The 56,341-nt window shown below is 37.9% G+C and carries 67 protein-coding genes and 1 tRNA gene (2 of these 68 cut by a window edge); 36 read left to right on the top strand and 32 right to left on the bottom strand.

All coding sequences use genetic code 11. The features are described from left to right. Both N8A89_RS04480 and N8A89_RS04475 read right to left on the bottom strand, forming a co-directional pair. Positions 1–327, bottom strand: the beginning of a protein-coding gene (locus tag N8A89_RS04480) for an exodeoxyribonuclease III (RefSeq protein ID WP_281541172.1). The gene continues 438 nt to the left of window position 1, outside the view; only the first 327 of its 765 coding nucleotides appear in the window; the start codon lies at positions 325–327; its stop codon lies off the left edge, out of view. A 94-nt stretch (positions 328–421) separates the two neighbouring features. Continuing rightward, positions 422–1,090: a BON domain-containing protein gene (locus N8A89_RS04475; RefSeq protein WP_281541171.1), complete on the bottom strand. Its 669-nt coding sequence runs from the start codon at positions 1,088–1,090 to the stop codon at positions 422–424. Positions 1,091–1,684: 594 nt separating this feature from the next. Here N8A89_RS04475 and N8A89_RS04470 point away from each other — a divergent pair. Then, positions 1,685–1,900 (top strand): YgaP family membrane protein, encoded by a 216-nt coding sequence (locus N8A89_RS04470; protein ID WP_281541170.1) that lies wholly within the window; start codon positions 1,685–1,687, stop codon positions 1,898–1,900. A 47-nt stretch (positions 1,901–1,947) separates the two neighbouring features. On the opposite strand, the gene N8A89_RS04465 is transcribed toward N8A89_RS04470, so the two are convergent. The 5 genes from N8A89_RS04465 to N8A89_RS04450 form a co-directional block, all read right to left on the bottom strand. After that, entirely contained in the window at positions 1,948–3,138 is a 1,191-nt protein-coding gene (locus tag N8A89_RS04465) for an acetate/propionate family kinase (protein WP_281541169.1), read from the bottom strand. Next, positions 3,135–5,228 (bottom strand): phosphate acetyltransferase, encoded by a 2,094-nt coding sequence (gene pta, locus N8A89_RS04460; RefSeq protein ID WP_281541168.1) that lies wholly within the window; start codon positions 5,226–5,228, stop codon positions 3,135–3,137. The genes N8A89_RS04465 and pta overlap by 4 nt, the downstream gene beginning before the upstream one ends. Before the next feature lie 162 nt (positions 5,229–5,390). Further along, on the bottom strand, positions 5,391–6,110 hold the full coding sequence (locus N8A89_RS17680; protein WP_347343967.1) for a putative PEP-binding protein: 720 nt from the start codon (positions 6,108–6,110) through the stop codon (positions 5,391–5,393). A gap of 25 nt (positions 6,111–6,135) precedes the next feature. Next, positions 6,136–7,785 (bottom strand): phosphoenolpyruvate synthase, encoded by a 1,650-nt coding sequence (ppsA, locus tag N8A89_RS04455; protein ID WP_347343951.1) that lies wholly within the window; start codon positions 7,783–7,785, stop codon positions 6,136–6,138. Positions 7,786–7,866: 81 nt separating this feature from the next. Then, positions 7,867–8,322, bottom strand: coding sequence for a pyridoxamine 5'-phosphate oxidase family protein (locus N8A89_RS04450; protein WP_281541167.1), 456 nt, complete (start codon positions 8,320–8,322; stop codon positions 7,867–7,869). 212 nt (positions 8,323–8,534) lie between these two features. Here N8A89_RS04450 and N8A89_RS04445 point away from each other — a divergent pair, with 212 nt between their 5' ends. The 3 genes from N8A89_RS04445 (at position 8,535) to N8A89_RS04435 (ending at position 9,701) form a co-directional block, all read left to right on the top strand. Continuing rightward, on the top strand, positions 8,535–9,044 hold the full coding sequence (locus tag N8A89_RS04445) for a nicotinate-nucleotide adenylyltransferase (protein ID WP_281541166.1): 510 nt from the start codon (positions 8,535–8,537) through the stop codon (positions 9,042–9,044). Positions 9,045–9,078: 34 nt separating this feature from the next. Then, positions 9,079–9,282 (top strand): dodecin family protein, encoded by a 204-nt coding sequence (locus N8A89_RS04440; RefSeq protein ID WP_281541165.1) that lies wholly within the window; start codon positions 9,079–9,081, stop codon positions 9,280–9,282. 128 nt (positions 9,283–9,410) lie between these two features. Next, on the top strand, positions 9,411–9,701 hold the full coding sequence (locus N8A89_RS04435) for a hypothetical protein (protein ID WP_281541164.1): 291 nt from the start codon (positions 9,411–9,413) through the stop codon (positions 9,699–9,701). Between the two features lie 373 nt (positions 9,702–10,074). Here the strand turns inward: N8A89_RS04435 and N8A89_RS04430 are convergent, their stop codons facing one another. Then, positions 10,075–11,253, bottom strand: a complete 1,179-nt coding sequence (locus N8A89_RS04430) for a polymer-forming cytoskeletal protein (RefSeq protein WP_281541163.1) — start codon at positions 11,251–11,253, stop codon at positions 10,075–10,077. A 168-nt stretch (positions 11,254–11,421) separates the two neighbouring features. Here N8A89_RS04430 and N8A89_RS04425 point away from each other — a divergent pair, with 168 nt between their 5' ends. From N8A89_RS04425 to N8A89_RS04415, 3 genes are all read left to right on the top strand, one after another. Next, the gene (locus N8A89_RS04425; RefSeq protein ID WP_281541162.1) at positions 11,422–12,507 is read left to right on the top strand and encodes an efflux RND transporter periplasmic adaptor subunit; all 1,086 of its coding nucleotides are present in this window, start codon (positions 11,422–11,424) and stop codon (positions 12,505–12,507) included. Beyond that, positions 12,504–13,763 (top strand): ABC transporter permease, encoded by a 1,260-nt coding sequence (locus N8A89_RS04420; protein WP_289644986.1) that lies wholly within the window; start codon positions 12,504–12,506, stop codon positions 13,761–13,763. The genes N8A89_RS04425 and N8A89_RS04420 overlap by 4 nt, the downstream gene beginning before the upstream one ends. Before the next feature lie 88 nt (positions 13,764–13,851). Continuing rightward, complete coding sequence (locus N8A89_RS04415) at positions 13,852–14,526, top strand: ABC transporter ATP-binding protein (protein WP_289644985.1); 675 nt, start codon at positions 13,852–13,854, stop codon at positions 14,524–14,526. A gap of 337 nt (positions 14,527–14,863) precedes the next feature. Here the strand turns inward: N8A89_RS04415 and N8A89_RS04410 are convergent, their stop codons facing one another. After that, positions 14,864–15,703, bottom strand: a complete 840-nt coding sequence (locus tag N8A89_RS04410; protein ID WP_281541161.1) for a formate/nitrite transporter family protein — start codon at positions 15,701–15,703, stop codon at positions 14,864–14,866. 2 nt (positions 15,704–15,705) lie between these two features. Continuing rightward, positions 15,706–17,004, bottom strand: coding sequence for a Na+/H+ antiporter NhaA (nhaA, locus tag N8A89_RS04405; RefSeq protein ID WP_289644984.1), 1,299 nt, complete (start codon positions 17,002–17,004; stop codon positions 15,706–15,708). A gap of 434 nt (positions 17,005–17,438) precedes the next feature. On the opposite strand from nhaA, the gene N8A89_RS04400 reads away from it, so the two are divergent. From N8A89_RS04400 to N8A89_RS04385, 4 genes are all read left to right on the top strand, one after another. Next, a complete protein-coding gene (locus N8A89_RS04400) occupies positions 17,439–18,509 on the top strand; it encodes an amidase (RefSeq protein ID WP_289644983.1) in 1,071 nt (356 codons plus the stop codon). Positions 18,510–18,537: 28 nt separating this feature from the next. Then, positions 18,538–18,885 (top strand): amidase family protein, encoded by a 348-nt coding sequence (locus N8A89_RS04395; protein ID WP_430682123.1) that lies wholly within the window; start codon positions 18,538–18,540, stop codon positions 18,883–18,885. Positions 18,886–19,060: 175 nt separating this feature from the next. Beyond that, a complete protein-coding gene (locus tag N8A89_RS04390; protein WP_281541158.1) occupies positions 19,061–20,080 on the top strand; it encodes a zinc-binding dehydrogenase in 1,020 nt (339 codons plus the stop codon). 15 nt (positions 20,081–20,095) lie between these two features. Further along, a complete protein-coding gene (locus tag N8A89_RS04385; RefSeq protein WP_281541157.1) occupies positions 20,096–20,950 on the top strand; it encodes an SDR family NAD(P)-dependent oxidoreductase in 855 nt (284 codons plus the stop codon). A 66-nt stretch (positions 20,951–21,016) separates the two neighbouring features. Here N8A89_RS04385 and N8A89_RS04380 read toward each other — a convergent pair whose 3' ends face one another. Beyond that, positions 21,017–21,865, bottom strand: a complete 849-nt coding sequence (locus N8A89_RS04380; protein WP_281541156.1) for a universal stress protein — start codon at positions 21,863–21,865, stop codon at positions 21,017–21,019. 150 nt (positions 21,866–22,015) lie between these two features. Between N8A89_RS04380 and N8A89_RS04375 the strand changes: the two genes are divergently transcribed. The 9 genes from N8A89_RS04375 to N8A89_RS04335 are packed head-to-tail and all read left to right on the top strand — an operon-like array spanning position 22,016 to position 26,566. Next, positions 22,016–22,465, top strand: a complete 450-nt coding sequence (locus tag N8A89_RS04375; protein ID WP_281541155.1) for a hypothetical protein — start codon at positions 22,016–22,018, stop codon at positions 22,463–22,465. 11 nt (positions 22,466–22,476) lie between these two features. Next, positions 22,477–22,695 (top strand): hypothetical protein, encoded by a 219-nt coding sequence (locus N8A89_RS04370; protein WP_281541154.1) that lies wholly within the window; start codon positions 22,477–22,479, stop codon positions 22,693–22,695. Further along, positions 22,692–23,207 carry a hypothetical protein gene (locus tag N8A89_RS04365; protein ID WP_289644982.1) on the top strand — a complete coding sequence of 172 codons (516 nt, stop codon included), beginning with the start codon at positions 22,692–22,694 and terminating at the stop codon, positions 23,205–23,207. Before N8A89_RS04370 ends, N8A89_RS04365 begins: the two co-directional genes overlap by 4 nt. Positions 23,208–23,219: 12 nt before the next feature. Then, on the top strand, positions 23,220–23,345 hold the full coding sequence (locus N8A89_RS04360; RefSeq protein ID WP_289644981.1) for a hypothetical protein: 126 nt from the start codon (positions 23,220–23,222) through the stop codon (positions 23,343–23,345). 34 nt (positions 23,346–23,379) lie between these two features. Beyond that, the gene (locus N8A89_RS04355; RefSeq protein WP_281541151.1) at positions 23,380–23,877 is read left to right on the top strand and encodes a P-loop nucleotide/nucleoside kinase family protein; all 498 of its coding nucleotides are present in this window, start codon (positions 23,380–23,382) and stop codon (positions 23,875–23,877) included. Next, complete coding sequence (locus N8A89_RS04350) at positions 23,858–24,895, top strand: hypothetical protein (protein WP_289644980.1); 1,038 nt, start codon at positions 23,858–23,860, stop codon at positions 24,893–24,895. The genes N8A89_RS04355 and N8A89_RS04350 overlap by 20 nt, the downstream gene beginning before the upstream one ends. A gap of 57 nt (positions 24,896–24,952) precedes the next feature. Further along, a complete protein-coding gene (locus N8A89_RS04345) occupies positions 24,953–26,059 on the top strand; it encodes a DUF6920 family protein (protein ID WP_281541148.1) in 1,107 nt (368 codons plus the stop codon). Positions 26,060–26,066: 7 nt separating this feature from the next. After that, entirely contained in the window at positions 26,067–26,231 is a 165-nt protein-coding gene (locus N8A89_RS04340) for a hypothetical protein (RefSeq protein WP_281541147.1), read from the top strand. Further along, complete coding sequence (locus N8A89_RS04335; RefSeq protein ID WP_281541146.1) at positions 26,228–26,566, top strand: hypothetical protein; 339 nt, start codon at positions 26,228–26,230, stop codon at positions 26,564–26,566. Before N8A89_RS04340 ends, N8A89_RS04335 begins: the two co-directional genes overlap by 4 nt. Here N8A89_RS04335 and N8A89_RS04330 read toward each other — a convergent pair. From N8A89_RS04330 to N8A89_RS04320, 3 genes are read right to left on the bottom strand one after another with little or no spacing between them, the layout of a single operon-like run. Beyond that, on the bottom strand, positions 26,546–27,601 hold the full coding sequence (locus N8A89_RS04330) for an MlaD family protein (protein ID WP_289644979.1): 1,056 nt from the start codon (positions 27,599–27,601) through the stop codon (positions 26,546–26,548). The two genes, N8A89_RS04335 and N8A89_RS04330, sit on opposite strands and share 21 nt — an antisense overlap. A gap of 4 nt (positions 27,602–27,605) precedes the next feature. After that, positions 27,606–28,388 carry an ABC transporter ATP-binding protein gene (locus N8A89_RS04325; protein ID WP_430682122.1) on the bottom strand — a complete coding sequence of 261 codons (783 nt, stop codon included), beginning with the start codon at positions 28,386–28,388 and terminating at the stop codon, positions 27,606–27,608. Then, a complete protein-coding gene (locus N8A89_RS04320) occupies positions 28,388–29,170 on the bottom strand; it encodes an MlaE family ABC transporter permease (protein WP_281541145.1) in 783 nt (260 codons plus the stop codon). The genes N8A89_RS04325 and N8A89_RS04320 overlap by 1 nt, the downstream gene beginning before the upstream one ends. A gap of 649 nt (positions 29,171–29,819) precedes the next feature. Between N8A89_RS04320 and N8A89_RS04315 the strand changes: the two genes are divergently transcribed. Beyond that, a complete protein-coding gene (locus N8A89_RS04315) occupies positions 29,820–31,046 on the top strand; it encodes a site-specific integrase (RefSeq protein ID WP_289644977.1) in 1,227 nt (408 codons plus the stop codon). A 252-nt stretch (positions 31,047–31,298) separates the two neighbouring features. Here the strand turns inward: N8A89_RS04315 and N8A89_RS04310 are convergent, their stop codons facing one another. The 4 genes from N8A89_RS04310 to N8A89_RS04295 form a co-directional block, all read right to left on the bottom strand. After that, positions 31,299–32,405: an AraC family transcriptional regulator gene (locus N8A89_RS04310; RefSeq protein ID WP_281541143.1), complete on the bottom strand. Its 1,107-nt coding sequence runs from the start codon at positions 32,403–32,405 to the stop codon at positions 31,299–31,301. A gap of 47 nt (positions 32,406–32,452) precedes the next feature. Next, positions 32,453–33,151, bottom strand: coding sequence for a hypothetical protein (locus N8A89_RS04305; RefSeq protein ID WP_281541142.1), 699 nt, complete (start codon positions 33,149–33,151; stop codon positions 32,453–32,455). Between the two features lie 204 nt (positions 33,152–33,355). Then, a complete protein-coding gene (locus N8A89_RS04300) occupies positions 33,356–34,066 on the bottom strand; it encodes a LytR/AlgR family response regulator transcription factor (protein WP_281541141.1) in 711 nt (236 codons plus the stop codon). Continuing rightward, on the bottom strand, positions 34,063–35,142 hold the full coding sequence (locus N8A89_RS04295) for a sensor histidine kinase (RefSeq protein WP_281541140.1): 1,080 nt from the start codon (positions 35,140–35,142) through the stop codon (positions 34,063–34,065). Before N8A89_RS04295 ends, N8A89_RS04300 begins: the two co-directional genes overlap by 4 nt. A 197-nt stretch (positions 35,143–35,339) precedes the next feature. Between N8A89_RS04295 and N8A89_RS04290 the strand changes: the two genes are divergently transcribed. Continuing rightward, positions 35,340–37,742: a TonB-dependent receptor gene (locus N8A89_RS04290; RefSeq protein WP_281541139.1), complete on the top strand. Its 2,403-nt coding sequence runs from the start codon at positions 35,340–35,342 to the stop codon at positions 37,740–37,742. Between the two features lie 115 nt (positions 37,743–37,857). Here the strand turns inward: N8A89_RS04290 and N8A89_RS04285 are convergent, their stop codons facing one another. From N8A89_RS04285 to N8A89_RS04250, 8 genes are all read right to left on the bottom strand, one after another. Then, positions 37,858–38,019: a hypothetical protein gene (locus tag N8A89_RS04285; protein WP_289644976.1), complete on the bottom strand. Its 162-nt coding sequence runs from the start codon at positions 38,017–38,019 to the stop codon at positions 37,858–37,860. A 443-nt stretch (positions 38,020–38,462) separates the two neighbouring features. Continuing rightward, positions 38,463–39,077, bottom strand: coding sequence for a tetratricopeptide repeat protein (locus N8A89_RS04280; protein WP_289644975.1), 615 nt, complete (start codon positions 39,075–39,077; stop codon positions 38,463–38,465). Beyond that, positions 39,068–39,328, bottom strand: a complete 261-nt coding sequence (locus tag N8A89_RS04275) for a PDDEXK family nuclease (RefSeq protein ID WP_289644974.1) — start codon at positions 39,326–39,328, stop codon at positions 39,068–39,070. Before N8A89_RS04275 ends, N8A89_RS04280 begins: the two co-directional genes overlap by 10 nt. 114 nt (positions 39,329–39,442) lie before the next feature. Further along, on the bottom strand, positions 39,443–40,270 hold the full coding sequence (locus tag N8A89_RS04270) for a DUF6503 family protein (protein ID WP_289644973.1): 828 nt from the start codon (positions 40,268–40,270) through the stop codon (positions 39,443–39,445). Positions 40,271–40,381: 111 nt separating this feature from the next. Then, entirely contained in the window at positions 40,382–41,071 is a 690-nt protein-coding gene (locus N8A89_RS04265) for a LytR/AlgR family response regulator transcription factor (RefSeq protein ID WP_281541134.1), read from the bottom strand. Next, on the bottom strand, positions 41,068–41,988 hold the full coding sequence (locus N8A89_RS04260; protein ID WP_281541133.1) for a sensor histidine kinase: 921 nt from the start codon (positions 41,986–41,988) through the stop codon (positions 41,068–41,070). Before N8A89_RS04260 ends, N8A89_RS04265 begins: the two co-directional genes overlap by 4 nt. Before the next feature lie 116 nt (positions 41,989–42,104). Further along, positions 42,105–42,791 (bottom strand): DUF6250 domain-containing protein, encoded by a 687-nt coding sequence (locus tag N8A89_RS04255; RefSeq protein WP_289644972.1) that lies wholly within the window; start codon positions 42,789–42,791, stop codon positions 42,105–42,107. Between the two features lie 18 nt (positions 42,792–42,809). Continuing rightward, the gene (locus N8A89_RS04250) at positions 42,810–45,128 is read right to left on the bottom strand and encodes a TonB-dependent receptor (protein ID WP_289644971.1); all 2,319 of its coding nucleotides are present in this window, start codon (positions 45,126–45,128) and stop codon (positions 42,810–42,812) included. A 448-nt stretch (positions 45,129–45,576) separates the two neighbouring features. Here N8A89_RS04250 and N8A89_RS04245 point away from each other — a divergent pair, with 448 nt between their 5' ends. The 13 genes from N8A89_RS04245 to N8A89_RS04185 all read left to right on the top strand — a co-directional run bounded on the left by N8A89_RS04245 (position 45,577) and on the right by N8A89_RS04185 (position 51,834). Further along, a complete protein-coding gene (locus N8A89_RS04245) occupies positions 45,577–46,068 on the top strand; it encodes a MarR family winged helix-turn-helix transcriptional regulator (protein ID WP_289644970.1) in 492 nt (163 codons plus the stop codon). Further along, positions 46,065–46,535, top strand: coding sequence for an OsmC family protein (locus tag N8A89_RS04240; RefSeq protein WP_281541128.1), 471 nt, complete (start codon positions 46,065–46,067; stop codon positions 46,533–46,535). Before N8A89_RS04245 ends, N8A89_RS04240 begins: the two co-directional genes overlap by 4 nt. 20 nt (positions 46,536–46,555) lie before the next feature. Further along, positions 46,556–46,921 (top strand): cupin domain-containing protein, encoded by a 366-nt coding sequence (locus N8A89_RS04235; protein ID WP_289644969.1) that lies wholly within the window; start codon positions 46,556–46,558, stop codon positions 46,919–46,921. Between the two features lie 10 nt (positions 46,922–46,931). Then, positions 46,932–47,375 (top strand): VOC family protein, encoded by a 444-nt coding sequence (locus N8A89_RS04230; protein ID WP_281541127.1) that lies wholly within the window; start codon positions 46,932–46,934, stop codon positions 47,373–47,375. After that, positions 47,366–47,632, top strand: a complete 267-nt coding sequence (locus N8A89_RS04225) for a pyridoxamine 5'-phosphate oxidase family protein (RefSeq protein ID WP_281541126.1) — start codon at positions 47,366–47,368, stop codon at positions 47,630–47,632. Before N8A89_RS04230 ends, N8A89_RS04225 begins: the two co-directional genes overlap by 10 nt. 231 nt (positions 47,633–47,863) lie before the next feature. Next, on the top strand, positions 47,864–48,682 hold the full coding sequence (locus N8A89_RS04220; RefSeq protein ID WP_281541124.1) for a PhzF family phenazine biosynthesis protein: 819 nt from the start codon (positions 47,864–47,866) through the stop codon (positions 48,680–48,682). A gap of 16 nt (positions 48,683–48,698) precedes the next feature. Further along, on the top strand, positions 48,699–49,304 hold the full coding sequence (locus N8A89_RS04215; RefSeq protein ID WP_281541123.1) for a GNAT family N-acetyltransferase: 606 nt from the start codon (positions 48,699–48,701) through the stop codon (positions 49,302–49,304). Continuing rightward, entirely contained in the window at positions 49,301–49,645 is a 345-nt protein-coding gene (locus N8A89_RS04210; protein WP_281541122.1) for an avidin-fold protein, read from the top strand. Before N8A89_RS04215 ends, N8A89_RS04210 begins: the two co-directional genes overlap by 4 nt. Continuing rightward, positions 49,646–50,380: a carbon-nitrogen hydrolase family protein gene (locus tag N8A89_RS04205; protein WP_281541121.1), complete on the top strand. Its 735-nt coding sequence runs from the start codon at positions 49,646–49,648 to the stop codon at positions 50,378–50,380. Between the two features lie 11 nt (positions 50,381–50,391). Then, positions 50,392–50,679, top strand: a complete 288-nt coding sequence (locus tag N8A89_RS04200) for a DUF1272 domain-containing protein (protein WP_281541120.1) — start codon at positions 50,392–50,394, stop codon at positions 50,677–50,679. 32 nt (positions 50,680–50,711) lie between these two features. Beyond that, complete coding sequence (locus N8A89_RS04195) at positions 50,712–51,017, top strand: hypothetical protein (RefSeq protein ID WP_281541119.1); 306 nt, start codon at positions 50,712–50,714, stop codon at positions 51,015–51,017. Positions 51,018–51,067: 50 nt separating this feature from the next. Then, on the top strand, positions 51,068–51,220 hold the full coding sequence (locus N8A89_RS04190) for a hypothetical protein (RefSeq protein WP_281541118.1): 153 nt from the start codon (positions 51,068–51,070) through the stop codon (positions 51,218–51,220). A 176-nt stretch (positions 51,221–51,396) separates the two neighbouring features. After that, entirely contained in the window at positions 51,397–51,834 is a 438-nt protein-coding gene (locus N8A89_RS04185; protein WP_281541117.1) for a hypothetical protein, read from the top strand. A 296-nt stretch (positions 51,835–52,130) separates the two neighbouring features. On the opposite strand, the gene N8A89_RS04180 is transcribed toward N8A89_RS04185, so the two are convergent. From N8A89_RS04180 to N8A89_RS04155, 6 genes are all read right to left on the bottom strand, one after another. Continuing rightward, positions 52,131–52,295 (bottom strand): hypothetical protein, encoded by a 165-nt coding sequence (locus N8A89_RS04180; protein ID WP_281541116.1) that lies wholly within the window; start codon positions 52,293–52,295, stop codon positions 52,131–52,133. Between the two features lie 489 nt (positions 52,296–52,784). Continuing rightward, a complete protein-coding gene (locus tag N8A89_RS04175; RefSeq protein WP_289644968.1) occupies positions 52,785–53,402 on the bottom strand; it encodes a P-loop NTPase family protein in 618 nt (205 codons plus the stop codon). 5 nt (positions 53,403–53,407) lie between these two features. After that, positions 53,408–53,794, bottom strand: a complete 387-nt coding sequence (locus N8A89_RS04170; RefSeq protein WP_281541114.1) for a helix-turn-helix domain-containing protein — start codon at positions 53,792–53,794, stop codon at positions 53,408–53,410. An 82-nt stretch (positions 53,795–53,876) separates the two neighbouring features. Beyond that, positions 53,877–54,170 carry a helix-turn-helix transcriptional regulator gene (locus tag N8A89_RS04165; RefSeq protein ID WP_289644967.1) on the bottom strand — a complete coding sequence of 98 codons (294 nt, stop codon included), beginning with the start codon at positions 54,168–54,170 and terminating at the stop codon, positions 53,877–53,879. Positions 54,171–54,499: 329 nt separating this feature from the next. Then, positions 54,500–54,576, bottom strand: a tRNA-Arg gene (locus tag N8A89_RS04160). 173 nt (positions 54,577–54,749) lie between these two features. Further along, positions 54,750–55,196 (bottom strand): MarR family winged helix-turn-helix transcriptional regulator, encoded by a 447-nt coding sequence (locus N8A89_RS04155; RefSeq protein ID WP_281541112.1) that lies wholly within the window; start codon positions 55,194–55,196, stop codon positions 54,750–54,752. A gap of 83 nt (positions 55,197–55,279) precedes the next feature. Between N8A89_RS04155 and N8A89_RS04150 the strand changes: the two genes are divergently transcribed. Then, positions 55,280–56,341, top strand: the 5' portion of a protein-coding gene (locus tag N8A89_RS04150) for a pyridoxal phosphate-dependent aminotransferase (protein WP_281541111.1). The gene runs 87 nt beyond the window's last position; 1,062 of the gene's 1,149 nt are visible here — the first part of the coding sequence; its start codon is at positions 55,280–55,282; its stop codon lies off the right edge, out of view.

Genomic DNA, 56,341 nt, shown 5'->3' with positions numbered 1-56,341 from the left:
TACATATACGTTTACCAAGTAAAAGTTTTCGTATTCTGCGCATTGAATTCTTCCCTCTGCATCATGTACGGCAATGCCCATATCAGTCTGGAATGCTAAAGGACTGGTTTTGCTCAATAAAGCCGTACCGGAATATCCTTTTTTATCGGCGGAATTGGCATGTGCGTGGTATCCTTCTAAAGGCTTTAGCGCCTGGGTAGTTTCCTCGTCCTGGGCTTTTGTTTCCTGTAGACAGAGTACATCTGGATTTAGTTTTTGAATCGATTCAAAAAAATTCTTTTTAACGGCTGCCCTTATGCCATTTACGTTCCAAGAAACAATATGCATTGGTTTTTCTTTATAGGTTAGACTTTGGTCATAAAAATGCCCTGATGAAGTTAAATAAATCAGGGCAATTTTGAGGATGTGGGATATTTATTTTTTATGCATATTCAGAATAGTATTGTACCCTTAGATTATTTTTTACCTCGAAAACACCAGGGGCGTTAAAGGCAGCTTTTTCCGCATCCTCTTTTTCTTTAATGGAGTGTACTTTTCCGCTTAAGGTGACCGTATGGCCATCAGCGGTTACTTTTATCCCTCTAGCATCAATCTCTGCGGAGCGTTCAAAGGCCTCTTCAATCTTGTTCTTCACTTCAAATGGCTTGACTTCCTGTTTTATGGTAATACTATTGATTACTCCTTTAACTCCGGTCAGGTCTTTGACGGCATTTTTTGCGGAGTTTTTCTGATACTCCCATTTGACTTCTCCTGAAAGGTAGACCCATCCATCCTCTACTTTCACCATTACAGTATCATCAGGAACGGAAGAATGCCATTTAAGGGCGTTTAAGGAGGCCTTAGCAATGTCCGTATCCGTTTTATCTTGGCTAGATCCATATTTTACTACGATATCCTCTGCCACCGCTCTTACACCCTGCACTCTTTTAGCCGCTTTTTCCGCTGCGAGCTTTTTGGAATAGCTATCTACTTCACCACTTAAGGTTACCACACCGTCATCAACGGTTACGCCTATTTTGGTTTCGTCTATACTCGGTTCCCAAGACAATTCGTCTTGTACGTCTAATTTTATTTTTGAATCTGTTTTCATGATAGATATTTTTTAGGTTAAACTTTAGTAAACAAAAGTATGTACAGAAGTAGTGCATTAAAATGATGTGAATCAGTATAAAAAATTTTAACATCAAGGTTTTAATATTTGATCATGTATGACCTGTATTATTTAACAGGCAATTTTTGTTTTATTCCCTTGGGCCATAATATCGAAGCCAATGGACCTAATAAAATCTAGTACATTGCTCATGTTCTCATTACTTTTTCTGCTTTGAGTAAATTGTGGTCCTGTTGTGATTAGGTCCAGTGTTCGTAATCAACCATCACCATAGTTCTATTCAAATAGACTGGAAGTGGTACGTTTTGTTTATTTCCATGAATAGAACAACTACACGAAAAAACTAAGGTGAATAAACGTACCACCCTTAGAATTTTTAAACGTTGAAAAAACGGATAGTCTTCAAACACATTTTTAGACAGTTTCATTACGGCCTTTTGGATTCCCATTGAGATCAAAAAAATGGCCAAAGTAATTTTTTGTAAACAGCTAAAGAATAAAAATGATATATGTCATAGAAAGTGATGGGTAGTGTATTTACTTTTAGTAATTAAATAACTAAAATTTTATAAAATGAAAAGAAATATGGGTAATGCGGACCGTACAATACGCTTTTTGATAGCGGTTCTTTTGGGAGTCTTATACTATAATGGCACTATTTCTGGAACGCTGGGTATTGTGCTCGTGATATTGGCAGTTGTCTTTTTCATTACAAGCTTTGCAGGCTTTTGCCCACTATATTCCCCATTTGGAATAAGCACTTGTAAACCCAAAAATAAAGTAGAGTAAATCGCAGCTATATCTAAAGACTTTTTCTTTAAAGGTCCGGAAACTTATTAATCCGAACGCAGTAAATTATAGGACTGTTTAGCAATCTCTATTTCTTCATTAGTAGGAATCACCAATAACTTCACTTTTGAGGAATTGCTATTTATTTCTCTGAGTGAAGCAGATTTCATTTCATTTTTCGAGTCATCCAGAACAATTCCAAGATAATCCATATCACTACAAATCATTTTTCTGAGTAAGTTGGAATTTTCCCCAATGCCAGCAGTAAATATAATTGCGTCTATTCCGTTTAAGGCTGCGACATAAGCACCTATATATTTTTTGATGCGATAAGCATTCATTTCTAAGGCCAAAATACAATCTTGGTTTCCTTTTTCCGCTTCGGATTGGACGTCCCTTAAATCGCTAGAACCAGTGAGACCTTTCATCCCGCTTTCTTTTATAAGTAGGGTACTCACGGCATCCAGGTCATAATCTAGCGTATTCACTAAATAAAAAATAAGGGAATGATCAATATCTCCGCTCCGCGAACCCATGATAAGACCATTTGAGGGTGTAAAACCCAAACTATGGTCTATGCTTCTACCATTCTTTATGGCAGTCATACTGCATCCATTGCCCAGATGGATGCTAATCATTTTTGAGTCTTTCTTTTGTAAATGGGTGATGGCCTTTTCAGAAACAAATTTATGGCTAGTGCCATGAAAACCATAGGCCTGTATATGATGTTCGTTATAAAAATAATTAGGAATCGCATATTTTTTTGCTTTCTCGGGCATGGTTTGATGAAAAGCGGTATCAAAAACAGCAATTTGATTAGCATTTGGGAAAATTTCTTCTGCTAAAACTATACCTTCCAAATTATGCGGATTATGTAACGGAGCCAATATAGACAGTGCCTTTATTTTATCTTTAACCTCTTTCGTGATAAGCGTAGTGTTAGAAAAAGTAGTGCCACCATGTACTACCCGGTGACCAATAATTTCTATTTGGTCAATATTTTTAACGACACCTATATTCACATCTAATAAGTACGCTGCTATTTTTCGAAAACCGGTTTTATGGTCAGGGATTTCCAAAGTCTCTTCACGATCTGTATCCGCAGTTTTATAGGTTAATTTGGCCTCTTTTGAACCAATACGTTCTAGTAGACCTGAACAGATAACCTGCTCCATAGGCATAGCTATAAGTTGATACTTGATGGAGGAACTTCCTGCATTAATAATTAATACCTTCATAAACCTTGCGCCTGTATAGCCGTAATTACGACCGTATTAAAAATATCGTCCACGGTACAGCCGCGGCTCAAATCATTTACCGGCTTATTAAGACCTTGAAGCATTGGACCTATGGCTAGAGCCCCGGTTTCCCGTTGTACCGCTTTATAGGTATTATTACCCGTATTCAAATCGGGGAAAATAAAGACCGTTGCCTGACCGGCTACTTGTGAATCCGGAAGTTTGCTTTTACCAACATTCACATCCACGGCGGCATCATACTGTATGGGTCCCTCAACTTTTAAATCGGGTCTTTTGTGTTTTACCAGTTCGGTAGCTTTTCGAACTCGGTCTACATCTGCGCCCTGGCCCGATGCCCCGGAAGAATAAGACAGCATGGCTATTTTAGGTTCAATACCAAAAGCGGTGCTTGAATCTGCCGATGAAATGGCAATTTCCGCTAATTGCTCTGCAGTAGGATTTGGATTGATTGCACAATCGCCAAAAATGACTACCCTGTCTGGAAGGCACATGAAAAAGACTGAGGATACCAAAGCGACATCAGGCCGTGTCTTTACGAATTGTAGGGCAGGGAGAATCGTGTGTTGCGTGGTATGAATCGCTCCCGATACCATCCCGTCCGCATGACCTTTATAGACCATCATGGTTCCAAAATAAGAGACATCCTCCATGAGGTCACGCGCCATGGTCAAATCTACATTCTTATGCTTTCGCAATTCATGTAAGGTATTCGCATATTCCTCAAAATGAACCGACTTGGCTGGGTCAATTATGTTAATCTTACTAATGTCCAATTCCAAATTGAGCTGTTCAATTTTTTCTTTGATTTTTTCGGGATCTCCTAGTAGCGTAATTTCAGCCGCATCAGCAACTATTAAATCCTTAGTTGCAGTTAAGATACGTTCGTCCAACCCTTCTGGCAGTACAATATGTTTCTTTTGTGACCGTGCTCGCTTCAGCAGGTTATACTGGAACATTCTTGGGGTAATACCGTTGGCCTTAAAAGTGATTAAACGCTCTGCGAGTTCATCTTCGGGAACATATTTTGTAAAATCCTGCAGAGAAGCCGTTATTTTTTTGGTGTTTTCGGCATAGATGCGTGGTCTAATCGATCCAATCCTATTTGTAATCTCAAAGGTTCCGCCGTCTACGGAAACTATTGGAACTACTTCAGTTAAACCTTCAATCAATTTAATAATGGAATCTTCTGGAACAAGTCCACCCGTTAGCACAATACCCGAAACGGCGGGATAGTTTGAAGATAGATTGGCCTGCAGTGCTCCCAGAATAATATCGGCTCGGTCTCCAGGAGTGATTACAAGTCCATCTTCTTTTAAATGTGTTAGATAATTGCGTAACTGCATGGCTCCAACACCAAAATGACCCGCCTGATTATTTAAAAACGATTCCCCGAAAAGTATGCGTCCCTTTAGGTCCTCTGCAATTTCCTTTATGGTAGGGTTGCCAAGAATTGGATTAAGGGGAATAGCACTTATCAGTACATGTTTTGGTAGAAGTTTACGTAATCCAGTAACTGCCAAGTCAAGGTTTTCTGGCTGAATTTTATTGGCAACTACCATCAAAACCTCTACACCATTATCTTTGAACGAGTCATAGGCAAGGTACATGTTGCTCACAAATTCTTCCAAGGTCTTACCCACGCCACTTGCCAAAATTATGGTCGGTATTCCCAAGTTCTTTGCCATAAGGACATTGATGTCCCATTCAATTATGGCCCCATCACCAGAAAAATCCGTTCCTTCTACCAAGACAAAATCAAAACGATCTTCAACGACCTTATACTTTTCAATTATCTTGTCCAGTACTTCATCCTCTTTGTTTTCATTGTTCTTTTGTATCACTTGGCTACGCGTGTAGGCGAAGGCTTCGTCATACTCCAAGTCCAGATTGAAATACGCTATAATTGTACTTATGTGGTTGTCTTTTTTTCCTTCTGGGTAATCATCAATAATAGGGCGGAAATAGCCTACTTTCGCTGCTTTACCCAATAACAAACGCATAAGGCCTAATGAGATTATGGATTTTCCACTGTTAGGCTCTGTAGTGGCAATATATATGGCTTTGTTCAAGTACGAGGTTTTTTGTGAGTTACAAATTTATGGGATTCTGGAGCGTAAACCATAACTAGAACATAAACAATGCATACATTCTTGCAGTTCAATCCTTCCTAAAAATAAGTTTATGTAAAGTTTTTTTATCAAGAAGGATAGTAATTCGTTTATCAACCTAAACTAATTGCTACTTGCCGCCATCTTATGTGCCGCTCGGTTACTTTCCGCTTGGTTAATATTCTCAATGCCTTGTAACAGGGCATCAGGATTAAAGGAAATACTATCGATTGCTTCATCGACCAAAAATCTGGCAAATTCAGGAAAATCACTGGGAGCCTGTCCGCATAAACCGATTTTGGTTCCTGTTTTCTTTGCAGACCTGATGGCCATGCTAATCATACGTTTAGAGGCCTTGTCATTCTCATCGAACAGCTTACCCATTATTTCCGAATCCCTATCGATGCCTAAGGTTAACTGCGTCAGATCATTAGAGCCAATAGAAAATCCATCAAAGATTCGAGCAAAGTCTTCGGCCAATATTACATTACTCGGAATTTCTATCATGGTATAAATTTCAAGTCCCTTATCACCACTTTTCAATCCTTTTTCTTCCATTATGGATACCACCTTCTTACCTTCTTCCACTGTTCTACAAAAAGGTACCATCACTTTGAGGTTTGTAAGTCCCATGGTTTCACGAACTCTTTTTATGGCAGCACATTCAAGGGCAAAACCTTCTTTATATAAATTGCTATAATATCTCGACGCTCCCCTAAAACCGAGCATGGGGTTTTCTTCTTTTGGCTCAAAATCATTTCCGCCAATAAGATTAGCGTACTCGTTGGTTTTAAAATCACTTAATCTAACGATAACTTCCTTTGGAAAAAACGCTGCGGCAATAACTGCTATACCTTCAGCAAGTTTTTCAATAAAATACGTCTCTTTTTTTGTATCCAGCGGTTAGCTTTTCAATATGTTTTTTTGCTTTATCATCCTTAAGTTCATCAAATTTAATGAGGGCCATGGGATGAATCTGTACCAAGTGGGTGATTATAAATTCCATGCGAAGCAATCCTACCCCATTATTTGGATAGAACGAAAGTTGGAAAGCACTTTCAGGATCGGCAAGAATGAATTTAACTTCCGTATCTGGCATTCGAATACCGGAAAAATCGATTTCTCGCTCTTCAAAAGAAAGTTTTCCAGAATATATATAGCCTGTTTTCCCTTGGGCACAGGACATGGTAATCGTTTGCCCGTTTGTTATGTGTTCCGTCGCATTACCGCAACCTACAATAGCCGGAACACCCAATTCCCGGGCTACAATGGCTGCATGGCTGGTCCTGCCGCCTTTATTGGTGATGATTCCCCCTACTTGTTTAAGCAACGGATCCCAATCTGGCGTAATGGTATCGGTGACGATAATGGAATCCGAGGTCAAGTCCTTGGCGTCCGTAGGTGAATTTAAAAGAACCGCTATACCCACTTTAATTTTGGAACCTACTGCATTACCTTGCGCCAATATTTTTCCTTTTTCCTGTAATTGATATTCAATACGGACCTGTTTATTTTTATTTTGATGTACGGTTTCGGGTCTTGCCTGGGTAATAAAAAGGGTATTGGATATCCCATCTTTAGCCCATTCAATGTCCATTGGTTTTTTATAGTGCTCCTCAATTACTAAAGCCCATTTCCCCAAAGTGATAATTTCCTCATCAGTAAGCACATATTTATTTTGTTGCTCTATTGGAGTGTGTATGTTGAGCGTGGTGGCTTTTTCCTTTTCCGGCGCATATATCATGGTCAATTTTTTATCTCCCATTTTTTTCTGGATAATTGGAAACTTACTTTTCCTCAGGCCAGGCTTGAATACAAAAAATTCATCCGGATTTACGGTGCCTTGAACTATATTTTCACCTAGTCCCCAAACCCCGGAAAGTAAAATAGTATTTTCAAAACCCGATTCCGGCTCTATGGTAAATCCGACTCCAGAGCAGCCCTTATCCGAACGCACCATGAGCTGTACACCTACGGAAAGCGCGATATCTTTATGAAGAAATCCTTTATCCTCTCGGTATTTGATAGCTCGATCTGTATATAAAGAGGCAAAACACTTCTTTACCGCCTCTAATAGCGCTACCTCTCCTTTAATGTTCAAATGGGTATCGTGCTGACCGGCAAAACTGGCATCTGGTAAATCCTCGGCTGTTGCACTGCTGCGCACCGCCACTTCTACCTCTTCCTCTCCACACAAGTCCTTATATGCTTTGCCAATGGCTTTGGAAAAGGAATTTGAAAACGTACTTTTTAGAATAAGGCTGCGGGCTCTTTCCCCAATTAAGGCCAGATTGGTGTAATCTATTCTGTCTAATCCAGCTATTATATTCTCCAATGTTTCCTGGATATCATTTTGTCTTAAAAATTTCCAAAAAGCAGTTGAAGTGGTGGCGAAGCCGTTGGGAATATGTACTCCCTTAGAAGCAAGTTGATTATACATTTCCCCTAAAGACGCGTTTTTGCCTCCTACAGCTGATATATCCGAGATGCCTATTTGACTAAATTTTTTGATGAGCATACCTTGAGAATTTATTATAGATATCGAAGGTATTTGCTTTACTACTGGCAAAAAATGACGTACGTCAGTGAACCCCTAGGTTCATGACTCTCTTTTCTTTCCTGTAATCTCTTCAATATTAATGCGAAATACCAGGGGTTGTTTTTCCTTTTCTATTTTGGCGGAGAATTCACTTATAAATTGAGCATTTTTTTCAGGTGCCCGATTAATTATATTTTTCACACCTTCCGAGAATTGGCGTAACATATGCTTTGCATCGATACCCGTTAGCTCTGTAAAAGTTCCGTGGACCAGAACCGATTCCCAATTGGCCACGGAGCTGATTTCATCGACACATAGAGAAACCAAAGGATTTTTCCGCATAGCATCTATTTTATGGCCTTCAGAGGAGTAACTAGTAATCGTGTGCGTTGCCTCATCATAATGATAGGTTATAGGCACTACATGAGGGTATGAACCGGATATGTATCCTAGATATCCAATATAATTATTGGATAATAACTCCTTACACTCCTTTTCTTTTAAATTTCTTCGCATAATCTATTTTCTTTTTGCTTCTTCAAAACTAATTCTACAACGATATACAATATATGATATTGGTCAGTTCCGTGAAATTTGAACAACTTATTCGTAATTAAGGAGAGGACTGATCTAGGTCATTGTTATCACGGGTATGGAATAATAATTTAGCCGATATGAGCTAATACATGTTCATAAATAAACACTAGTATTAATTAAACAATTTAGTCATGAAAAAAATAGTATTCGGTTTGTTAGCGCTGGGATTAACCACCCAAGTAAGTGCTCAGATTATCAAGACAGAAGAACTCTCAGAAGTAACCGTTGTTGCTACGAATTACAAATACCTGAATGATGTGAATTCTCAGGAAGTAGCCTCGATACCTGTTCAGATGTTAGAGCGAAAAGTGGCATCTTACGACATTAAAAACTCGGACTTTTATCAAGACGATTATGATCTCTACAATATTACTTTCTTTATACCCGAAGGAAAAATTTTAGCAGCTTATGATAAGGATGGAAAATTAATTCGCACTGTAGAAAGATTCAAGGACATTAATATTCCTTTAGCCGTAAAAGAAGCTGTCTTGGACCGATTTCCAGAGTGGACCATAAGTAAGGACATATACAGGGTAAATTACAGCGATCAGAAGGGTTCCAAAAAGACCTATAAACTTACTTTGGTGAATGGTGATAAAACACTCAAGATAAAAACTGATGAAAACGGCAATTTTATCTAGAAGCCAAAATTAATTTTCCCTTAAAATTTAAACTATGTCAGTATTAAAAGTAATAGAGATTATGGGTAATTCTACCCAAAGTTTTGAAGATGCCGTTAAGAATGTCATCAAGGAAGCTTCCAAGACGGTGAATAACATCAAATCGGTTTACGTACAAGATATGCAAGTCACCGTAAATAATAATGAAATTACACAATATCGTGTAACCACAAAGGTGAGCTTCGGCATTACTTCTTAAGCATCCTATAATAAATAGAGAAAGGGGATACTTCCAAGACATTTCTATATGAAGCTGTTTTTGGAAGTATCCCCATTCTTGTAATCATTTTTGATTAATTCTATCTAAAATTTACTAAAACGTTTATTATGAACCTAGATGTACGCGACAAAATGCCTGCAAAATCCCGAAAGCCACTTCAAAGAAATCAACAAAATTTAGCCAAAAGGATGGAAATTGAGGCCAGTTCGCTGCAGAACCTATTTAAAAAGAGTTTACAAGGTATTGCGCTGGAATTAAAGTCAGAGGATTGCAAAACGGCTACTCACTATGACTGCACTATGCATGTAAGCTTATATGCATCAGACAGTAAAAAATTAATGGTGGCGTTTTTTATCAAAGGTTTTGGCTCTGACCTATACACATCACACAATTTTTAGCAGTATGTATATTCAAGAACTATCAGAAAAAAAATTAGAGGTACAATTGTATGGTAATTGGTTCGGTAATTTGGACAATAGGGTTAAGAAGATAGTGGAGAATGCTTCTACTTTAGAAAGAAAAACTCATGGGCAATACAGTGCTTCTTTATTAATGATAATTTAAACGTAGTAGGCCCCCAAGGCTAATTTATTAAAATAGCGCTTCAACCAAATAGGCACTTACCCTGCGCCGCAAATGCTCCCAGCGAAAGGGGGTCCTTTGGGTATATCCTGAAGATTAACAATATGATCTATAAACGAGAGCAGTTTCTTAGGTAAATGGCTTCCTACGGCTTGTAAAATTAAACACACATGTTCAGACATTTTACCTTTAAGTACTAATCCTCATTGCTATTCTTTTTTGTAGCAACGTGTAAAGGATAAGGCCATAACCTACAGCGAAGATAAATATTGCGATAAGGCCCCCCAAGAAAGGCACAAAGGTCAGAATTCGTATACCCGCCGCTATGCCTAATGCCACTAACACTGTAGTCCAAAAATTCCATTTGAGGTCTTTCCTTGCAGAAAGATAATGGCTAATAAGCAAAGCACCTACCAAATGCCCGAAGAGGAGACTAAAAAGATAGAATCCAGCCAAAAATAATCCTAATGGGATACCTATGAGTATAACAACAAGGATTAAAATAAGTATAGGAAAACCAAAAAGATAGATTGCCCCATAGCCTAAGCTCTTTAAAAAATTGTCGTTTATATAAGCCGCAGCGGTTGCAAAGAAATTACTGAAAGCCCAATTCAATAGTAAAATGACCAGGAATGCTGAAAATAGATAGAATATCCAAAATCCTATTGCTGCAATTCCGAAGCCCTTCCATGAAAATTCCTCTCTTTCATCTATTAGTGTTTCATCAAAATTTGCCGCCGTATTCACTAGGGAGTTCTTAAAATCTATTTCACCGTCTTCGGTCCAGTACACAACATTATTATGAAATTTGGCATTTTCCTCTATAGTAATATCTTCGGCTACCATTTTAGAGGTGCCATTAATTTCCCCATTAATAATTAAGTTTTCCCCATAAAGTTGAGCTCCATTGCCAATACTGCCATTTATTTTCAACTCACCCGAGTAGGATTTTATCATGCCGTCGACCCTTCCGTTCATTTCAATATCACCCGAAAAATTAATTAGGTTTCCTCTTATAATTGCCCTTTCGGTAATATATACCTCCCCGCCCGCAATAATAACGTCGTCTCCTACTTCTGAATCTATGGTCAATTTTCCACCCGCTGCGCGAATATCATCGGCAACATATCCCTGTACTAAAATTTCGCCCCCAGCAACCAAAAGGTCTTGGTAAACAGTGTCTTTTACTGTAATATTGCCCCCGGCAAACACAACATCCCCAAATACTGGAGCTTCCATCCTAATCTGTTCCCCAGCGGCATATAAATCATCCTTTTGCCGTTCGGAAATTGTAATATTTTCCCCTGCTTGTTGAGCGGATATCGCTGACGAAAATAAAATTCCTGCGTAAAGTATAAATGTTCTCATGGCCTTGGTTTTATAATTTCAAACCCAAATAAACTGAACATCAATAGCATACGAAATGATTTGTATCAGCTGAAGTGACTTGCAGTCCACAATATTGGAAATCATGACTTTGCTCATATTATATGCTGTAGGTATTGGCTTATTTTGACATCGAAGTAAAACTTTACGATGAAGTATATTTTTAACTTAATAGGTCTAGTCCTGTTTTTTTCTTGTCAAGATTCGCAAGAAAAGATACTTCCATCTAAAACCCGATTAACTGAATCCGTATACTCTTCGGTAACGGTGCAGCCAGACAGTCTTTATCAGGTATATGCGGTAGTCGCAGGTATTGTCGAAAATAATCTTGTAGAAGAAGGTGATACGGTACATAAAGGAACTCCACTTGTACAGATCATTAATACGACGCCAAAATTAAATGCGGATAATGCCCGCCTCTCCCTGCGTTTGGCACAAGAAAATTACAACGGGAGTTCTGCTGTATTGAGCACACTAGAAGATGAAATAAGAGCAGCAACCCTTTCTTATAAAAACGATTCGATCAATTTTTTTAGACAGAAAAATTTATGGGAACAAAACATAGGTTCAAAGGTGCAGTTAGAAAATAGAAAATTGGCGTATGAACTCTCTAGAAATAAGTTGGGGATACTTAAAAACAGTTACGAACGTACTAAAAATGAGCTGGCGACCCAAGTACAGCAGGCCCTGAATAATTATGAGGCTGCCCAGGTTTCTACAAAGGATTTTACGGTTGTTAGTAAAATCAACGGAAAAGTGTATGCCCTCTTTAAAGAACCGGGGGAGATCGTCACTACTATGGAACCATTGGCATCTGTTGGGAGTGCTTCCAATTTTATTATTGAGATGTTAGTGGATGAAGTTGATATCGTAAGGCTTGCAGAGGGTAAAAAAGCCTTGATTACCTTGGACGCCTATGGGCAGAAAGTTTTTGAAGCGGAAATCAGCAAAATTTATCCTCAAAAAGACGAACGCTCGCAAACCTTTATGGTTGAGGCTATTTTTAAGTCACCTCCGGAAAGGTTGTATCCCGGACTTGCCGGTGAAGGGAACATCATTGTTGCCGAAAAAGACGAAGTGCTTACCATACCCAAAGCCTATCTCATTGATAGCAATAAAGTGCTCACGGAAGATGGAGAGAAAGAAGTGGTAATTGGATTGCAAAATTTGGAAAAAGTAGAAATCCTTGAAGGAATTGATGCCAATACATACGTACTTAAACCCGAGGAAAGATGAATTGGAAAGTTATCTTGAATATTGCCAAAACACACCTTTTGACAAAGATGAAAAGTACGGTTACTGCTGCCTTGGGGGTTACTTTTGGTATCGGAGCCTATATTACGCTAGTTAGTTTTATGACTGGTTTAAATGAGATGTTGGACGATTTAGTTCTAAACCAAACCCCACACATTCATATATATAATGAAATTGAGCCTTCAAAAAACCAACCAATAAGTCTATATACCGGCTTTGAGGATGCCATAAATGTAGTACACTCCGTAAAACCAAAGCAAAGTCAGAAGAAAATCCATAATGCCTTACCTATTATCTCGTATTTAAGGAAGGACCCGAATGTAAAAGGGGCCACCCCGGAGACCAATGCACAGATATTTTACCTCTCCGGTTCCATAGAACTGGGTGGTAACCTTTCCGGTGTTGATATTATGGAAGTGGTACGTCTTTCCAACATTCAGGATAATATTGTGGAGGGGAGTCCAGAGGCCTTGAAAAATAATGATAATGGTATTTTGCTCGGCGCCGGTCTTGCAGAAAAGATGTCATTATCTGTTGGGGAACGGGTACAGATCAGCACGATTTCCGGTAGCGTGTTTCCACTAAAAATAGTAGGTATATATCAGAGCGGTATAGCAGAAATCGACAATATTCAAAGCTATACGAATCTAAAAACCGTACAGCGTATTTTGGGAGAGGCTGAAAATTATGTTACAGATATTAATGTTAAGCTCTTTGATATTACGCAAGCCGAATCCATGGCAAATAGGTTGGAACAGCAGTTTGGTATTAAAGCGACCGATATAAATGAAGCCAATGCACAATTTGAAACAGGTTCTAATATTAGGAATTTAATTACTTACGCAGTTTCGATTACCCTGCTGGTCGTTGCTGGATTTGGCATATACAACATCCTAAATATGCTTATTTATGAAAAGATGAAGGACATTGCGATTTTAAAAGCAACTGGTTTTTCCGGACGTGACGTGCAGTTTATATTCATGAGTCAGGCAATGATTATTGGAGCTGTAGGTGGTTTGCTAGGATTGCTGATAGGCTTTGTTCTTTCAAAACTTATAGACCAGGCACCGTTTAATACTGAGGCCCTACCAACCATAACTACCTATCCCGTTAATTTTAAAATGGGCTATTATTTGATAGGGCTTGTTTTTGCATTAATATCAACATTCATTGCAGGGTACCTGCCTTCTAACAAAGCAAAAAAAATAGACCCCGTAAGGATTATTAGAGGAACTTGAATTGGTGGTTTCCAAGCCTAAAGATCTTTTATTTCGAATATTAATCAGGAATGGCAGCAGACAGAGCTTGAAAAACGATAGCTAAAAGATGAAACTAGTGCTAGAAACAAAAAATATCAACAAACACTTTCACAAACCCAAAGATTTTCATGTCTTGAAAGATATTTCTTTTAAAGTAAAAGAGGGGGAGTTTGCTTCTGTCATGGGCAAATCAGGTTGTGGGAAGTCTACATTGCTCTATATTCTTTCTACGATGGATACGGATTATACAGGTAAGCTTTACTTGAATGAAGAATTGATTACCGGGAAACACCATGAAGAACTCTCACGCGTACGAAATAAACATATTGGCTTTGTATTCCAATTCCATTACTTGCTATCGGAGTTCAGTGTCCTGGAAAACGTGATGTTGCCTGCAAAAAAGCTAGCAGAAAAATCACATGCAGAGATTGAACACGATGGCATGGAGAAGTTGAAGATGTTGCATATTGATCATTTGGCAAAGCAACGGGCTTCTAGAATATCCGGAGGCGAAAAACAACGTGTTGCCATAGCAAGGGCTCTCATTAACAACCCCACTATTTTAATGGGCGATGAACCAACGGGAAATCTGGACAGTCACAACTCTGAGAATGTGTTTAGCATCTTTAAACGCTTAAAAGAGGAGGAGGGTTTATCCCTTTTGGTTGTAACCCATGACGAGGATTTCGCCAAACGTACCGACCGTATTATTCAAATGGAGGACGGGCGGATTATTAGTTGATAAAGCCGTTTCCGGCAGATGATTGGAATAGTGTCAAACTTGCATAATTAAAGGACGATTCCAGAACTATGCGATATGCATTTTTGAAGCCCCATACCTAATATTTTTAGGATGCTCGTTAATTCATCTATTTATTTACCCAATCCCTCAATTACCTCGGGCCACTGTATTCCCCTTAAGGGAGTTTTGGAAATATCAAAATCAACAATTTCTTTCTTCTTAGCCCGTATACAGGCCAAAGTCCGTTTTCCTATTGAACTGATTTAATCACATATAATGATTATTGATTTTCTGTTTTTACTAAAAAACTCATACTTCAACAGTTATTATTAAGACTTCATATAATTTTCTTATTCGTTATAAAAGCCCCGTACTTCAAAATTCCAACGAAAACAACTCCACCCATTGCATTCCCAAAAAGTGCTAACACAATAAAAGTCAAGTAGGTAAGAAAAGATATATCAGGAGAAAGAATTAAACCAGTGAAGACCTCGATATTACCCACAATACTATGATGTAATCCCGATAGCCCAATAATAAAGGTTATAATATATATGACAGCAATTTGTCCAATAGTTTCCTTTATGGATGACAATATCCAAGATAGGAGTGCCATGAGCCAACCGGCAATGATAGCACTACCAAAAATTACGATATAATCATAATGGGCAACATGATGGGCGAGCGCAATCATTCCCTTTTCGGAAACTACTCCCAAGGATGGTCCTACAAGAATAAAGATGAAACCAATTATATACCCTCCTAAAAGATTTCCTGATATGACCAGACCCCATAGCCTTAACAATTCACCAACAGATCTTCTGCCGCTAAGAACAGGCAATGATAGCAGGGATGTTTGTTCAGTAAACAATATGGATTTTCCGAGAATGACCAATACAAAACCAAGTGGGTAAACGAAAGCGGCCAAATAAGGGACCGTGTCCTTATCAATTTTGTCAATAAAAAATGAGTAACAAACGGCTACGACTAAAAAACTAAATCCAATTTCCAACCCCGCCATTAAAGCACCGAGGAAAGTAGATCTTGGATCTTTTTTATAGGTTTCAAGGCCTTCACAAAGCTGATCAATAAAAATATCATCTCCACTTTCAACCTCATCTCCCTTCTCCAAATCTTTATCCACAATTTTTGGAACTTCAAGTTTCTTTTCACTCATAATTAAAGCTTTTTTCTTTTTGCATTTAGTGTTAACCAGGCAATACCTAAACATGCAGAGATAAGTGAACCAACAAGGATACCTATTTTTGCTATTTGCAATAACGCATCATTTTCTAATGAAAGTTCAGCGATAAATATAGACATGGTAAACCCTATTCCTGCCATTAACCCTAAACCAGTTAAATCATTCCAAGTAACATCATTTGGCAAAGTGCCTAGTTTTGATTTTACGATAAGCCTGGAAATAAGGCTTATACCCAATAGCTTGCCAATCACCAATGCTGTAATGATACCAATGCTTATGGGATGAGCCAACGATTCCCAAAAGTCACCTTTGATAGTTATGCCAGCGTTTGATAAGGCAAAAAGCGGCAGAACAAAATAATTTACGAAAGGTTTTATATTTTCCTCCAAACGCTGTAAAGGCGTGAGCGTGGCTTTGCTATCGGAGATAATATCCTGTACGATTTCTACCTGGTTCTCTGCAACCAATGGTCCTGGTCTATAATTACTATTACCGAATTTACTAATTCTGGATTTAATTCTTTCTATATATTTATCCTCGTCAATTCTTGTTCTTCCAGGGATGCAAAACGCTACTAAAACTCCAGCTAAAGTTGCGTGTACTCCTGAAAGCAGCAGCGCCACCCATAGACCAAAAACTCCTACTATAAAATAAAACCAGGTGTTTCTAACCCCTATAAAATTGCTGACGAGCATAATTACAAAATAAACTACGGCCGCTAAAAGATTTCCCGTATCAACATTGGAAGAAAGGAAAAATGCAATTATTAAAATTGCTCCGATATCATCTGCTGTGGCCAAGGCGGTGAGAAAGGTCTTTGCGTTTTTTGAAATGGCGTTGCCCACTAAAGCCAATAATCCAATAGCAAAGGCTATATCCGTGGCCATCGGGATACCCCAACCATTAATCCCATCCGATGACCAATTAAAAATTAGGTAAATCAGGGCAGGAAATATCATTCCACCAATAGCGCCGGAAATGGGCAAAATTGCCTGTTTGAATGAAGACAATTGACCGTCTATGAACTCTCTTTTAATTTCCAAGCCCACCATAAAGAAAAAGTAGGCCATTAAAAAATCGTTTATCCAATGATGTAGCGTCTCATCAACCAAAAATCCACCGACATTAATTGAAATCTTAGTCTTCCACAAGTCGTGGTAAATGTGCGCCAAAGGTGAATTTGCCCATACTAAGGCAACAATTACCATAAAGACCAATAGGATGCCCACAGAACTTTGCTTTGTAAAAATTTGTTTTAATTGTTTTCTTAGCAACCCTTATCTTTTATTAAGTCTAACAAAATAGTGTCTAGTTTGAGGCAAAAATCTGATTAAGACCTGATTTTGCAAGCACAAGTTAGTTTAAATAAATCATTTTGTTTTATTTATCTTTATTATTCTTAAACAAAATTGAGAATTATTTTCACTTTATACAGGGACTTATTTTATGACAATTTACTGGCCCTCCAGCCTTTTATAAATTACGCACTGGAAATATTGTTGCTAGGTCTGATATCGTTGAAGAATATTTTCTTAGGAAGCCTAAATTAATTAATCTAATTATTCGATATAATTAAATATTGAATATTATTAATTGTAACACTTTGAATAGATAAATCAATCAAACTATAAAAGTTCATACAGCTGATTTTTATCATTTGAACGCCATCACACCTTCTCGATATTTGCTCAGACGTTAAAACCTGAAGATGTCCAGCAGTTTAATTTTTAAATCCGCCATAGAGCTTGCCAGTCTTATTCGCAACAGAAAAGTTACTTCCACAGCGGTTGTACGGGAACACATTGCACATATTAAAAAACATAATCCCTCATTGAATGCGGTCGTCCTGTTATTGGAAGAAGAAGCATTAAAAGAAGCACAGATTTGTGACGAGGAAACGGATAAAGGGCAATTCAGAGGTCCACTTCATGGAGTGCCCATGACGATCAAAGAACAATTTTGGCTAAAAGGTTTCAAATCAACATTGAATAGCAATCGCTTAAAAGACTGGATAGCCCCGGAAGATGCTTTGGTTGTTACCCGCTTAAAAGAAGCCGGCGCCATAATCTTGGGGAAAACCAATATTTCCAAAGAAATGTTGGACTACCAAGTTGACGGGGACATCTACCCCACGTGTGTTAACCCATATAATGAAGCCTATTCTCCCGGTGGAAGTTCAGGGGGTTCCGCTGTCGCTTTGGCGACAGGAATGGTTCCTATTGAATTGGGTGGTGATCTGGGTGGTTCAGTTCGTATTCCTCCAAACTTTTGCGGTGTTTATGGTTTGAAAACTACGGAAAATACGATACCTACACATGGCCTAGTTTCTAAACCCAAAGAAGCCAAAGGTTTTCTGAACGATATGGCTGTGGTAGGGCCCATGGCGAGAACACCGGAAGATTTGGAGTTATTATGGAAAATTCTTAAGGGTGACGATAAAATCGACCGAAGAATTTCTCCAATTCATTGGAAAACACCAAAGCAAAGGACGATTGGTGATTATAAAGTTGCGTGGGTCCATGGCTGGGAAGATTATGACTCCAGTGAACAGACCAAACACGTAATCGATAAATTGATACAGACGATTAGGGGCGAAGGAGGATATACCCAGGAATTAAAACCAAAAAAAGATCTTCATCGCCGGACACTGGAATTGCATCAAAGGTTATCGTTCATGACCATAATGCAAGATCTTCCTTGGTTTGTGAAACCCTTAATGATAAAAGAATTAAAAAAGGGTTATTTAAGAGGTATGGAAAAAATCCCTTTGGAAATTTAAGGATACATTTTCGGATTACTCAGAGCTCATAGGGCTAAGAATGCAACTTATTAAGGAATGGGAAACCTATTTCGAAGAATTCGATTTTTTGGTCTGCCCTTCCGGTTTTGGTCCTGCATATAAGCGATGTAAAATTGGAACTCCAATTACCTATGAAGGAAAAACCATGAAATACATTGATTATGTATATCCTTATAATGCTTGTTTCAATGCAAGCGGTCATCCGGCTATAAGTATCCCATTAGGCCTTGGTCAAGAAGGATTGCCTCTTGGAGTTCAAGTGGTTGGACCCCATTGGAGTGAACCCCATCTGCTACATTTTGCCAAATTGGTATCTAAACATACCGAAGGATTTGTAAAACAACATAAGTATTAAATTAACCAAGCTATAGATTTATTAAGAAGATTATCCGGATTTTCTTCCATGAATAATTACCATAATACTTTCAACTAAAGTGGATTTTAAGGCTCTTTGAATAGATTACTGCTACTGATGAATGTCATAGTGGCGGAAAACTAATCCGCCTACTTTTAACGAATACCACCAAAATATGAAAGCAGTCTATTTACAGAAGTACGGATCTGCGGATACCGCCTTTGAAATAAGAGAGGCGGACAAACCACGCCCCAAACCCAATCAAGTTCTCGTAAAAGTGGAGAGCTTTGGACTCAATTTTGCGGATGTAATGGCCCGATTGGGACTTTACAAAGCCGCCCCAGCGTTGCCCGCTATTTTAGGTTATGACGTAGTGGGAAAGGTGGTGGCAATAGGTAGCGAGGTCAACAATATACGATTAGGGCAAAGGGTTACGGCACTCACCCGTTTTGGAGGGTATGCGGAATATGCCGTTGCCGAAAGCGAAGTGGTCTTTCCCGTTCCAGAAACTTTTCCCGCTGGGGTGGCCGTTGCTTTGGCCACTCAATATAGCACCGCTTATTTTTTAAGTCATTCTATGGCCAACCTTCAGGAAAATGATAAGGTGCTTATTCACGCCGCTGCTGGAGGTGTAGGTACTGCCCTTACTCAAATGGCACTAAATAAAAATTGTACCGTTTTTGGTACATGTGGTTCTTTAGAAAAAATTAAATATTTACAGAAGAACGGAGTACATCATCCTATCAACTATCGGGAAGCTGATTTTGAGCAAGAGGTGCGTAAGCTTTTAGGTAAACTCAGATTGGATGCCATTTTTGATCCAGTTGGTGGCAAATCCGTGAAGAAAGGCTATCGGCTTTTGGGAGCGGGAGGAAGATTGTTCTCGTTCGGGGTTTCCTCAATGAACCAGACCAAATCAATTTTTGGAAAATTAAGAGTTTTGGCACAGTTTGGCATCTATCATCCTATTCAATTTTTAAGCAATTCAAAAGGAATAGTAGGGATAAATATGTTGAAAGTAGCGGAGGAAAACCCTGCTAAAATCGCAAAGACTATGCAATCGGTCATCCGCATGACGAAAGAGGGAAGTCTGAACCCCCATGTAGGTGGAGCATACACGGTTGAAGAAATAGGGAAGGCGCATGCCTTCTTGGAGTCTCGAAAATCGATGGGAAAAATTGTTGTCAGTTGGTAACCAAATAGCTAAAACATGAAGTTAAATTACTTTAAGAACAAAGTAGCATTGGTTACTGGCTCCAGTATGGGTATCGGTAAAGCCATTGCCATTGAACTAGCCTCTAAAGGGGCAAAGGTCGTTTTAAATGGTAGAAATGGCGAAAAGCTCCGTCGAACGGAAATCGAATTACGTAATAACGGGTTTGATGTATTCGCAGTGGCTGCGGATATTAGAAATATAAATGACTGCCAGCACCTTGTAGATGAATGTATTAAACAATATGGAGAATTGGATGTGCTGGTCAATAACGCTGGGGTAAGCAGTAGAGGATCGGTGGAGTTTATGGAGGAGGCCAACTTCAAGATTCTGGCAGAGACCAATTTTATGGGTGCGGCCTATTTAAGCAAGCATGCCATCCCTTATTTAAAAAAGAGCAAGGGGCATATTATTTTTATAAATAGTGCTGGGGGATTTAGAGGAATGCCCTATAATTCAGCTTATACCATTTCTAAAATGGCCCAGGCAGGACTTGTTGAAGCCTTGCGTATAGAACTTTTTGACTATGATATCCACGTTGGGATAGCTTTTGTGGGATTTACCAAAAATGACCCCAAAAAATCAATTTTAGATGTTGACGGCACTTGGATTTATTTGCCCAAAAGGACTAATATACCTCTAGCGACGCAAGAGTCGGTCGCTAGAAGGGTTAGGAAGATGCTTGTTCAAAGAAAAAACAGAGCAACCTTAACGCGTTTGGGCAATTTTACCGAATTTACTACCCGTTACTTTCCCCGGTTCAGCGATTGGTTGCTAAGGATAAACCGAGAGCGTATACAAAAGCAGTTTACAATGATTGGCGGTGTTAAGGTAAAGGACAACAGTATATAGAAAAGTGTAGCAAGAAAGTAAAGGTCTTTTTCTAAATAGTGGTACGGTTCTTTTGGTAAGCTGTCTCTATAGCCCGCTCACGTTGAAACTGAGCAGCGGAACAGTAATATCAGAGACCATTTTTTTCACCATATCTTGCTGAATATACTTCTCAAAAAAGTTATTGTTCTTTCTTTCCAACATAGCCAGCATAGCGGCATTCTTTTTATTCAAATATTCTTGTAGTTCCTTAAAAACGTTATCGGATAAAATTAAATCGAACTCCAGATTATCGTATTCAACCTTTTGTTGTAACATGTCTTTGAACCATTCCATTTGTTGTTCACCGGCATATTCATTCGGGGTCGTAATATGTACTAGCCTAATTTGCGAATTGAATAGTTTTGCCATCGGAATTAACCTTCTAATGGCAAAAATATCGGCCTGTTCAAAATCTGTGGCATAGGCTATAGTTTCAAAAGTACCAATGTTATGCATTTCTGGTACGGCCAAGACGGCGCAAGGCGCCTTTTTAATTAATGCTTTGGTGGTGCTTCCCAAGAAAAATTCCTTAACACGGCTAGCTCCCTTAGTCCCAACAATAATAAGATCCACGTTGTATTTTATGGCCTTTTCTAGAATACAGTCCGCTGCGGAGCCGTCTTCATCGACCACAAAATTCGTATTGTTTTCTTGCCAAGCGTCTCCCAAATGTTCAGTACAGAATTCTTTCAACTTGGAACGATTTTCAACGATTAGTCTTTTTTCTTTATTCATATAGCTCACGGAGACCGGGCTAGCAAGACTTAGAGGCACGTCGAATACATGCATTATGAACAATTTCGAACCAAATTTTTTGGCTAGTAGGTGCGATATTTTTAATGCCGTGGCAGAGTCTTCAGAATAGTCGGTAGCATATAATATGGTATTCATCATCTGATATTAAGTGGTTGTAAATTTGAATCTAGGTATATGGTCCGAATCAAAAAATGATTAAAATCATAAGGTACATAATGACTTTCGTCATTTCAAATAGGGTATCAGTCCACTACATTTATGTATCATAATTCATAAACAGTTTTTAAGATGAGCTCTAGCGAATACAGTGACGAAACCGAATTTTTAAAGGACGGACCATGGGACGAACTTTATGTAATTACCCAATACTGGAAATCCGATTTGGAATTTTACAGGGACGACCTTCGGTTTTTACATCATTTAGTCGATAAATACTTCATGTGGATTACTAAGCCGGAAAATTTGATACTCGTAAAAGAATTGAAAAAAGAATTGTTCGAATTGAACGGCCGGAGTAAAGACCTTTTGGAAAAAGTAGCCAAACACAGAATTCAGCTGGGCTATCTGGTTGAGGACCCCAATAAAAGTGATGCGGGAATTATTAAAACAGAACACGAACATCTCGAAGAGGAACTGGGTACCTTCTTAAAACAGTTTCGAAAGAATCGAAAAGAAGTTTTCAAAATAACCGAATATATCATCGATAGTGAAAAACTTGCCAATGTCATGGAATCCTAAAGCTTGGTATTGTGAAAGAAGAACGACAAATTTTAGCGGAAATCAGTGCCCTGACCAACATTATTGAATCAGATTATCCTGAACTTTATCGGTTTTTGGATGAAAATCCGATTACCATTCCGTCTAGCGTACATCCTGATTTGAATAAGAAAACGCTTGAAGTCTATTTACAAGACTTGAAGGACTTGTTAAAGCACCACGTGAAGACCCATACAACCAAAAAATTATGAAACGTTTTAGAAATATCCTTTATATATTCTTGGGAGTAATGGCCGTATTTTTTCTTTTCCTCATTTGGTATCAATACCAGTATTCTATGGGGGACATCCAACCCTACGATGTGAATTCCCCAAGTATGGAAAAGAAGTTATTAATTGCCACTCAAGGCAGCGATTTTAAGGATAGTATCACCAACGCTGTGGTCAACCATTATAAAATGGATTCTATTTATATAAAAGTTATCGATGTGAGGGACCTTTCCCAAATTGACCCCGAGGATTTTAACGCCATTTTAATAGCACACACTTGGGAAAATTGGAAACCTCCCACCGAGGTCAAAGCATTTATAGAACGCACTAAGAACGACTCAAAAAAAATTGTGGTACTGACCACTTCAGGCGAAGGCAGTTATAAAATGGAAGATGTTGATGCGTTGACCGGTGAATCCATCATAGAAGATGTACCTGATTTTGCACAAGACATTCTGGAAAGATTAAACCCCTTGTTGGATGTTAGGCGATAAATATGCTTGATTATGAAACGTAGCACAAGAAAAGACGGTAATAAAATGAATTATAGCACCTTGGGGATTATCATTATTGTAATAGCTACTGTTCTGCTGTATGGGATTTGGGTATTTTTTATAGCGCCGAAAGACTAGGCTTTACGACAATTGCCCATTTCAAGAAAAAAGTATGGTAATACTGGTCTGTGGTCTTCCGGGTTCTGGTAAAAGCTATTTCGCAAGTAGGCTTGCAGAAACAATCCATGCACAATACTTCAATAGCGATAGGCTAAGAAAGGAACTTTTTCCGAAACGGACCTATTCCAAATCGGAGACGGCCAAGGTCTACGAAATATTGCTGAACAAGATGGAGGCGGCCATCAATACGAACACTGATTTGGTTTTAGATGCTACATTTCATTTTAAGGCAACCAGAAAACCCTTTATTTCCAAAGGAAAGGGAAGTATTGTGTTTATTGAAATACAGGCCAATGAGGATGTAATACGGGAGCGGTTGAAAGAGGATAGGTTGTTTAGCGAAGCTGACCTAAGAGTTTACCGATTGATTAAAGAGCAATGGGAAGCTTTGGAACAGCCCCATTTAACCTTGCAATCTACGAACGATAATATCGAAGCCATGCTGCAAAAGGCCGTACACTATCTTAAGAATGAGAAGAGATCAAATTGATAGGCTACTTTCCGAGGGGAAATTTCCCAAGGTGACCGAACTACGACAATTGGTGGAAACCCATATTTCTTGGGTAATTCTGTGTGATCGATTCGTTTACAAGATTAAAAGACCTATTAAATATTCGTTTCTGGATTTTTCCACACTAGAACTTCGAAAACACTTTTGCGAACGCGAATTGGAACTGAACCAACGGATGTCAACAGATATGTATCAGGAAGTCTTACCCATTTACGAATCGAATGAGGTCTATACCATAGGGGGAGATGGAGATGCGTTAGTAGATTATGCCCTTAAAATGCGTAAACTGGATTCGCAAAGACAAATGGATGTACTGGTAGCAAAGAACAAGGTAAGTACTGCCGATATCAAAAATTTAGCACAACGGATAGCCATCTTCCATAAAACAACCAACATCATTTTTAAAAAGAATGTACTGGATGTTAAGGAAAAATTTAATGCGCTGAGCGAGGAAAAGGAGTTTTTAACTGAACATCTGAACGAGAACATCGGCAATCGCATCGATATCGCCATCCAAATCTCGAACGCTTTTCTGGATCAGAATAAGGCACTGTTAGATGAACGTTTAAAAAACGGTTTTTTTAGGGACTGCCACGGCGACCTGCATACCCGTAATATTTTTCTATTGCCGGAACCCCAACCTTTCGATTGTATCGAATTCAATGATGATTACAGGCAAATTGATGTGTTGAACGAGGTGGCCTTCCTTTGTATGGATTTGGATGCCTGGGGCAGAAAAGACCTTTCCGATATGTTCATCGAACAATACAATAAAGTTTTTCCGACAATACGAAACGAAGCGGAATATCAACTATTTGTCTACTTCAAAAGCTACCGGGCTAATGTTCGGGCAAAGGTCAACAGTCTTAGGGCAAAAAGCGCATCGGACAAGGCCTCCAAGATGAGGGCATTAGCAGAGTTAGAAAAATATTTAAAATTAATGGAATCTTATGTTGAACTATTGAGGCGTACAGCACTTACGCATCTTAATAGATAAAAGTGCCCAGTGGATTGCTGGATTGAACGGGATGTTTAAAATTAAAATTATAATACTATGAGGATTGCGTTTTTGGTCATGGTCTTATTGCACGGCCTCATCCATTTAATGGGGTTTACAAAAGCCTTCGGTTATGGAAATTTGGCTGAGTTCAGCAAGGATATTTCAAGACCCATTGGGCTACTTTGGTTGTTGGTGGGTTTGCTTTTTATCGTATCGAGCATCCTGTATTGGAAGAAGATGGTAGCTTGGTCGCTGTTGGTCATCATTGCCATGGTCCTCTCGCAAATATTGATTTTTATTTTTTGGAGCGATGCCAAGTTCGTTACCATAGTTAATGCAATAATTCTTGTGGTAGGTATTTCTGCTTATGGCCTTTATCGATTCAACAAAATGGTTTTTCAGGAAACACAGGACTTAGTACGGGATATTGGCCCTGGCGGGATTTCGGTGGTAACAAAAGAGGATATAAGGCAATTGCCGGAAAGAGTTCAAGAATGGATGCAAAGTTCGGGAGTTATGGGCACCGAACGGTTAGTTTCAGTTCACTTGCGGCAAAAAGGAAAAATGAAAATCAAACCTGAAGGCAAATGGATGCCGTTTACGGCCGAACAGTATTTTGATGTTTCAAAACCCGCTTTTATATGGTCGACAGAAGTAGATTTTCTACCCTTGATCAAGATGGTGGGTAGGGATAAATTTATTGATGGCAAGGGCGAGATGCTCATTAAATTGGCCAATGTAATTCCCGTTGTTAACGAAGGTGACAATGAAAAAATAAATTCCGGGGCCATGGTCAGATACTTGGCTGAAATGGTCTGGTTTCCGTCGGCGGCGTTAAACCATTACGTTCATTGGGAAACCATGGATGCAAATTCGGTAAAGGCCACTTTTACCTTAAATGGAAAATCGGTTTTTGGCATTTTTGAATTCTCGGAAAATGGCGAAATGCAATCCTTTGAGGCCGAACGCTACTATGGAGGAGGAAAAGATGCCAGCTTGGAAACTTGGTTGATTAAAGTGGAAGAATACAAGAATTTTATTGGTTTTAAGATTCCCAATAAATGCAGCGTTACTTGGAAATTAAAAGAAGGTGATTTCAATTGGTTGAACCTTGAAATCACGGATTGGACGTTTAATAATTTGGAACTCACTAAAAACTGAAGAAGTAATGAAACTTAATAGCGAATGGTATTTAACCAACAAAATGCCCAAGAATGCGACCATCGACCAACGCATAGCATGGCATTTGGAACATCTTAAGAACTGCCAATACCGGACCGGTATTCCAAAAAAACTAAAAGAAGAAATGAGAAAAAGGGGTATGGAATTATGAACGACAAGGATAGGTTACTTTCAATTAAGTTGATTCACACGGTCATCTGGCTCTTTTTTAATGTGGTCATATTCTACCTTTTGTATGCTGTAATCGTTAATAAAATTGACCTTTGGGTATGGATATGTATCGGTCTGGTGTTGTTGGAGGGGATAGTTTTACTTCTATTTAAATGGTTCTGTCCCCTGACCGTTATCGCTCGTAGATATTCGGATTCCACCAAGGACAATTTTGATATTTTCTTGCCGAATTGGTTGGCCAAGCATAACAAATTAATCTATACGAGTATTTTTGCCATTGCGGTAATTATTCTACTATTTAGAATCTCTCAATAGTAACGTTAGAAGAACTTTAGGCCTTTTGGCGAGCCTATAATCAAAACGATTAATTCTTTTTTTCTCCAATTTCTTTTGTTCTTTTTCCAGCTTCCTAAAATAGCCTCGGGTTAAAAAATTATGTTTTAAGGCCTCCATGTTCTCATTGAAACGCTCGGTGCCTTGTTCGATATTGAACATGGTTCTTTCCAATTGGTTAGCTAAGGTGGTATCCTTTGACACAGAACTAATAAGTCCATCTCCATCTTCTATTCCTCCAACAATGGTGTTCAGATCTTGGGTCATTTTGTTAATCGCGATACTAGATGTCTCCAAATTTTCAATAACATTGCGCATTTTGCCCGCAGAAATGGAATCACTGAGCAAAACTCCTGCGGTGCTTTCCTCGAAATCGATTTTCCCGATAATCCCGCGTAATTCTGAAATAGCAGAATTCGCCTGGCTGCTCGTATATTTTAAATTGGTGATCGTTTGTTGTAAATCGCCCGCCATGGTGGTATCGTTTAACAACCTACCCAAAGTACCTTTGCCCTTTATCAATGATTGGGTAACTTTCAGTAAATCTTCCGTCAATAAGGCCGCATTCTCATTGGTAGTGTTTAAGGTTGTCATCATATCTTGGGTCGCAACTTTGCTGTAGGATTGTAATTCATCTCCAGATTGGATTAATTCGGCGTTTCCTTCGCCCGGAATAATATTGATGAGCATGCTTCCTACCAATCCGTCAGAACCAATAGTGGCGATGGCATCCTTTTTTATATGCTCCTGCATTTTGTCGGCGATGATCATATGCACTCGGATAGTGGTGTCGTTTACCATTTCTATTTTGTTTACTGTACCGACATTGATACCTGAAAAACGTACGTTGTTCCCGTTTTGAAGTCCGTTGGCATTCTTGAATACCGCCGTAACGGGAAAGGTCTTGCCGAACATGTTTTGCCGGTTACCGATCAAGTAGGCGGCTACAAGTAGAAGTACCGTCCCTAGGATTACGAAGATTCCTAATTTCAAATTTTCTACTGCTGTCTTAGCCATATTCTTATTTTTTAAAAAAGGCTTCCACCTTTGGGTCTTTGGATGTAGATAAATCTACAAAGCTGCCCTCCGCATAATTGATGCCATCCACCAATAAGATCATCTTTTCGGAAATGACCCGTGCGCAATCCACATCATGGGTAATGATCAAGGAGGATGTTCCATATTTCTGCTGGATGGAACGCATCAATTCTATAATTTCTTTGGAGGTAATTGGATCTAAACCGCTGGTAGGCTCATCATACAAAATTACCTTAGGTTTTAAAATGAGGGTACGGGCTAACGCCACCCGTCGTTTCATTCCCCCAGAAAGTTCAGCAGGCATCAGCTCCATCGTATGGGCTAGACCTACATTTTCCAAGGCTTCCAGTACTAACGGCATCGTATCCGAAACAACACCTAATTTTTCTTTGTGTCTGCGCATTGGGAATTCCAGGTTTTCTCGAACGGTCATAGAATCGTATAGTGCACTTCCTTGAAAAAGAAAACCAATGTCCGATCGTAGTTCATCAAGATGCTGCTGATTTAAAGTGTTGATCTCTTTTCCCAAAACTTCAACGTAGCCACTATCTGGAGTCATCAAGCCAACCAGACATTTAATCATGACGGATTTTCCAGAGCCTGATTTCCCCATTACTACCAGATTTTCACCTTTATGCAGCGTCATATTAAAACCATTCAAGACATGATTTTCACCAAAACTTTTTCTAAGGTCCCTGATTTTAATCACGACATCTTTTTCTTCAGCCATGGTATCCTCTCTTATCGTTTTTTCTTTGGTAGCCATCATAATTCATAAAAAATATCAGCAACGAAAACCGCAATAAAATCTACGACAAACAATAATATCGATGCCATGACCACTGCGGTATTGGCGGCTATGCCCACTCCGGCGGTTCCCTTATCGCTAAAGTATCCTTTGTAGCAGCCCACAAGACCAATGACGAATCCGAAAAAGAACGATTTAATCGTTGCAGGCACCAAATCTCCATAAGACAACGCATCGAAAACCGTATTGAAATAGAGTTGAAAGGAGACGTTTCCCTTAAGGTTTTCTACCAGGGCGGAGCCGTACAAAGCGATTAGGTCGCCAAAAATAACCAGTAGTGGCAACATCAAGGTGGTGGCCAAGATACGGGTCACGACCAAGTATTTAAACGGATTGGTACCTGAAACTTCCATGGCATCAATCTGTTCCGTGACACGCATAGAGCCTAACTCCGCGCCTATGCCGGAGGCAATCCTTCCTGCACAGATCAATGCTGTAATCACAGGGCCAATTTCGCGCACAATGGAAATCCCTACCATGTTCGGCATCCATGAAACTGCCCCGAACTGAATCAGAGTGGGACGCGATTGCAACGTAAGTACCAAACCGATGATGAATCCTGTCAGCCCCACCAATAGAATGGAACGAACGCCCATTTGATAGCATTGTCTAAGCAATTCCTTGAATTCAAAGGGTGGTTTTAAAACCTCTTTGAAAAAACGGCCTGCGAAATAAGAAAGGTCTCCTATTTGCATAAAAAACTGTTTGGTCTTGTCGACCATTTCAGTTGCTATCGTCATACTATTTCCTAAATTTCTTTGGGTCCTATCAAATATAGAGTAGGTGCACAGGGTTAAAAATGACGATGGTCATATATCAAAGATGACAGATTTCATTCAAAGTCAATGGCTGAGGGAAATATCTTAAGAATAGTTGGAGGATAACCAGCGGCAATATAGTGGAACGGGAATGCGCTTAAATTCAAAGAAGGCGTCCCAGAGGGGTTTTATTTAAGTGAAGAGCGTGGTTGTGTCTAAAAGGCTATAAAATCGGTTCAAATTAGAATATGATTATTGTGCGTTTAAAAACGAGGACTTTATAGGGCCATTTGTTGTCCGTTCACAACAAATTAAAATCAGACTCAAATGACCCCATTTAAATCCAAATAATTCCAATTTTTGAGTGCAAATAAAAAAGACCCCAAAGAAATTAATCTTTAAAGTCTTGATTTTTAAGTGATCGCGAGAGGATTCGAACCTCTGACCGTCTGCTTAGAAGATGCGAAAAATTTTCTTCTTTTATCTTCATTTGGTTTCTTATCATCTGATAATCAATAATTTATAATAATTAATTTTTCTTTGATTTTCATTTAGGGTATCTTTATCAGGCAATTTGTTGGACCTATGTTGTACCAATTTTTTGAAAATTATGGCCAGTGTTAAAATAGTGATGAGAAGGAAAAGACGGGCGAATGGATCTTATCCAATCTATTTGCGTGTAACCAAGGATAGAAAAACAAAATTTTTCAAAACACTGTTCAATGCTTTCCCAAACGAGTGGGATCAAAACTCTGAAATATTTACCAAGAAAAGCCCAAACTATATCCAAAAAAATCGGGTGCTATCCAATATTAAGGATAGAGCTTATAGAATTTACATAAACCTTAAGGCCGAGAAGGAGCGATTTACCCTCACGGAATTTGAACATGCCTTTCGAGTGAAATCCAATCCTAACGGCAATAACATTTTCTACTTCTGGGACGACCTGATTTCCGAACTGTTGACTGCTGGCAGAACTGGCAGTGCTAGATGTCATAAGGATGCCTTTGCAACTCTTCAAAAATTTCACGGGAGTACTCGTCTAAATTTTGAGGACGTAAATTTGGCTTTTCTCACAAAATTTGAAGGTTTTCTTAGATTCAGAGGTGGAACCGATGGAGGTATTAGTGTGCGTATGAGGTGTATACGCACTATATTCAATACGGCCATTGAGAGGGATTTGACTGCCCTGGACAACTATCCATTTAAAAAATACAAGATATCGAAGCTTAGGGGAAAGAGTGTAAAAAGGGCTCTGGAAATAGAAGAGATTTACGAAATTCTGAACATGGATATATCCCAGTATCCCCATCTTGTGGATAGCCGTCATTATTTTCTATTTAGTTTTTACACTCGGGGAATGAACTTTGCCGATATTTTGAAATTAAAATGGAGTAATATTAAAGACGGTGTGATACAATACACCCGATCAAAGACTAAGGGTAATTTCAAAATAAAGATTCTTCCACCCGTACAGCAAATATTGGATTATTACTGTCAAAGACCCACAGGAACAGCATATGTTTTCCCATTACTTAAAAGTGACAGCCTTACGCCAATTGAAATTGAACGGGCCAAAAAACAAACACTGAAGGTCTTTAATATGGACTTAAAGCAAATAGCTGTCCATTGCAAGATTAATAAGACATTGACCAGTTATGTCGCTCGACATAGCTTTGCCAATTGCCTAAAACAGAAAGGCGTAGCCACTGATGTAATCAGCGAGTCATTGGGGCATCAGAACCTGGAGGTTACCCAAGCCTATCTAAAAGAATTGGATAGCTCTATCCTTGATGAGGCCTCCGAGCTATTATTGCCACCAAAACCAACTTCTTATACCCGTCTTCGGATATGTTAATACCACAGGTTTCAAGATTGGTGTACAATTATGAAAGTATGGTACGTTAGTCTTTCCACTTGGATTAACTTAATAAAAAAAATGTCCTGATATATGTCTTTTGACGAAACTACTAAATGAGACCGCGAATAGGACTATTATTGATAAACCAGTGATTACTTTTGAAACTGGACTATTAATCGGCCATTTAATATAAATAAAGTATAACTATCAATTTTTATGAAAAGTTACAAATGACAACATAATAATAAACTATAGTTCTTTGTTGAAATAGGCAGAAGGTGAAGTACCCATTAAACTACGAAACGCCTTGTTAAAAGTTGTTTTTGAATTAAACCCGGCCTCTTGTGCCAAACCAAAAAAAGTAAGCTCTTTTGCCTTTTCCGTTTTAGCCAGTTCTATAAACTCCTTTATTCGGTAATAGTTTACAAAATCGAAGAAATTCATCCCAATACGTTCGTTTAAAAGACGTGCCAATTCTGGGTTGCTTATACCTAACATAGATGCCAGTTCGGCCTTCATCAACTTGGTGTTCAAATAGGGCTTTTTGGCACTCATCATTCGCTCTAGCTGTGTCTTCAATAGATCTAAGTCTTTATGACTCAATTTTGACTGACTATATTTTTGAGAAAGGTTTAACGATTGTATTCGGAATAAATCTGGCGCTATCATTCCATAATATGCAATGAAAAGAATGATAAAAGCGATTCCTAACCAAATGAATTTTCGCGCCTCTCTTTCTATGGTTTCCGGCCCAAAAAGACTGATGAAATACATACTTGTCCAAACCAAAAGACAAGTCCCTACAGCAATCAAAAAATTCAAAAAGAATTGTGTTTTTATCGTATAACTAAGTTCATTTTTAAGGCTGTTCCTAAACTTTAAAAACTGTCTTAAACTTAAAAACCAATAGGTACAATTAAACGTAAGCCCAATCCCTACTAAAACATTAACTATGGCGTATAATTCTCCTCGTTGTATTCTGGCAACAATTACTTCATCCGAAGGTATCATAAAATAGAAGATCACAAATAAGATGTATGCCAACCCCGGAAAATAATGAACTAAATCCCTAATCTTAAATCGTTGGTTGGTCAATGATGATTTGGTAAAAAGAAATACGGTCGCCCCAAAAAGAAGAATAGCAAATTCAGAGATGGTAATTAAACGAAAATTATCTCCAAACAATTTAGAGATATATAATACCCGACCTAACAATCCTATAAAAAGAACTAAAATCAGAAATGCTGTATATCCATTTACATTTTTTCGATTCTTAGCCGAAAACAGATAAAACCCTAATAAGAATAGGCTTTGAAAAAAGCCAAAGTAGACCAACTGATTTAAAAGTGTTTGCATAATTTAAAATGAGCTGGCAAGCATAGTTAACTTGCCAGCTTTATTGCTTATTTGATTATAAATTGGTTCACGTTTTGGATTCCCTTTTCGCCCATTTTCGTACTTTCTTTAGAAAAAGCATCAAAGGCCGCTCTATCATTCCACTCCGTTAATACTATAAAATCTGGTTTGTACATGTAACCAACTGTAGACATTGGGTCATTTAATTCCAACAGTACTTTTCCTCCGTTATTCTTAGCTGTTTTAAGCCATTCTTTTTTAAAGTTTATAAAAGTCTCTGTATCATCTTTCCAATAGGATGTAGCTACTACTATTTTATCTGGATTAACTTCAAAAGATATGTCCTTTGTCATTACATAATAAGCCAAATTAAACGAAGACCACATGGCCCTTCTTTGCTCATGAAAATCGGGCACTTTAGCTATTATTTCATGTAAGAAATTTTTTCTACTTGCTAAATCCGTCCATTTTGCAATTACATAGGTGCCTGGTTGATATCCTCCTTGCGTAGTTTCTGCAACTGCAAGCAATGGTTGCGGTTGATATCCTTTTTCAAGTGCAAAAGCAAAAGCGGTTTCCTTATACCTTGGGAAAAGCTTAGGTAATTCAGGTTTTCCATTAAAAAGCAGAATATCCAAGACCTCTCCCTTTTTAAAATCCCATTTTTTGGTTTTTGATTGTGCGTTTACCAACAATCCACCAAGAAAAATTACGGTAAATACAAGAACTAATTTTGTTTGTTTCATACTGAAAATTTTAATTTTTAAATTCATGTGGCTAATGTAAAATGAGCTCATTAGCTGACAAAAGAAAATAGGTTGAGATGGGTGCGCATACGGTATACGTTCTTGTTTTAAGGGTGTTTCAGCGATTTTCGACCAAATATGTACATGTCTAGCATGAATACAAAATCACGTTCACCTGAGAAAAAATCAAGTGTGATTTTGAGATTAAATCGATTTTAAAAAGGGGAGTAGATTGTCTTTGTAATTGTTTCCAATCGGGATTTCCATTCTTCCGATTTCAACATCATTTTTGGTGTAGGCGGTAATTTTTTCGCTGTTCACAATATAGGAACGGTGCAAACGAATAAACCGATTATCCAATCGCTTTTCAAAAGCAGAGATACTTTCTTTTACGGTTAATGGCTCTTCTTCTTGAAAGTGTATTTTAATGTAATCTTTTAAACTTTCGGCATACAAAATAGTATCAAAAACAACTTTAATCTGTTTTTTGGCCTTGTTTACAAAGAGGTAGTCACTTGTATTGGAGGTAGTATTATTTGAGTTACTTACTTCAGTCTTTTCTACCTGTTTTAAAAATTTCTGAATTGCCTGAAAAAAGCGTTCAAAGAAAATCGGCTTCAATAGGTAATCTAGCGCGTTCAGTTCAAAACCGTCAACCGCATAATCTCTATAAGCCGTGGTGAAAATTACCTCGGGTTTATGAACCAAATTTTTAAAGAAATCGGTCCCCTTTAGTAGGGGCATTTCAATATCAAGGAATAAGAGGTCAACCTTGTTTTTGCTTAAAATAGTACTTGCATCGATAGCACTTGGGCAAGAAGCCACGAGTTCAAAATCCGGAATTTTTTCGAGATAACCTTCGAGTAGTTCCCTAGCCAATGGTTCATCATCTATAATTACACATTGGTAACTCATGCCATGGACAGTTTAAGATTAGCGGAAAACGTACTTTTCCCATTTTCTATAATAAGGTCGTAAGCCTTAGGATACAGTAGCTCCAACTGCTTTTTTATATTTTGAAGTCCAATTGATTCTTTATTTTCCAATTTTTCGGTTACCGCGGGCTTGCTGTTTTCAACTTTAAACAGCAATTCTTCCCCTTTCTTAGAAATGGTAATATTTATATGGGCCTGATGTATCTCATTGGCAACTCCGTGTTTAAAGGCATTTTCTACAAAGGTGAGTAAAAGTAAAGGGGCAATTTTTTCCTGGCCGGTTATATTTTTACTGAATTCAATTTTCACTCTATCCGCATAACGTATTTTTTCTAGGGACAAGTAGTTTTCAATAAGCTCGATTTCCTTTTCCAGCGAAACATAAGATTCGTTACAGCGGTACAGTATGTAATCCAATATTTCCGATAGTTTGCGAATGACTTTTGGGGTATCTTCCGATTTCTTCAATGCCAATGCATATAGATTGTTCAATGTATTGAACAAGAAGTGCGGATTTAATTGGTTTTTCAATGCGGCCAGTTCGGCGGTTTTTTTCTGTTCGTTCAATTTCAGCAATTGCTGCTTTTCGGTATATAACTTTAGTACCAAAATCAAAAAGGTAGGATAAAGCAAATACAATGATTTGGAAACGAATTCGCCAAAATTTAAAAAGCGTCCAGTAATTGAGGGGTCTTCAAAACGCTTGATATAGTTCACGTAAGTTGCTGGAAACGACGGTTCAAAAAAGTGAATGAAAATAAGGGTGCAAATAGCATAGAATGAAAAGAGCACCAATGTTACACCTGCTGCGAATGTGCTTGTTTTTCCTCTATTTAAAAGTTTTGGGATTAAAACCTCAACAATAATGAAAGCCATTGCAATTTGAAGTGCTACCCTAATGCCAAAAGTCACCACTAATTCATAGGTGCTTGTATAGTACCAACTTGAAGTTGATGCGGAGAAAGCAAAAATCAAAAGCGCAAATACCAGGTACTTGTACTTTGAAACTTCTAAAAAATGCTGCATTCGTTGCCACATAGTTATTGCTTTTGCCATAAAGATACAAATCTAAAGCAGGGCTCTCTGAATAACCGACCAATGGCGTATTAACGATGCCCAAAACTGTCTTTTTGTAGACAATTGTGTTCAACTCTGTTTTCAAAGCCTTTAGCATCACTAACCAATTCTATATCTACGTGATAAAGAAGGCTCTATACTTCCTTCTAGATTCGTTTAAAATTCAACTTTTTACAATGAAAAAAACTTTCACAGTCAATTTCTTATTATGGTTCCAAGAGAACTTGAAATCCCATGTTTTATGGATTTTTATTTTGTTTTCCTTTTTTAGTTTTGGTCAAAAAGGAGTTGTTTCAGGCTCGGTGTTCGATACTGGTACGCAAGAACCAATCCCATATGCCAATGTGATTCTGAAATCGGGCGATTCTATTGTTACAGGGGGCATCACAGGCGAGAACGGTAATTTTGATCTAGATAATATTTTATTCGGAAACTACAATTTTGAGGTCCAATATATCGGCTATAAAACACACGTTAAAACACTAACTCTCGATACCGATCTTAAAAAATTGAGCTTGGGAGCTATTTTTATAGAAGAAGATGCTGTGGCATTGGAGGCCGTCGAGGTCTCTGCAGAACGTTCTACGATAGAGCAGAAAATTGATAGAAAGGTCATCAACGTTGGGAAGGACCTTACCACCGCCGGTGCTTCCGCAAGTGATATAATGGGCAATATTCCATCGGTGAGTATTACCCAAGATGGAGATTTGTCATTACGCGGCAATGAAAACGTACGTGTGCTCGTAGACGGTAAACCTACAAATATTAGTTCTCGAGAGCTTTTACAACAAATACCCTCTACATCTATTAAAACCATCGAACTGATTACGAACCCATCCGCAAAATACAATCCAGAAGGGATGAGCGGTATAATTAATATTACTTTAAAAAAGAATACCAACCTGGGGTTCAACGGTTCTATAAATACTGGTTTTACCTATGGAGAACGTGCTCGCTACAATAATTCCCTGAGCTTAAATTATAGAAACGGAAAAGCCAATTTCTACGGTAGCTACGGCAACAGATTGGGAGAGGGAGTTACCAACGGATTCATCAATAGAACTGTAGAACGCACAGGGCAAGATATTTTAAGTGTTGCCGACCGCACTTCGCACTTGTTCAAATTCGGGGTCGACTACTATATCAATGACAAAAACACATTATCTGTTTACACCAATCAGAATATATTTGATGCTATATCGAATGCAGAACGAAACATTACATTTTTAGACGATCCAGGTTCAGATTTTAATCAGTTCGATTTGATCAATCGGGATAATATCAATGCATCTTACAATGTAGATTTTAAGCATGATTTTTCAAACGAAGGACATTTCGTAGAACTGGAAGTTGATTATAACACCTTAAAAAGCGACACCAATAATGATTTGGATTTTACTGGAAATACGCCCCTAGCAAACTATGATGAATTTATTGATGACACCCGAACCAACACCACCATAAACTTGGATTATGTAAATCCGCTCTCCGAAAGTGCAACTCTAGAAATTGGTCTGGAAACTCGTTTACGGCGCACGGAAAATACTTATATCACTGACCGTTCCGATTTTAGGAATTCAGATTTTAGATATGATCGTGATATACATTCCTTTTACACCACTTTTAGCCAAAGTTTAGGTAAATGGCAATATAATCTTGGAATTAGATTAGAAGATTACAATGTGGATACCCAATTCAACGAAGTTTCGGAAGCGCCATTTAATTTTACCGATAAGCTTTTTAATATTTACCCATCAGGTTTCTTAAAATATAGTCCTAGCGAGGAGAGCAAAAACTCGTATCAGTTGAGTTTTAGCCGAAGAATTGACCGCCCTTCCTTAAATCAGATTAATCCTATCAGGCAGTTAAGTACACCACAGTTGATCCTTACTGGAAATCCAAGTTTGGTACCTCAATTCACCAATTCGGTAGAACTCAATTATAGCAGAAGACTTGAAAAAGGGAATTTTACATTTGGCGGTTTTTATAGAAGAATCAATGACGAAATCAATAGAAGAGGGTTTTTTGATGAAGACAATCCTACGGTCTTAATCGTTGATTACGATAACTTTGATAGCAATGACGCCTACGGAGTTGAATTATCCGCTACTTATCGGCCTACCAATTGGTGGAGCCTTAACGGAAGTTTTGATGTGTACTCAAGAACCCAAAAAGGTTTTATCGAGGGAGAAAGTGTGGAAGTGAACAATACGTTAATGAATACGAAGCTGAATAACAGTTTTAAAGCCACAAAGGACCTCACCTTTCAATTATTTACGTTTTATAGTGGAAGGCAAAGTGTTTTACAATATGATTTAAAAGACAACTTCTTTATGAATGCCGGTGCCCGCTACAATTTTGCCAAAGGCAAGGGAACACTAAGTCTAAACTTCAATGATATTTTTAGAACACAACGCTTTGCCTTTGAAACCTTTAGAACCATCATTCAGGAGGGGCAGTTTAAAACAGATTCCCGTTCTGTATACTTAGGTTTGGCATACCGCTTTGGAAGCGGAAAGAATAAAAGTGTGAAAAGGAAAAATAGGGATAAAAACGAGAAGGCAGATAAGCTTCTGTAGCATTTCTATTTACAAAAATTTGGATTAGTGTTTTAAATTCTCCCTATCTATGGCAATATGTCATGGGTAGGGAGTTTTTTATAGTTATATTTTTGACTAAGTTGGTTCAAAGGTGCTACCAATCCGGGGTGTAGATTAAAAATTCTTTAGGGATATCTACTTTCTCATACCCGCTACCATAGTTTTCATTTCCAAATTCCAGAAAATCGGTAGTATGTTTCTTTAGTCTTTCTTTTATGAATCCGGCACCTTGAGGACTACGAAAATAGGTTTGCATCGTTAGTTCTCCTTTGGAGTACTTATAAACACCAATGGTCGCTTTTTTAGGATTTAAAGAATTTATATCAATGTTATAGCAATAAAAAAAACTTACCTACTTTGTCATCAGTATAGAATTTTAAAAAGTACGTATTAATTTCTTTCAAATACGTACTGTTCTTGCCATCAATATTTAAAACGGAAACTAGCTTGTATATTTTGGTCGTGTCAATAATCTTATAGACCTCGTTATTGGTATTTCGCCTCATTGTAAACTTACATCAAATGAAGCGCTTTTTTCCAAAGCCATTTCAGTAAGTAACACAACTAGCTATTAGCAATGTCAGTATCAGAGTTACATCTATTCTCAGTTTAAAACTCATAGCTTTTCATTATAAAAGCAAATACAAAGGCCACCTAAATTATTAGATGGCCTTTTTTAGTGATGTTAACTGTCTATCGCTACATTGCCTGAATAGAATCTAGTTTAGCCTTGGCAATCTCTGCTATTTTTTCGAAGGTTTCACTATTCTTATACAACTCACCGTATTTGCGCGTAGTCTCAATATAATCTAATGTCTTATTATACATTTCATTTCTATTATAAACCATAGCCACATACTCTGCGTAGTAAAAATCATTTTTGGCATTCGCGCCATATTCTTCAGCTTTTTCCAAATATTCTAAGGCCTTTTTATAGTCCTTTTTGGAGTAATACATCACAGACATGAACTCATATCCCTTAGGTAAATTTGGGATTAGTTCAGTGCTTTTTTTATAGCATTCTAACGCCTTGTCAAATTCGCCATTGTAATAATAGGCCATGCCTAAAGACCATATGGCCGCAGCACTATCAGGGTACATATCCACTACTTTTTTAAAGTATTCTTGTGCTTTAGGATAATTATCTTCTACTAGCAGGTAATACTCTGCTTGCATAATATCTCTTTCAGATTTTAGATTTGTTTTTTTAGAGAGTTCAAACGCTTTGGTTACCTTTTCTTTATGTTTTTCAGGATCTTGCTCATAAAAACCTCCCATTAAAAATCCACTAGGATAATTGGGGTCTAATTCCATAATCTTGGCCGCTTTTTTTCAAACTCTTCTTTATCGCCATAAAAGTAGAAGTTTGCCGACAAATCATTAAAAAGTTGATGTACCTCCGGTATCTTTGAATCTACAGCAAGGGTAAATCCATATGTATTTAAATCTTTAGGAGCATATTTTTCAACAAACTCGTCTTCAATATCACGTTCTGATTTTGGCGATTGACAACAGAAAAAAGTCAGTGAAATGGTTACAAGAACCACATTTTTTAGGATACTCATATTTTTGATTTTAATTGATTAAGATTTGATAGATTATTTTATAAATAGTTATCAGATGTCTGATAGACATCTGATGTTAGGATGTCAACATGTCTTAATAATAGTGATTCATCCTTACCCAACATGAGCAATACTGGCTGGCGTAAATCCATTGTTGAATTTGATGTTAGAAAGTTTTTGCGTGATACTTGGATTGGTATCATACGTCCCATCTTTTTTTGGCAAGTAATAGTTTCTTTTTGTTGCCAGCTTCTGTCCTTCAACCATTTCATAAGTATACTCCGCCAAGATTACGGGTGCATTGATGCCTAAAAAAGGCAATGAAAAATAAAACCGGTCTATTAACTGCGTTTTCTGATTTACGTAAAGGATATAAATATCATTCTTTTCTTTTCCTGTTACTTTTGCATCATAGGTGATTTCTAGTTTTGTGTAGTCAATACCATTATAAACTTCTTTGCCTAAATATTTTGCAATTGTCCCAGGGTCATTCAATTTATAAGGCATAACAAACCAAAAATAATTGGCACGTCTCACGAATTGACCAACCGAAATAGTTTGTTCGTTCTCAACCGCATTCCCATCAAGTGTAAGGGTTGTTTTTTCACCATCAAAGAGATGTATTACAATGCCATCTTCATTTGGCAGGGTATTTATTTCGTGCCGTGTATAGTGACCAAATGAGGTTTCAGAATCAAATATGTAGCGTTCGGTAGAAATATCCGCTTTACCCTCTGGAACGGTATATTCATAATGGTATTCCACATCATTTTTACTGCGCAAATGATTCCATCCGCCATGTGCAGCTTCAACTGCTTCGAGTATATCTTTAGGGTTTGTAATGTCAATCTGAGGGTTCTCAACTTGCTTTTCCGCTTGTTTACAGGCGAATAGATTTAGCGAGATGATTAGAACTATTATAAAAAGCCTTCTGTGTGTCATTGATTTGCAATTAAATTAAACATGAAAAATAGGACAATTGCTTAATCGGTATGGTTTAAGTGGCTATGCACTCCGTAAGTGTAGCTAGAAAGTAGACAACTGTAGACGAACTTAAAAAAGTCCGGTTTTCTGTAAAGCCTCCAAAAAATCTTGTTTGTAGGTTCTGCCAATTGAGAGGATATTACCTTTTACGAAAATCTGATTTCCAGAAACCTTTTCTATCTGGTCCAGGTTAATAATATAGGAACGGTGTGCTCTTTTAAAATTAAATTGGCGTAGCTTTTCACACCAATTCTGCAGGCTATCGAGTACGAGAACCTCTCTTTCTTGGGTTACCACATTTACATAGTCTACTTCTGCTTTTAAATAAAGAATATCTTCTATATTGGTCTTATAAATGGTTTTATCTGCATACAGAAAGATTTGATTTTTGGTATCTTTTTGTTGCTCTGCTAATACCATACGAACTCTGGAGAGGGATTTATAAAAACGTTCATAAGAAAAAGGCTTTACCAGATAATCCGTTACCGCTTCTTCAAAAGCTTCAATGGCATAATTCGGATAGGCGGTCGTTACGATAACCAATGGTGGGTTTTGCAAGGTTTTTAAAAAGGATAGTCCGTTTAACTCGGGCAACTGGATATCCAAAAACAAAATATCAGCTGTTTGCAATTGCTTTTGAGGAACATCCAATCCGCTTTCATAAGAACCCAAGCATTTTAGAAAAGGAGTCTTTTCAATGTAAGCCTCGAGTATTTCTACCGCAGATTGCTCATCTTCTAAAATCAGACATTGTATCATAACCGTATTTCTAGTTTTAGTTTAAAAACACCATCTTCTTCGTTAATAACTAGCGTATGTTTTTTAGGATATAAAAGGGCAAGTCTTTCTTTGGTATTTTTTATACCGACGCCACTTTCTTTCCAATCTACATCAATTTCATCAACTGCTTTGGCATCGAATGGATTACTGCAGGAGAGCGTAAAGGTTTTGTTTTTCAGTTCTATTTTGATGGTAATCTCATGCTGCTCTCCTTTTAAGATACTGGTATATTTGAAGGTATTTTCCACAAAACCGATACATAACAAAGGGGCAATTAGCTGAGTTTGATCATCAATACTGGTATAAAAATTAACCTTTATCTTTTTTGCCAATCGTTCTTCCTGTAAATGCACATAATCCTTTAGGTGTTGTATCTCCTGTTCAATAGTAACAAATTCCTTTTGGCCTTCGTGCAGCATATATCTAAATCCATCCGAAAGTTTTAAAATCAATTCAGGTGTTTTATCATCTTTTTTAAGGGCATTGGCATAGATGGTGTTTAACGTATTGAACAAAAAATGAGGATTTACCTGTGCCTTAAGCGCCCGTATTTCGGCTTGCTGTTTTTCCTGCGTAAGTTGATGTATCTCTAGCTGTTTTTTATAACTTTTTTTAATAATGAAAATGGTGAAAAAGACAAAGCTGAATGCAATGTAGGTTAATGATTGCGATACAAAATTTATCCAAAAATCATGGGAGTTAGCGTGAAAATAGTTGTCGGTATTACTATAGCCCAAGACATTAAGCACAAACACAATAAGTACAATTGGCAGATATTTTAAGTGCTGCTTCTTAGGGAAATACCATACATATAAAAAATATGATATTGTCATCTTAAAGAACAGCGAATTTAGCTCATGCAAAAAAGACATAGGATATCCACCTTCTCTGCCCATATACTTCATATAGGGATAAAACAATACCAAACACCACAGCAGCCCATGAAAAAAGGGTTCAATTCGTATAAATTTCTGATAGGTATTCTGGTTTTCCACTGGCTACAAAGTACGCTCTATTCGTATGAAATAACAATATCTTTAAAAGCCGCTTTGGCAAAAATGACCTTTTCTCCAGTAGTACCGCTTATTCTAAAAATAAGTCGCCCTTTTTGATATGGTTCAGGGTCTTCAACTTCAAAAAATAGCTTTCCATCTAACTTAAACCATAATCGATTTTCTTTTTTTCCAATTTCGACATCGTACCACTGACCCACTTCCATGATATTTTCCTCGAGTCTTTCATTAAAACCTCTGGAACTGGGAGGAACGTTCTTAAAAAAGAACGGGGTAATACCGTGTGAGCGGTTATTAATAGTTAAATTGTAGTGTTTCATTCCACTACGCCAATTCCAGACCTCTCGTGGTGTAGCAGATTCTGAAGGAACTGAAAAAGTGCCATTATCACCTTCTTGTAAGACCGAAAATAGGGTAATCAACACGGTTGATTCCGATAATGCCTTTACTTTATACGTAAGTGTAAAATCGGTTTCATATACCTTTGGACTAATCAAAAAATAACCATCTGAACCTTCTATTTCTTCAACTTTTAGTTCATCTCCCTGTATAGTACTTTTACCTTTGTCAAACGTTTGCCATGTCGCCATTTCTTTTACTGATATCTCTTCTTTATTGTTTTGTCCGCAGCTATAAACCGTAGCACTTAACAATATAATAATGGCTATTTGCGATTTCTTTTTCATAAGTAGTAGTTAAAAAAATTAGTCTGTTGTACCACCGTATTGGTAGTTTCTGTTTTTCCTGTTTCTTGTTCTTCCTTTGTTTTGAAATAGTTTGTAACTAGCACTTAGTAGGAAGCCAAAGGTTTGTGATTGAAATCGCCACACCTCATTCTGTGTAACATTTTGGGTAACAGCGGTTCTATACATTAAATTATTATCCAGCAGGTCTACAATACGCAAGTTCATGGCCAGCCTATTTTCCAAAAGCTTTAGCCTAACCGCGACGTCTATTCGATTTCTGGCGTCAATAAAATCAAAGACGTTTTGTGTTTTAAAATTCTGTCTGTAAGAGATATCCGCACTTAAGGCCTTACTTATTTTAAAGGTGTTTTTAAAAATCAGGTTCGATGAATACAGCTCGTCCCAACTCAGAAATATATCTTGGTCTACTGTGGTGTGATAATAGTTTGCGAAGAGTTGACTGTTCCAGAAATCCATAAGTTTATAACTCATACTTGCCTCCACCCCGTAAGAATGTTTTTCACCTATATTATCAAAAACGTTGCGCAGAACTCCTTCGGCATCAATATTCTGCAAACGCTCTATGACGTCAGTTCTGTATCGATAAAAGAAAGCAGCAGATGCACTTAACTTTTCTCCATTGTACTGGTAATTGGTTTCTAGGTTATTGCTGAATTCTGGCCGAAGACTTGGGTTGGCCACCCATTCAAAATATTGATTCCTAGCTTGAAAAGGATTGATGTTCCTAAAGTTTGGTCGCGATACCCTTCGGCTGTATCCCATATTTAATGTGTTCGTTTCATTAATGGTATAGGATATATGAAGGGAGGGGAACAGGTTCGAAAACTTTAAATCTGTGGTTTGGCTATTGGAAAGATTAATAGAATTAGATATAAGGTTTTCATATCTAAGCCCCACCTGATAGGTTAATTTTCCAGAAGTAATATTTGTTAGGCCGTAAATTCCCAATAATGATTCATCATATTTAAAAACATCGAATGATTCTGGAGCTCCAGCGAGATTAGTAAAAAGAGAGCTGGTTAAGTTTCTACCGTTCCAAGAACCCCCTGCTTCTACTAAAATTTTTTCTGTTAGCGGTAAGGAATAGTCCAATGCAATAGCATTGAGAATATTATCGTTTTTGCGGTCTTCGTTGAAAAGGAAGACATCTTCTTCAAAATCAATAGCGGGTAAAAGGTTATCGTTGTTGGAAAACTGATAATCAAATTCTAAAAAGTGATTCTCTCCAGTAAACTTTGTCCTATAATTGACGTTAAAATTGGTGGTTTCATGGTCATGCGAAGAATTACGGGTATACACATAATCCTCTCTATCGGGCACGTTGCTGTAAAAGGTATCGTTAAAAAATCCATGAAAATCCCTTGTATAATCCAACCCAACCGAGAGTTCATTATTCTCGTTGATGAAAAAATCCAACCCAGTATCCAATCTTTTTGACAAGCCATAAAAATCATGAGGCGCAAAAAAATCTCGAGTATTCCCATTATCATATAATTGAGAAATAGATTGCTTACTGTTCATACCCCTGCCGGTTTGTGAAAGGTTCCATCTAAAATTAAGCCAAGAAAGATTGTAGTTACCGTCGACCCCGTAACTATAACGCATAGTTCCAGCTCCTGCATTTAAGTTCATATTTAGGCCCTTTGTGCCATTTTTTTTAAGAATTACATTAATAATGCCCGAAAGCCCATCTGCTTGATTTTTGGCCGAAGGTGAGGTAATAATTTCTACGCGCTGCACTGATGATGCCGGTAACTGTTCTAACAGTTCTGTGGGGTTCATGCTGGATGGTTTCCCGTTAATAAGAAGGCGAACATTACCGCTTCCTCTTAGCGATAAACTTCCAGTACCCAAATCGGTCTGTATTTCTGTAATTTGGTCAAAGGCATCAAGTGTGGTAGCTCCTGCCTGTTGTAAGTCGGCCCCTAGATTAATGATTTTTCGGTCAATTTTTAGTTGTGAAGTAGTTTGTTCTCCCTGCACGACTACTTCGTCCAGAGCTGTAATAGATGGTGTGAGGACAAACCTAATATTCTTAAGATTTTGTATTTCTGTAAATTGAACTTTGGTATTTTCATACCCAATAAAACTGACTTCAAAATGGGTGAAGTCTTCTGCTACTTTCAGTTTAAACTGCCCGTTTTCATCTGTCGTTGTACCGGTGATTAAAACGAAGTCATTGTAAATTGCGACCGTAGCAAAAGGTATGGTTTCTTTAGAATTATCGTCTACAACTACGCCTTGATAGGTTTCATTTTGTGCATTTACGTAGGAACTAGTTAAACCAAAAAACAGTAATAGAATTAATAATCGCATTTACCTTTACTTTCCAGCAAATGTGATAGAATACTGGTATAAAGAAAATTTTATTCTGTTAGTGTATGGGTTTGGTCTGTAAATGAACGCTTAAAGGCGTTATGGTATAATATATAGATTTTGAGATGTAGACAACTCAATTCCAAAGCTGATTTTATATTATATTTTATAGTTTTATAAAGCGAATATTTTTCAGAACTACTTCAATTTCCTCAACTCGTTCCTTTAATCGGCTGCTTTTGGTACTTCTGAACTTTTGAATAAAATTGGACTTTATTGGATACAATCATAAAGTATATGCCTCTGTACTAGTTAACAACTAGATACAATTATTGCGGATAAGGAAAAGTTAGAACGGTAATTCTCTTAAATTCAAATCTCAAAATATTTTATAGCAATTTTACGCAGTTAACTGCGTATTTTGTATAATTGTATAAGCATTAAAGCAATGGACAACGATTTAGTAAAACAATTAGGCTACGCCAACCTTGATACGAGGTTAAAACGCATTAGTGATAAAATGTCCCATAGTTTACGTGCCATGTACCGTGATTTTGACATGGATACAGAACCTAATTGGTATCTAGTATTGTGGATCGTAAATAATCAGCCTAATGTCTCTGTTATGGAAATAGCTAATAGATTAAAATTCACCCATCAATCTGTTATGAATATGACCAGTAAGATGATTAACAAAGGGTATCTGAAAAATCTAAAAGATCCTTTAGATAAAAGGAAAACCATTTTCAACCTCACCAAAAAAGCAGAGGACGCGATGCCTTTATTTACAAAAATCTGGGAAATAGGAAAAAAAGTGACCCTAGAGCTTCTTAATGAAAATACGGAGATTATGCCGCATTTAGAACAGCTGGAGGCTAATCTAGAAAAAGCATCCTTTGGCGAGCGTATCGCCAACGAATTGGTAAATGAAAAAAAATGAAAAAACATCAGTATGAAACTGCGCTGGAATGGACAGGAAACAAAGGCAAGGGGACAGTGAGCTATCGTTCTTACAACAGAAATCATTCAATACATATTAAAGGTAAAACACACCCCATCATGGGGTCTTCTGACCCATCATTTTTAGGCGACCCCTCCCGATACAATCCAGAAGAACTTTTTCTTTCATCTATAGCCTCGTGCCACATGCTATGGTATTTGCATTTATGCGCTGTGAATCAAATTACGGTCACTGAATACTTAGATAAGGCCACAGGAGTCATGAGCGAAAATGAAAACGGAAGCGGATCTTTTATTGCAGTTACACTCCATCCTCAAGTAAAAGTAAAGGATACAACGATGATTACTAAAGCCACTGAACTTCATGAAGAAGCCAATAAAATGTGCTTTATCGCCAATTCGTGTAATTTCAAAATAGGACATGCTCCAAAAACAACGGTTCATTAACAGCTTCAAATGACAGTAACATGGAAATTGAAAAAATAAACATTGCACACAAATTCAGCAGCTTTGAGGATTACTGGTCGCCAAAGATTGTAGGTGAGCTGAACAATCAACTCGTGAAGGTGGCCAAGTTCAAAGGTGAGTTCGTAATGCACCATCATAAAAATGAAGATGAATTGTTCTATGTCATCAGTGGAGAATTATATATCGAACTGAATAACAAAACCCTTTATCTACAAGCCGGGGAGCTTGTGGTTATTCCAAAGGGGGTAGCACATAAGCCTTACGCTCCTGAGGAAGTGCATGTAATGCTTTTTGAACCCGCTGCTACCCTGAACACAGGAAATGTGAACAATAGTCTTACAGTTTCTGATCCAGACACCATTTAATAACACAGCGATGAGATTTGCCCATACCAATATTGTAAGTGTCAACTGGAAAAAGCTTGCAGATTTTTATATTACAACTTTCGATTGTAAAATAGTCCCTCCTATCAGGAAACAATCAGGCGAATGGTTAGACAAGGGTACAGGTCTAAAAAACGCCAAGCTAGAGGGCGCTCACCTCTTGCTTCCCGGCTATGGCGAAAACGGGCCAACGCTAGAAATTTACCAATATCAAAACGGCATACCAAAGGGACCTATACTACCTAATAAAAGAGGTTTCGGGCATATCGCTTTCGAGGTTAAAGATGTGGCACAAATACTTGAGTGTATCATCCAAAATGGTGGGCAAACCCAAGGTATAATCACCAAAAAAGAAGTAAAAGGCGTTGGTGAAATTACTTTCGTTTATGCCAGAGACCCAGAAGGAAACTTAATTGAATTACAACAATGGAACTAACAAAGGAGATAAGGGCTTCAATTGACAAAAGCGTTCTATGCTGGCTGGCAACGATATCAACCGAAAACATTCCAAATGTCTCGCCCAAAGAGATATTTACGTCTTATCAGAAAGATAAAATCATCATTGCCAACATCGCATCCCCACAAACTGTTAAGAATATTAAAGCTCATAAAAGCGTATGTGTAAGTTTTATCGACATCCTAGTTCAAAAGGGATATCAGATTAAAGGACGTGCAGAAATTATAAATTCATAAGCTCCGGATTTCTTGGAGATAAAAAAAGTACTGACTAAAATGACAGCGGGCAGATATCCATTTAATACAGTTACAAAAATAAATATAGAAAACGTAAAGCCCATAATTGCACCCAGATATCTGCTCTATCCAGAAACAACCGAGAATGAGCAAATTGAAAGCGCGAAAAAAGCATATGGTATATAAACGACCACAATATGAGCAACGGAATTAACCAAACATTTCATAAAAATGAAGTACGCCATAGAAACCTATATAGTTGACTCTTTTACAGATAAGCCCTTCAAGGGTAATCCAGCTGGTGTTTGTTTATTAAATCAAACCCTGTCGAATGAACAAATGATTACTATTGCCAAAGAATTAGGGCTTTCAGAAACAGCATTTATCACACAAATAAAAAATCAGGATAAATATTCTATCCGCTATTTTTCGCCAGTGATGGAAATTCCACTATGTGGACACGCAACATTAGCTGCTTCAAAAGTTCTTTTTGAAATTAACCCAAAAATAAATACAATACATTTTAAGAATATCCAGAATTTGGATTTAATGATTCGAAAGTGTGGAGTAAAAATTGAAATGGAATTCCCAATTTATGAAACTGCACCACAAAATGTACCTGATGAATTATTAAAAGCACTTGGTATTGAAACCATTCTAAATAGTGTGTTCAATAAAGAAACAAAAATCCTACTTCTTGAAATTGAAAGTAGTCAACAATTAGAAAATCTATCACCAGATTTTGAAAAACTAAAGCGCTCACATGATTCCATAAACGGAGTATTGATAACCGCGCCCTCTCATAGAACAAATTTTGATTTTGAATCAAGATACTTTTGGCCTTGGAGCGGCACAAATGAAGACCCTGTAACAGGAGGGACCCATACCTTCCTAGCAAAATATTGGAGTAATCGATTGAACAAAAAGAAAATGAATTCATTTCAATGCTCTAAAAGGACCGGATTTATGGAAGTTGAATTAATTAGTGCTTCTAAATTATTGATAAAAAGTGAGGCTCAAATAGTTTTAAAAGGAGAGCTAAGTATCTGAAGAAAAGTTAACGCTGATGAAAATAGAAATTCTAAACGCAGAAGTACAATTAGAAAACGACTCGGTTCTACTGTTGCCCTTTGAGCATCCAAGAAATGTGGAGCTTAAAGACATCATCTTTGAAAAAGAAATTTGGAGCTATATGGGCATGAACATGAATGCCGAGTCGGATTTCGAAAATTATGTGGTGAATGCCATTTCCGATAAAAACAAGGGCAACTGCTATCCCTTTATCATTATCGATAAGGCAACTAGTAAAGTCGCAGGCAGCACCAGATACGGTTATCTGAATGAATCCAGCCAAAAATGTGAAATCGGCTGGACATGGTATGGAACGGATTTTCAAGGAACTGGATTAAACAAAGCTTGTAAATACGAGTTATTGAAATTCGGTTTTGAAACTATAGGGTTTCGGCGTATCCAATTTAGTGCTGACCAAGAAAATATAAGATCTCAACGAGCGATTGAAAAGCTTGGCGCAACAAGGGAAGGTACTTTTAGAAACAATTATATAGATGCAAACGGCCAGAGTAGAAATGATATTTACTATAGCATCATTCGAGAAGAATGGGATACTCTAAAAAATAACATATTCACAGAGTTTCAATCCTATAATGTATGAACTACGATAAAAAAAGATTCAGGGCTATTCAAAATACAGAAAACGGAGAAACATCAGAAGAAACCATTTTCGAGTATAAGCAAAGCGGTGATATTCTAACTTCGGAGTACCGAGGTGGGCAAATAAGAAAAGGACACCTCATTGGTTTAGTCAGCAAAGATGGGACCATAGAAATGCGCTATCATCAAGTAAATACCAAAGGAGAACTAATGACGGGAATATGCTTTTCAAAACCTCTAATTATGGATAATGGTGCAATACAACTTCATGAAACTTGGCAATGGACCTCTGGGGACAATTCAGGAGGAATATCTATTTTAGAAGAATTAATGCCAAATTAAATGAGAATAGGCATTGTACAAGCATCCGCTAAAAAAGGAGCTATTTCCCTGAATATTAAGAACCATCTGAACTTAATTAAAAGTGCACTACCCTCGAAGCCCGATTTGATAGTGTTTCCTGAGCTATCCATTATAGGCTACGAACCGGAATTGGCCGAAAAACTTGCTTGTACTATAGACGATGAAAGATTCAATTCCTTTCAAGTAGTAGCTGATACAAACAAACTCACAATCGGCATAGGAATGCCAACCCAATCTAAAGAGGGCATCAACATAAGTATGCTATTATTTCGACCCCATAAAGCGCGATTGATATACTCCAAACAGCTACTGCATGCTGATGAATTACCCTATTTTGTTAGTAGTAACAATCAGGTTTTCTTAATTATAAAAGAAAAGAAAATCGCTTTTGGAATTTGTTATGAGACACTACAGCGGGAACACTTTATAAAAGCCGTAGAAAACAAGGCCGATATCTACATTGCAAGTGTAGCCAAGCCTGAAAGGGGAAATAAAAAGGCCTATGTACATTTTTCATCAATAGCCAAAGAATTTAAGATACCGATACTCATGTCAAACTGTGTAGGTTACTGCGATAATTTTATGAGTAATGGAAAAAGTGCTGCATGGAATAAAGATGGAAAGTTAGTAGCCCAACTTGGCAAAAAACATCAAGGTTTGCTGATTTACGAAACTGAAAGTGAAGAGGCAACCATTTTACAAATCGATAATTAATAAATAGCGTTATGGAGATTAGATTAAACTGCGAAAATTGTGACATTCCACTACTAAACAATAGTAAGGAGGCTATGATCTGTACTTTTGATTGTACTTTTTGTAAGGATTGCGTTGACACTATTTTAAAAAATGTCTGTCCAAATTGTGGCGGTGGTTTTGAAAAAAGACCAACAAGACCAAAAGAACTTTTATACAAATACCCGCCATCTGACAAGAAAATACTAAAACCGGTTAACATGGAGAAATTTCAACAGACGCTAAATAAATTCAAAAAAATTATGCCTTCCGACAGATAGAAAAACTAAATATTGACCATAAAACAAGCCGTATGAGTATAGAAAATAGTAAACTGATAGATATAGATAACATACTTAACCTGTACAGCTCCGCAACGAACTATATGAAATCAAAAAATCAAGTTCACTGGCCTGAATTTCCGAATGATTTAATACTAAATGAAATAGAGGAAAATAGACAATGGAAGTTATTGATTGAAGATAAAATTGCATGCATATGGGCGACAACATTAAATGACGAATTAATTTGGGGAGACAAAAACAAAGAGCCTTCGCTTTATATTCATCGGATTGCTACAAATCCAGTTTTAGAGAGCAAAACCTGGTTAAAAAATTAATTCATTAGGCGAACGAATATGGAAACAACAAAGGCCTTAAATATATTCGTATGGATACTGTTGGTTTAAATAGTGGTTTAATCGGACATTATGAAAAACTTGGATTTGAATTTTTAGGAACCAAAAAGCTTAAGGATACGAATGGGCTGCCCGAACATTACCAAAGAGGAATAGTATGTTTTTTTCAGAAGGCGATTATTTAGCGTAGTTTTTTTTTAAAGTAGTAAATAGATAACAGTATTATTTTGAGTTATCAAAAGATTTATAAATATATCCTAGATACTACCAAATTTTTAAATTTTCTCATGCATATTCTCGAATATTAAGTAAAAAACGCTTGATACCTAATGTTAGGAAAAAAGAGTAGTAATAGCTAAAATTGAAAAAAGAATTAATTATGGGTACAATTGAAATGACTTCTGAATATTTAAATGAACTGGCCAATAATTTCATTTTAATAAGTGCTTTATTAGCTGGCTTCTCAATAGCATACATTGCTAACATAATAGTTTCAAAAAATAATAATAGAATATCAAATTCTTTATTAATAATAGCGACTGTAGCAGCCTGTTGTTTTCTTGTTTCCGTATTTGGTCTGACAAAACTTTTACAAATGACAACTGATGGTTATCCATTGGAAATTGAGCAGAAGGACTTTGACTTTCCGAGAAAGATCAGCGGTGCAGCTTTTATGATTGGAATAATCGCCCTTTCATCACTTATCGCTCTTTCTGGATGGATGAAATCAAAAACTATTGGAATTATTACTACGATAATTGGAATTTTGACACTTATAATTTTGCTTATGGTATCTTGACTTGAAAGAACTAATTAGACATTTTACTTTTACATAACTTTTGTTTTAGGGGTCTACCATTCTTGCGAAAAACTAACTTGTACAGAGAACCAATGCTAATAACAACTTCTGTGATAAACCTAGTACAGTACTTTAAAACGAACGATTTTTGCCACTCATTTGAAAAATACTCGTCCCAAATACTTACCCTTAAACTTTGCGCATGGATCCTGTGGAATTTTTGTAGTGTTCCGATAGATAAGCGTAATGCAAAAATTCCATAGGGCGCAACCTGCTTAATTTGATTCTGCATGCAATCATTTTTTGTCGATGGTACGTGAACGAGCATTGGCATAGATAAAGGTATGGGGCGTTTTCTCTACGCTCCATGCTTTTATCAGCGGTACCGAGGAGGTTGAAATATCCGAAGGTTTTTCAACTTCCACAGGAACGGGATTTTTTAACGGAATTGTCCTTGGCAAGCAACAAAGCGTGGGTTCAGTTTTAGGTTAAAAACTTGCTTTGCCCCGGTTGTTTATGTGATAGCTCCCGTTTCGGGGATAGCATTGGTCGCTCATTCTAATTCAGTACAATTAATGTGATTTGACGCAAATTTCTTCCATTTTATGGGGCTTTCGGAGCCATTTGACTCAAATCGGCAAAAATCAGGCAATTTTTCAGGAAGGCGATTTGCCGCAAATTTTTACCATTTTATTGGTGTTCCCGCTGCATTTGCCGCAAATATGGGCCTTTGCAAAGCTTGCATTTTCAATAACCTCTTGAAACATAACAACTTAAATAAAGTAACGTCGCTTCAGCGCGTTACCCTCTTGCTCTTCTCCTCTTACTTTCCCCCCGATTAGCATGTATTTCTCGCGATGTTTCCAGTGTACATTCTGAATTTTAAATTTTCTCTTTTACTAGCTATTTCCTTCGGCTCGGGCCGTCCAATTTCAATCGATTGAACATCCTTACGAAACGGTCCAAGATCTGTCTCTTCCGTACCGATGCTCTATTTGGGAATAGTCCAGATTGGTCGTGATATACGTTTTTGTCCCACGGGTTTCAAAATTCCTGTAACGGTCGAGCAGGATCCGCACGAATATGTCCTCCTTTCCGTACTGGTACACATTGTTACCGACCGTTTCGCTCCCCAGATCGTCGAACAGGAAGGTCCCCTTGGAATAATATTGGATGATATCGTCCTTGTTCCTTTCGGCATTGTATCTATCGACTACTTCCTGGGCGCTGATGATAGGAAACCACAGTGTCCTTAGTCCGTACTGTTCGGACATGTTTTGTATGATCCTGAAACTTGAGGTCTTTCCGGTACCATAGGAACCGAAGACCAACAATCCCTTTCTGAGCGAAATGTTCTCCAGTACCTCGAATGCCGGGTCCCGGTTCCAATATCTGCAAAAATGCCCGAGGAAATTCTTGTTGCTACTATCAACTTCGAAATCGAGATCGGTACGGGCATAATATTCCCGTGCCGCCCTACAAAAAATCTTTTTAAAAAGTTCTGGGGAACATAATGGTTTTCCATCCGTTGCCTTTTTCCGAAACTGTCCCGACCATCCCTTTTCCATAGCGACTATTCCAATATTGGATTTCTATTTTCTTTTTCTTCTTTCAAAGAAGTAAATGGTTTATTCCCTTTTTTTATTACTTGTTTGGTATACCCGACACTTTTGTCGGTGCTGACCGGACACTTATGTCCAGGCTGCCCTGAAACCATTGTCCAGGCAGGGTCGCCGGTTCGGTGCCCGAACCGCAACAGGCTTTTCAGGTACCGCCTTCTTCCGTTAAAGGAGGTTTCCGCTATCCATCCCAGGGACTTCAACAGGGAAATATATCGTGTGACCTGTCGTTCGGAAATTTGGAGAAAGGAGGCGATATACCTGTTGGAGATATAACATTCCCTGCCGTTCTCGGTAAAGCTGTGTATTTCGAGGAACAGGATCTTCGCATGCCAGTTCACCTGCGTGTTCAGGTAGATCGATCTCGGTATCCAGATGCCCTGAAAATTCCGTTCCCTAGGTTTCATGCCAATGGTTTTCCGGTTACCTTCGGTTCTTCACCAGCTGCTGCTCGTTGAATCTATGCTCCAAAGTCTCGTCCGAAAGATCGGGTTCCCCCAATAGCCAGGCATCGATGGTGTCCTTGTCGAAGAATTTCTGGCGGATATGGGGATTGTTTCCCATGGGTATGAGCTTCAGATGGGTAAGCTTGTAGATCTTGCTCTTTGACAGACCCGTATAGGCGGCAAGGTCGTCGACGTTCATTACTTTTTTTTGGTGCCCGAGCAGTCCCTTGATATCGGAGAGCAGCCCCACCACGTTTTCGTTTTCTTCCATGGTATTTCTTTTTAGGGTTCGATCCAAATTAGAAGTGCAGGTACCGACAAAGGAAAGCCAAGGAAATTTTAACGTTTTAAAACGGTGGTTTTTGAAGAATTTTCAGCGAATCTTAAAAATCGGTTCGAATTGCGCAACACGTAATTTTCATTTGATCGTGTCGCACAGCTGAATTTATGGAGGATGTTATTGGGATGGGAAATGTTTCATTGACCCATAATAGACATCAAGTAATCGCAAACAGTGAACGCAAATGCCATTTGTTGTACCTATGTTGTACCACTTTCATAAAAAAAAAGCTCCCGAGAAATCGGAAGCCCTATAAACATTGGTGATCGCGAGAGGATTCGAACCTCTGACCGTCTGCTTAGAAGGCAGATGCTCTATCCAGCTGAGCTACGCGACCCTCTCATTTAAAAAATGATTTTTCAAATGTGGGTGCAAATCTACTAAAAATTAAATAGTGGTAAAACCAAAATGAATAAAAGATGTCTTTATCACAGGAAAAGGGAAGTTGGCATTTTCGTGATGTGGCAAAGGTTGAGCTTTCTACTCAATAAGGGCATAAACTAATTCATTTCACTGGTTACTTTCGTATTGGTCGTAATTCTCCCAAATCTGGTCCAGAACTTTTAAGAAGATATCAAATTCTGCCTCATCAATATGCTCAATACTCATTTTTCGAATCTCGCGTATAATGGGCATAGCGTTATCCATCAGCTCTTGGCCTTCTGCTGTCATCTCTAACTTATAACGCTTCTGGTCATCTTTAAAACGCGATTTTCTCAAAAAGCCTTTCTTGCAAAGACCACTGATAACTCTGGATGTGGTGGCCCTATTTCGGAAATTGGTATTGCTTATCTCGGCTTGTGAGGCATCCGAACCTAATAGGTGAACACGGCGTAGGATAACCCATTGCTCAATGGTAAGGTCTATATTATTTTCAGTAAAGGCCCTTAAAAAAGTACTTTGCACTTTTTTTAATGTGCGATCTAAGTATACCCCAAAACCCTCGGTCCTGTCCATATTTTATAGTTGTACGTCCAAAAGTAAGGTGAAATTACAAAATAATGTTGTTAATGCAACAATATTGAAAAAATACACTACATTTGAGTAAGATTTTGGCTTTACTGAATATGGTTAAACAACAAGGGTTACATAGCGATTTTTTTAAAACCTACATCCAAGAGGACAGTACCTATAAGGGAGGTAGTAAAAAAATAGTTATGCCGGAAGGTGTTGAGGTACACAAGCTTTCTTCAAACGAGAATCCATTGGGTTTTTCTGAAAAAGCAAAAGAGGCAATTAACAAGGCCACTAATGAACTTAGTTTATATCCGGATAATACAGATATTAGGTTAAGGGAAGCCTTAGTAATTGATTTTAATGAACAGCTTACAGTAGATCATTTCGTAACCGCCAATAGCGGTTCCGAGATCATAGATATAATTTCTAAGGTTTTTTTGTCCGATGGAGATGAAATTATCGTATCTCAACCCTGTTTTTTGCCTTACACTGCTTTTACAAGATGGATGGGGGCAAGGGCTATCAATGTGCCTATGACAGCAGATTTTGACTATGATTTGGATGCCATTTTGGAAACGGTGACCCAGCGGACCAAATTGATTTTTTTAGCCTCACCTAACAATCCGTCTGGAAATTACATACCCAAGAATAAACTTCACGATTTTTTAGAAAGATTGCCCTCAAGTGTAATCGTAGTCTACGATGAGGTCTACCGTCATTTTGCGGAAGCTGCCGATTATACCTCGGCCTTGCCTTTTGTACTCAAGGGTTATAACATTATAGCTATCAATAGTTTTTCCAAGACTTACGGACTTGCCGGACTTAGGGTAGGATACTGTTATTCTACTTTGCAGATTAGCAACTACGTTCGTAAAGTCTGCAAACCCTTTTTGTTATCCTCTTTAGCCCTTGAAGGAGCTATCGCTGCCCTAAGAGATACTGATTTTGTAAATCGTACAGTAGATTTGGTACGTACAGAAAGAAAATTTGTATTGGAAGGACTACGGGAGTTGGGAATAAAATTTTGGCCGACGGAAGGTAACTTCGTTTTGATAGACCCGCCAATACAGGATTTGGAATTCACTGCCTTCATGGAACAAAAAGGTATTATGGTTAGACCTGTAGGAGTTTTTGGGGCTCCTGGA

This window comes from Maribacter aestuarii, assembly GCF_027474845.2.
Taxonomy (GTDB): Bacteria; Bacteroidota; Bacteroidia; order Flavobacteriales; family Flavobacteriaceae; genus Maribacter; species Maribacter aestuarii.
Note: the sequence above shows the minus strand (reverse complement) of the source record. Positions and strands in the feature narration are given on the sequence as shown.

Excerpts from the sequence above, each read along its gene's own strand:
- N8A89_RS04400 (WP_289644983.1), top strand. The coding sequence starts at position 17,439 with ATGTCCAGCAGTTTAATTTTTAAATCCGCCATAGAGCTTGCCAGTCTT.
- N8A89_RS04250 (WP_289644971.1), bottom strand. The coding sequence starts at position 45,128 with ATGCGATTATTAATTCTATTACTGTTTTTTGGTTTAACTAGTTCCTAC.
- N8A89_RS04450 (WP_281541167.1), bottom strand. The coding sequence starts at position 8,322 with ATGCGAAGAAATTTAAAAGAAAAGGAGTGTAAGGAGTTATTATCCAAT.
- N8A89_RS04305 (WP_281541142.1), bottom strand. The coding sequence starts at position 33,151 with ATGAAACAAACAAAATTAGTTCTTGTATTTACCGTAATTTTTCTTGGT.
- N8A89_RS04165 (WP_289644967.1), bottom strand. The coding sequence starts at position 54,170 with ATGGAAGAAAACGAAAACGTGGTGGGGCTGCTCTCCGATATCAAGGGA.
- N8A89_RS04355 (WP_281541151.1), top strand. The coding sequence starts at position 23,380 with ATGGTAATACTGGTCTGTGGTCTTCCGGGTTCTGGTAAAAGCTATTTC.
- N8A89_RS04390 (WP_281541158.1), top strand. The coding sequence starts at position 19,061 with ATGAAAGCAGTCTATTTACAGAAGTACGGATCTGCGGATACCGCCTTT.
- N8A89_RS04175 (WP_289644968.1), bottom strand. The coding sequence starts at position 53,402 with ATGGAAAAGGGATGGTCGGGACAGTTTCGGAAAAAGGCAACGGATGGA.
- N8A89_RS04290 (WP_281541139.1), top strand. The coding sequence starts at position 35,340 with ATGAAAAAAACTTTCACAGTCAATTTCTTATTATGGTTCCAAGAGAAC.
- N8A89_RS04275 (WP_289644974.1), bottom strand. The coding sequence starts at position 39,328 with ATGAGTATCCTAAAAAATGTGGTTCTTGTAACCATTTCACTGACTTTT.
- ppsA (WP_347343951.1), bottom strand. The coding sequence starts at position 7,785 with ATGCTCATCAAAAAATTTAGTCAAATAGGCATCTCGGATATATCAGCT.
- N8A89_RS04230 (WP_281541127.1), top strand. The coding sequence starts at position 46,932 with ATGAGATTTGCCCATACCAATATTGTAAGTGTCAACTGGAAAAAGCTT.
- N8A89_RS04360 (WP_289644981.1), top strand. The coding sequence starts at position 23,220 with ATGAAACGTAGCACAAGAAAAGACGGTAATAAAATGAATTATAGCACC.
- N8A89_RS04220 (WP_281541124.1), top strand. The coding sequence starts at position 47,864 with ATGAAGTACGCCATAGAAACCTATATAGTTGACTCTTTTACAGATAAG.
- N8A89_RS04475 (WP_281541171.1), bottom strand. The coding sequence starts at position 1,090 with ATGAAAACAGATTCAAAAATAAAATTAGACGTACAAGACGAATTGTCT.
- N8A89_RS04155 (WP_281541112.1), bottom strand. The coding sequence starts at position 55,196 with ATGGACAGGACCGAGGGTTTTGGGGTATACTTAGATCGCACATTAAAA.
- N8A89_RS04340 (WP_281541147.1), top strand. The coding sequence starts at position 26,067 with ATGAAACTTAATAGCGAATGGTATTTAACCAACAAAATGCCCAAGAAT.
- N8A89_RS04420 (WP_289644986.1), top strand. The coding sequence starts at position 12,504 with ATGAATTGGAAAGTTATCTTGAATATTGCCAAAACACACCTTTTGACA.
- N8A89_RS04280 (WP_289644975.1), bottom strand. The coding sequence starts at position 39,077 with ATGGAATTAGACCCCAATTATCCTAGTGGATTTTTAATGGGAGGTTTT.
- N8A89_RS04315 (WP_289644977.1), top strand. The coding sequence starts at position 29,820 with ATGAGAAGGAAAAGACGGGCGAATGGATCTTATCCAATCTATTTGCGT.
- N8A89_RS04385 (WP_281541157.1), top strand. The coding sequence starts at position 20,096 with ATGAAGTTAAATTACTTTAAGAACAAAGTAGCATTGGTTACTGGCTCC.
- N8A89_RS04245 (WP_289644970.1), top strand. The coding sequence starts at position 45,577 with ATGGACAACGATTTAGTAAAACAATTAGGCTACGCCAACCTTGATACG.
- N8A89_RS04320 (WP_281541145.1), bottom strand. The coding sequence starts at position 29,170 with ATGACGATAGCAACTGAAATGGTCGACAAGACCAAACAGTTTTTTATG.
- N8A89_RS04225 (WP_281541126.1), top strand. The coding sequence starts at position 47,366 with ATGGAACTAACAAAGGAGATAAGGGCTTCAATTGACAAAAGCGTTCTA.
- N8A89_RS04255 (WP_289644972.1), bottom strand. The coding sequence starts at position 42,791 with ATGAAAAAGAAATCGCAAATAGCCATTATTATATTGTTAAGTGCTACG.
- N8A89_RS04210 (WP_281541122.1), top strand. The coding sequence starts at position 49,301 with ATGAACTACGATAAAAAAAGATTCAGGGCTATTCAAAATACAGAAAAC.
- N8A89_RS04260 (WP_281541133.1), bottom strand. The coding sequence starts at position 41,988 with ATGGGCAGAGAAGGTGGATATCCTATGTCTTTTTTGCATGAGCTAAAT.
- N8A89_RS04410 (WP_281541161.1), bottom strand. The coding sequence starts at position 15,703 with ATGAGTGAAAAGAAACTTGAAGTTCCAAAAATTGTGGATAAAGATTTG.
- N8A89_RS04215 (WP_281541123.1), top strand. The coding sequence starts at position 48,699 with ATGAAAATAGAAATTCTAAACGCAGAAGTACAATTAGAAAACGACTCG.
- N8A89_RS04445 (WP_281541166.1), top strand. The coding sequence starts at position 8,535 with ATGAAAAAAATAGTATTCGGTTTGTTAGCGCTGGGATTAACCACCCAA.
- N8A89_RS04205 (WP_281541121.1), top strand. The coding sequence starts at position 49,646 with ATGAGAATAGGCATTGTACAAGCATCCGCTAAAAAAGGAGCTATTTCC.
- N8A89_RS04465 (WP_281541169.1), bottom strand. The coding sequence starts at position 3,138 with ATGAAGGTATTAATTATTAATGCAGGAAGTTCCTCCATCAAGTATCAA.
- N8A89_RS04380 (WP_281541156.1), bottom strand. The coding sequence starts at position 21,865 with ATGATGAATACCATATTATATGCTACCGACTATTCTGAAGACTCTGCC.
- N8A89_RS04330 (WP_289644979.1), bottom strand. The coding sequence starts at position 27,601 with ATGGCTAAGACAGCAGTAGAAAATTTGAAATTAGGAATCTTCGTAATC.
- N8A89_RS04430 (WP_281541163.1), bottom strand. The coding sequence starts at position 11,253 with ATGAGAACATTTATACTTTACGCAGGAATTTTATTTTCGTCAGCGATA.
- N8A89_RS04345 (WP_281541148.1), top strand. The coding sequence starts at position 24,953 with ATGAGGATTGCGTTTTTGGTCATGGTCTTATTGCACGGCCTCATCCAT.
- N8A89_RS04325 (WP_430682122.1), bottom strand. The coding sequence starts at position 28,388 with ATGGCTACCAAAGAAAAAACGATAAGAGAGGATACCATGGCTGAAGAA.
- N8A89_RS04425 (WP_281541162.1), top strand. The coding sequence starts at position 11,422 with ATGAAGTATATTTTTAACTTAATAGGTCTAGTCCTGTTTTTTTCTTGT.
- N8A89_RS04415 (WP_289644985.1), top strand. The coding sequence starts at position 13,852 with ATGAAACTAGTGCTAGAAACAAAAAATATCAACAAACACTTTCACAAA.
- N8A89_RS04365 (WP_289644982.1), top strand. The coding sequence starts at position 22,692 with ATGAAACGTTTTAGAAATATCCTTTATATATTCTTGGGAGTAATGGCC.
- N8A89_RS04440 (WP_281541165.1), top strand. The coding sequence starts at position 9,079 with ATGTCAGTATTAAAAGTAATAGAGATTATGGGTAATTCTACCCAAAGT.
- N8A89_RS04190 (WP_281541118.1), top strand. The coding sequence starts at position 51,068 with ATGGATACTGTTGGTTTAAATAGTGGTTTAATCGGACATTATGAAAAA.
- N8A89_RS04300 (WP_281541141.1), bottom strand. The coding sequence starts at position 34,066 with ATGAGTTACCAATGTGTAATTATAGATGATGAACCATTGGCTAGGGAA.
- N8A89_RS04270 (WP_289644973.1), bottom strand. The coding sequence starts at position 40,270 with ATGACACACAGAAGGCTTTTTATAATAGTTCTAATCATCTCGCTAAAT.
- N8A89_RS04265 (WP_281541134.1), bottom strand. The coding sequence starts at position 41,071 with ATGATACAATGTCTGATTTTAGAAGATGAGCAATCTGCGGTAGAAATA.
- N8A89_RS04350 (WP_289644980.1), top strand. The coding sequence starts at position 23,858 with ATGAGAAGAGATCAAATTGATAGGCTACTTTCCGAGGGGAAATTTCCC.
- N8A89_RS04285 (WP_289644976.1), bottom strand. The coding sequence starts at position 38,019 with ATGCAAACCTATTTTCGTAGTCCTCAAGGTGCCGGATTCATAAAAGAA.
- N8A89_RS04470 (WP_281541170.1), top strand. The coding sequence starts at position 1,685 with ATGAAAAGAAATATGGGTAATGCGGACCGTACAATACGCTTTTTGATA.
- N8A89_RS04310 (WP_281541143.1), bottom strand. The coding sequence starts at position 32,405 with ATGCAAACACTTTTAAATCAGTTGGTCTACTTTGGCTTTTTTCAAAGC.
- N8A89_RS04295 (WP_281541140.1), bottom strand. The coding sequence starts at position 35,142 with ATGGCAAAAGCAATAACTATGTGGCAACGAATGCAGCATTTTTTAGAA.
- N8A89_RS04435 (WP_281541164.1), top strand. The coding sequence starts at position 9,411 with ATGAACCTAGATGTACGCGACAAAATGCCTGCAAAATCCCGAAAGCCA.
- N8A89_RS04235 (WP_289644969.1), top strand. The coding sequence starts at position 46,556 with ATGGAAATTGAAAAAATAAACATTGCACACAAATTCAGCAGCTTTGAG.
- N8A89_RS04200 (WP_281541120.1), top strand. The coding sequence starts at position 50,392 with ATGGAGATTAGATTAAACTGCGAAAATTGTGACATTCCACTACTAAAC.
- N8A89_RS04195 (WP_281541119.1), top strand. The coding sequence starts at position 50,712 with ATGAGTATAGAAAATAGTAAACTGATAGATATAGATAACATACTTAAC.
- N8A89_RS04335 (WP_281541146.1), top strand. The coding sequence starts at position 26,228 with ATGAACGACAAGGATAGGTTACTTTCAATTAAGTTGATTCACACGGTC.
- N8A89_RS04240 (WP_281541128.1), top strand. The coding sequence starts at position 46,065 with ATGAAAAAACATCAGTATGAAACTGCGCTGGAATGGACAGGAAACAAA.
- N8A89_RS04375 (WP_281541155.1), top strand. The coding sequence starts at position 22,016 with ATGAGCTCTAGCGAATACAGTGACGAAACCGAATTTTTAAAGGACGGA.